This window comes from Mycobacterium sp., assembly GCF_965277065.1.
Taxonomy (GTDB): domain Bacteria; phylum Actinomycetota; class Actinomycetes; order Mycobacteriales; family Mycobacteriaceae; genus Mycobacterium.
The window spans coordinates 850,464-906,149 of record NZ_CBDIBT010000018.1; the positions used below are offsets into that span (position 1 = coordinate 850,464).

57 protein-coding genes and 2 pseudogenes (2 of these 59 running past the window's edge) are annotated in these 55,686 nt (G+C 65.7%); 40 read left to right on the forward strand and 19 right to left on the reverse strand.

The genetic code is table 11. From position 1 onward, the window contains the following. From ACQY5A_RS15495 to ACQY5A_RS15560, 14 genes and pseudogenes are all read left to right on the forward strand, one after another. Positions 1–1,558, forward strand: partial view of a hypothetical protein gene (locus ACQY5A_RS15495; protein WP_428341206.1) — the 3' portion only. The gene continues 1,307 nt to the left of window position 1, outside the view; only the last 1,558 of its 2,865 coding nucleotides appear in the window; its start codon lies beyond the left edge, outside the window; it ends in the stop codon at positions 1,556–1,558. After that, a complete protein-coding gene (locus ACQY5A_RS15500; protein ID WP_428341207.1) occupies positions 1,558–3,360 on the forward strand; it encodes a hypothetical protein in 1,803 nt (600 codons plus the stop codon). Before ACQY5A_RS15495 ends, ACQY5A_RS15500 begins: the two co-directional genes overlap by 1 nt. A 2-nt stretch (positions 3,361–3,362) precedes the next feature. Then, entirely contained in the window at positions 3,363–3,878 is a 516-nt protein-coding gene (locus ACQY5A_RS15505; protein WP_428341208.1) for a hypothetical protein, read from the forward strand. Positions 3,879–3,886: 8 nt separating this feature from the next. Beyond that, the gene (locus ACQY5A_RS15510; protein ID WP_428341209.1) at positions 3,887–4,513 is read left to right on the forward strand and encodes a hypothetical protein; all 627 of its coding nucleotides are present in this window, start codon (positions 3,887–3,889) and stop codon (positions 4,511–4,513) included. Then, a complete protein-coding gene (locus ACQY5A_RS15515; RefSeq protein ID WP_428341210.1) occupies positions 4,510–6,672 on the forward strand; it encodes a hypothetical protein in 2,163 nt (720 codons plus the stop codon). The genes ACQY5A_RS15510 and ACQY5A_RS15515 overlap by 4 nt, the downstream gene beginning before the upstream one ends. A 1-nt stretch (position 6,673) precedes the next feature. Next, positions 6,674–7,003 (forward strand): hypothetical protein, encoded by a 330-nt coding sequence (locus ACQY5A_RS15520; protein WP_428341211.1) that lies wholly within the window; start codon positions 6,674–6,676, stop codon positions 7,001–7,003. A 9-nt stretch (positions 7,004–7,012) separates the two neighbouring features. After that, positions 7,013–7,540, forward strand: coding sequence for a hypothetical protein (locus ACQY5A_RS15525; protein WP_428341212.1), 528 nt, complete (start codon positions 7,013–7,015; stop codon positions 7,538–7,540). Beyond that, positions 7,530–9,002, forward strand: a complete 1,473-nt coding sequence (locus ACQY5A_RS15530) for a hypothetical protein (protein ID WP_428341213.1) — start codon at positions 7,530–7,532, stop codon at positions 9,000–9,002. Before ACQY5A_RS15525 ends, ACQY5A_RS15530 begins: the two co-directional genes overlap by 11 nt. 13 nt (positions 9,003–9,015) lie before the next feature. Beyond that, positions 9,016–11,220: a hypothetical protein gene (locus tag ACQY5A_RS15535; RefSeq protein ID WP_428341214.1), complete on the forward strand. Its 2,205-nt coding sequence runs from the start codon at positions 9,016–9,018 to the stop codon at positions 11,218–11,220. Between the two features lie 33 nt (positions 11,221–11,253). After that, positions 11,254–12,399, forward strand: coding sequence for a hypothetical protein (locus ACQY5A_RS15540; protein WP_428341215.1), 1,146 nt, complete (start codon positions 11,254–11,256; stop codon positions 12,397–12,399). A gap of 73 nt (positions 12,400–12,472) precedes the next feature. After that, on the forward strand, positions 12,473–12,658 hold the full coding sequence (locus tag ACQY5A_RS15545) for a hypothetical protein (protein ID WP_428341216.1): 186 nt from the start codon (positions 12,473–12,475) through the stop codon (positions 12,656–12,658). A 36-nt stretch (positions 12,659–12,694) separates the two neighbouring features. After that, complete coding sequence (locus ACQY5A_RS15550) at positions 12,695–13,054, forward strand: hypothetical protein (RefSeq protein WP_428341217.1); 360 nt, start codon at positions 12,695–12,697, stop codon at positions 13,052–13,054. Between the two features lie 206 nt (positions 13,055–13,260). After that, positions 13,261–13,465: pseudogene (locus tag ACQY5A_RS15555) on the forward strand (membrane dipeptidase); the annotation flags it as partial. Between the two features lie 739 nt (positions 13,466–14,204). After that, a complete protein-coding gene (locus ACQY5A_RS15560) occupies positions 14,205–15,419 on the forward strand; it encodes a cytochrome P450 (RefSeq protein WP_428341218.1) in 1,215 nt (404 codons plus the stop codon). A gap of 135 nt (positions 15,420–15,554) precedes the next feature. Here the strand turns inward: ACQY5A_RS15560 and ACQY5A_RS15565 are convergent, their stop codons facing one another. Next, positions 15,555–15,722 carry a hypothetical protein gene (locus ACQY5A_RS15565; protein WP_428341219.1) on the reverse strand — a complete coding sequence of 56 codons (168 nt, stop codon included), beginning with the start codon at positions 15,720–15,722 and terminating at the stop codon, positions 15,555–15,557. A gap of 89 nt (positions 15,723–15,811) precedes the next feature. On the opposite strand from ACQY5A_RS15565, the gene ACQY5A_RS15570 reads away from it, so the two are divergent. From ACQY5A_RS15570 to ACQY5A_RS15590, 5 genes are all read left to right on the forward strand, one after another. Further along, positions 15,812–16,111 carry a GlsB/YeaQ/YmgE family stress response membrane protein gene (locus tag ACQY5A_RS15570; RefSeq protein ID WP_428341220.1) on the forward strand — a complete coding sequence of 100 codons (300 nt, stop codon included), beginning with the start codon at positions 15,812–15,814 and terminating at the stop codon, positions 16,109–16,111. A 62-nt stretch (positions 16,112–16,173) separates the two neighbouring features. Continuing rightward, the gene (locus tag ACQY5A_RS15575; RefSeq protein ID WP_428341221.1) at positions 16,174–16,347 is read left to right on the forward strand and encodes a hypothetical protein; all 174 of its coding nucleotides are present in this window, start codon (positions 16,174–16,176) and stop codon (positions 16,345–16,347) included. 9 nt (positions 16,348–16,356) lie between these two features. After that, positions 16,357–17,301: a WcbI family polysaccharide biosynthesis putative acetyltransferase gene (locus ACQY5A_RS15580; RefSeq protein WP_428341222.1), complete on the forward strand. Its 945-nt coding sequence runs from the start codon at positions 16,357–16,359 to the stop codon at positions 17,299–17,301. After that, positions 17,298–18,308: a hypothetical protein gene (locus ACQY5A_RS15585; protein WP_428341223.1), complete on the forward strand. Its 1,011-nt coding sequence runs from the start codon at positions 17,298–17,300 to the stop codon at positions 18,306–18,308. The genes ACQY5A_RS15580 and ACQY5A_RS15585 overlap by 4 nt, the downstream gene beginning before the upstream one ends. A 7-nt stretch (positions 18,309–18,315) precedes the next feature. After that, the gene (locus ACQY5A_RS15590) at positions 18,316–19,659 is read left to right on the forward strand and encodes a glycosyltransferase (RefSeq protein ID WP_428341224.1); all 1,344 of its coding nucleotides are present in this window, start codon (positions 18,316–18,318) and stop codon (positions 19,657–19,659) included. Between the two features lie 81 nt (positions 19,660–19,740). Here the strand turns inward: ACQY5A_RS15590 and ACQY5A_RS15595 are convergent, their stop codons facing one another. Beyond that, on the reverse strand, positions 19,741–21,108 hold the full coding sequence (locus tag ACQY5A_RS15595) for an FAD-binding oxidoreductase (protein WP_428341225.1): 1,368 nt from the start codon (positions 21,106–21,108) through the stop codon (positions 19,741–19,743). A 26-nt stretch (positions 21,109–21,134) separates the two neighbouring features. Here ACQY5A_RS15595 and ACQY5A_RS15600 point away from each other — a divergent pair, with 26 nt between their 5' ends. Together ACQY5A_RS15600 and ACQY5A_RS15605 are read left to right on the forward strand one after the other, a co-directional pair. Then, complete coding sequence (locus ACQY5A_RS15600) at positions 21,135–21,995, forward strand: uracil-DNA glycosylase (RefSeq protein ID WP_428341226.1); 861 nt, start codon at positions 21,135–21,137, stop codon at positions 21,993–21,995. Positions 21,996–22,037: 42 nt separating this feature from the next. After that, a complete protein-coding gene (locus tag ACQY5A_RS15605; RefSeq protein ID WP_428341227.1) occupies positions 22,038–23,075 on the forward strand; it encodes an LLM class flavin-dependent oxidoreductase in 1,038 nt (345 codons plus the stop codon). On the opposite strand, the gene ACQY5A_RS15610 is transcribed toward ACQY5A_RS15605, so the two are convergent. Together ACQY5A_RS15610 and ACQY5A_RS15615 are read right to left on the reverse strand one after the other, a co-directional pair. Further along, on the reverse strand, positions 23,072–23,512 hold the full coding sequence (locus tag ACQY5A_RS15610; protein WP_428341228.1) for a nitroreductase family deazaflavin-dependent oxidoreductase: 441 nt from the start codon (positions 23,510–23,512) through the stop codon (positions 23,072–23,074). The two genes, ACQY5A_RS15605 and ACQY5A_RS15610, sit on opposite strands and share 4 nt — an antisense overlap. 10 nt (positions 23,513–23,522) lie before the next feature. Then, positions 23,523–23,951, reverse strand: a complete 429-nt coding sequence (locus tag ACQY5A_RS15615; RefSeq protein WP_428341229.1) for an HIT family protein — start codon at positions 23,949–23,951, stop codon at positions 23,523–23,525. A 53-nt stretch (positions 23,952–24,004) separates the two neighbouring features. Here ACQY5A_RS15615 and ACQY5A_RS15620 point away from each other — a divergent pair, with 53 nt between their 5' ends. Continuing rightward, entirely contained in the window at positions 24,005–25,396 is a 1,392-nt protein-coding gene (locus tag ACQY5A_RS15620) for an amidase (RefSeq protein WP_428341230.1), read from the forward strand. Here the strand turns inward: ACQY5A_RS15620 and ACQY5A_RS15625 are convergent. Continuing rightward, positions 25,391–25,885 (reverse strand): DNA-deoxyinosine glycosylase, encoded by a 495-nt coding sequence (locus tag ACQY5A_RS15625; protein WP_428341231.1) that lies wholly within the window; start codon positions 25,883–25,885, stop codon positions 25,391–25,393. The genes ACQY5A_RS15620 and ACQY5A_RS15625 overlap by 6 nt on opposite strands. 16 nt (positions 25,886–25,901) lie before the next feature. Here ACQY5A_RS15625 and ACQY5A_RS15630 point away from each other — a divergent pair, with 16 nt between their 5' ends. Continuing rightward, positions 25,902–27,011 carry an adenylate/guanylate cyclase domain-containing protein gene (locus ACQY5A_RS15630; RefSeq protein ID WP_428341232.1) on the forward strand — a complete coding sequence of 370 codons (1,110 nt, stop codon included), beginning with the start codon at positions 25,902–25,904 and terminating at the stop codon, positions 27,009–27,011. Between the two features lie 71 nt (positions 27,012–27,082). Further along, entirely contained in the window at positions 27,083–27,640 is a 558-nt protein-coding gene (locus ACQY5A_RS15635; RefSeq protein ID WP_428341233.1) for a hypothetical protein, read from the forward strand. A gap of 20 nt (positions 27,641–27,660) precedes the next feature. Here ACQY5A_RS15635 and ACQY5A_RS15640 read toward each other — a convergent pair whose 3' ends face one another. Both ACQY5A_RS15640 and ACQY5A_RS15645 read right to left on the reverse strand, forming a co-directional pair. After that, positions 27,661–29,520, reverse strand: coding sequence for an ABC transporter ATP-binding protein (locus tag ACQY5A_RS15640; RefSeq protein ID WP_428341529.1), 1,860 nt, complete (start codon positions 29,518–29,520; stop codon positions 27,661–27,663). 35 nt (positions 29,521–29,555) lie between these two features. Continuing rightward, entirely contained in the window at positions 29,556–31,301 is a 1,746-nt protein-coding gene (locus tag ACQY5A_RS15645; RefSeq protein ID WP_428341234.1) for an ABC transporter ATP-binding protein, read from the reverse strand. Positions 31,302–31,409: 108 nt separating this feature from the next. Here ACQY5A_RS15645 and ACQY5A_RS15650 point away from each other — a divergent pair, with 108 nt between their 5' ends. From ACQY5A_RS15650 to ACQY5A_RS15660, 3 genes are all read left to right on the forward strand, one after another. Continuing rightward, entirely contained in the window at positions 31,410–31,958 is a 549-nt protein-coding gene (locus tag ACQY5A_RS15650; protein WP_428341235.1) for a DUF3558 domain-containing protein, read from the forward strand. Continuing rightward, positions 31,955–32,512: a DUF3558 domain-containing protein gene (locus ACQY5A_RS15655; protein ID WP_428341236.1), complete on the forward strand. Its 558-nt coding sequence runs from the start codon at positions 31,955–31,957 to the stop codon at positions 32,510–32,512. The genes ACQY5A_RS15650 and ACQY5A_RS15655 overlap by 4 nt, the downstream gene beginning before the upstream one ends. 159 nt (positions 32,513–32,671) lie before the next feature. After that, complete coding sequence (locus tag ACQY5A_RS15660) at positions 32,672–33,259, forward strand: hypothetical protein (RefSeq protein ID WP_428341237.1); 588 nt, start codon at positions 32,672–32,674, stop codon at positions 33,257–33,259. 16 nt (positions 33,260–33,275) lie between these two features. Here ACQY5A_RS15660 and ACQY5A_RS15665 read toward each other — a convergent pair whose 3' ends face one another. Continuing rightward, complete coding sequence (locus ACQY5A_RS15665; RefSeq protein ID WP_428341238.1) at positions 33,276–33,782, reverse strand: SixA phosphatase family protein; 507 nt, start codon at positions 33,780–33,782, stop codon at positions 33,276–33,278. A 198-nt stretch (positions 33,783–33,980) separates the two neighbouring features. Between ACQY5A_RS15665 and ACQY5A_RS15670 the strand changes: the two genes are divergently transcribed. Together ACQY5A_RS15670 and ACQY5A_RS15675 are read left to right on the forward strand one after the other, a co-directional pair. Next, entirely contained in the window at positions 33,981–35,147 is a 1,167-nt protein-coding gene (locus ACQY5A_RS15670; protein ID WP_428341239.1) for a metallophosphoesterase family protein, read from the forward strand. Next, positions 35,144–37,756, forward strand: coding sequence for an AAA family ATPase (locus tag ACQY5A_RS15675; protein WP_428341240.1), 2,613 nt, complete (start codon positions 35,144–35,146; stop codon positions 37,754–37,756). Before ACQY5A_RS15670 ends, ACQY5A_RS15675 begins: the two co-directional genes overlap by 4 nt. 66 nt (positions 37,757–37,822) lie before the next feature. Here the strand turns inward: ACQY5A_RS15675 and ACQY5A_RS15680 are convergent, their stop codons facing one another. The 9 genes and pseudogenes from ACQY5A_RS15680 to ACQY5A_RS15720 all read right to left on the reverse strand — a co-directional run bounded on the left by ACQY5A_RS15680 (position 37,823) and on the right by ACQY5A_RS15720 (position 46,144). Next, a complete protein-coding gene (locus tag ACQY5A_RS15680; protein WP_428341241.1) occupies positions 37,823–38,218 on the reverse strand; it encodes a hypothetical protein in 396 nt (131 codons plus the stop codon). Continuing rightward, positions 38,218–38,886 (reverse strand): nucleotidyltransferase domain-containing protein, encoded by a 669-nt coding sequence (locus tag ACQY5A_RS15685; protein ID WP_428341242.1) that lies wholly within the window; start codon positions 38,884–38,886, stop codon positions 38,218–38,220. The genes ACQY5A_RS15680 and ACQY5A_RS15685 overlap by 1 nt, the downstream gene beginning before the upstream one ends. A gap of 127 nt (positions 38,887–39,013) precedes the next feature. Continuing rightward, positions 39,014–39,256 (reverse strand): annotated as a pseudogene (locus ACQY5A_RS15690) (ABC transporter family substrate-binding protein); the annotation flags it as partial. A 17-nt stretch (positions 39,257–39,273) separates the two neighbouring features. Next, entirely contained in the window at positions 39,274–39,987 is a 714-nt protein-coding gene (locus tag ACQY5A_RS15695; protein WP_428341243.1) for an RES family NAD+ phosphorylase, read from the reverse strand. Beyond that, positions 39,984–40,670: a hypothetical protein gene (locus ACQY5A_RS15700; RefSeq protein WP_428341244.1), complete on the reverse strand. Its 687-nt coding sequence runs from the start codon at positions 40,668–40,670 to the stop codon at positions 39,984–39,986. The genes ACQY5A_RS15695 and ACQY5A_RS15700 overlap by 4 nt, the downstream gene beginning before the upstream one ends. Positions 40,671–40,733: 63 nt before the next feature. Beyond that, the gene (locus tag ACQY5A_RS15705; RefSeq protein WP_428341530.1) at positions 40,734–42,401 is read right to left on the reverse strand and encodes an ABC transporter family substrate-binding protein; all 1,668 of its coding nucleotides are present in this window, start codon (positions 42,399–42,401) and stop codon (positions 40,734–40,736) included. Continuing rightward, positions 42,385–44,220, reverse strand: a complete 1,836-nt coding sequence (locus tag ACQY5A_RS15710; RefSeq protein WP_428341245.1) for a dipeptide ABC transporter ATP-binding protein — start codon at positions 44,218–44,220, stop codon at positions 42,385–42,387. Before ACQY5A_RS15710 ends, ACQY5A_RS15705 begins: the two co-directional genes overlap by 17 nt. After that, positions 44,220–45,170, reverse strand: a complete 951-nt coding sequence (locus tag ACQY5A_RS15715; RefSeq protein WP_428341246.1) for an ABC transporter permease — start codon at positions 45,168–45,170, stop codon at positions 44,220–44,222. Before ACQY5A_RS15715 ends, ACQY5A_RS15710 begins: the two co-directional genes overlap by 1 nt. Beyond that, positions 45,167–46,144 (reverse strand): ABC transporter permease, encoded by a 978-nt coding sequence (locus ACQY5A_RS15720; RefSeq protein ID WP_428341247.1) that lies wholly within the window; start codon positions 46,142–46,144, stop codon positions 45,167–45,169. Before ACQY5A_RS15720 ends, ACQY5A_RS15715 begins: the two co-directional genes overlap by 4 nt. A gap of 130 nt (positions 46,145–46,274) precedes the next feature. On the opposite strand from ACQY5A_RS15720, the gene ACQY5A_RS15725 reads away from it, so the two are divergent. The 5 genes from ACQY5A_RS15725 to ACQY5A_RS15745 all read left to right on the forward strand — a co-directional run bounded on the left by ACQY5A_RS15725 (position 46,275) and on the right by ACQY5A_RS15745 (position 50,979). After that, complete coding sequence (locus ACQY5A_RS15725) at positions 46,275–46,766, forward strand: beta-class carbonic anhydrase (protein ID WP_428341248.1); 492 nt, start codon at positions 46,275–46,277, stop codon at positions 46,764–46,766. Positions 46,767–46,966: 200 nt separating this feature from the next. After that, positions 46,967–47,890, forward strand: a complete 924-nt coding sequence (gene cysD, locus ACQY5A_RS15730) for a sulfate adenylyltransferase subunit CysD (protein ID WP_428341249.1) — start codon at positions 46,967–46,969, stop codon at positions 47,888–47,890. Next, complete coding sequence (cysC, locus tag ACQY5A_RS15735; RefSeq protein ID WP_428341250.1) at positions 47,890–49,734, forward strand: adenylyl-sulfate kinase; 1,845 nt, start codon at positions 47,890–47,892, stop codon at positions 49,732–49,734. Before cysD ends, cysC begins: the two co-directional genes overlap by 1 nt. Next, positions 49,731–50,468, forward strand: coding sequence for a 3'(2'),5'-bisphosphate nucleotidase CysQ (locus tag ACQY5A_RS15740; protein WP_428341251.1), 738 nt, complete (start codon positions 49,731–49,733; stop codon positions 50,466–50,468). Before cysC ends, ACQY5A_RS15740 begins: the two co-directional genes overlap by 4 nt. A gap of 28 nt (positions 50,469–50,496) precedes the next feature. Then, a complete protein-coding gene (locus ACQY5A_RS15745; RefSeq protein WP_428341252.1) occupies positions 50,497–50,979 on the forward strand; it encodes an RrF2 family transcriptional regulator in 483 nt (160 codons plus the stop codon). Positions 50,980–51,003: 24 nt separating this feature from the next. Here ACQY5A_RS15745 and ACQY5A_RS15750 read toward each other — a convergent pair whose 3' ends face one another. Further along, positions 51,004–51,417: a VOC family protein gene (locus ACQY5A_RS15750; protein WP_428341253.1), complete on the reverse strand. Its 414-nt coding sequence runs from the start codon at positions 51,415–51,417 to the stop codon at positions 51,004–51,006. A 75-nt stretch (positions 51,418–51,492) separates the two neighbouring features. Here ACQY5A_RS15750 and ACQY5A_RS15755 point away from each other — a divergent pair, with 75 nt between their 5' ends. The 3 genes from ACQY5A_RS15755 to ACQY5A_RS15765 all read left to right on the forward strand — a co-directional run bounded on the left by ACQY5A_RS15755 (position 51,493) and on the right by ACQY5A_RS15765 (position 53,359). After that, on the forward strand, positions 51,493–52,377 hold the full coding sequence (locus ACQY5A_RS15755; protein WP_428341531.1) for an LLM class flavin-dependent oxidoreductase: 885 nt from the start codon (positions 51,493–51,495) through the stop codon (positions 52,375–52,377). Beyond that, positions 52,370–52,756: a DUF2237 family protein gene (locus tag ACQY5A_RS15760; protein WP_428341254.1), complete on the forward strand. Its 387-nt coding sequence runs from the start codon at positions 52,370–52,372 to the stop codon at positions 52,754–52,756. Before ACQY5A_RS15755 ends, ACQY5A_RS15760 begins: the two co-directional genes overlap by 8 nt. Positions 52,757–52,840: 84 nt before the next feature. Continuing rightward, positions 52,841–53,359, forward strand: a complete 519-nt coding sequence (locus tag ACQY5A_RS15765; RefSeq protein WP_428341255.1) for a DUF4232 domain-containing protein — start codon at positions 52,841–52,843, stop codon at positions 53,357–53,359. Between the two features lie 89 nt (positions 53,360–53,448). Here the strand turns inward: ACQY5A_RS15765 and ACQY5A_RS15770 are convergent, their stop codons facing one another. After that, positions 53,449–54,291: an FkbM family methyltransferase gene (locus tag ACQY5A_RS15770; protein WP_428341256.1), complete on the reverse strand. Its 843-nt coding sequence runs from the start codon at positions 54,289–54,291 to the stop codon at positions 53,449–53,451. A gap of 44 nt (positions 54,292–54,335) precedes the next feature. Between ACQY5A_RS15770 and ACQY5A_RS15775 the strand changes: the two genes are divergently transcribed. From ACQY5A_RS15775 to ACQY5A_RS15785, 3 genes are all read left to right on the forward strand, one after another. Further along, positions 54,336–54,668, forward strand: a complete 333-nt coding sequence (locus tag ACQY5A_RS15775; RefSeq protein ID WP_428341257.1) for a hypothetical protein — start codon at positions 54,336–54,338, stop codon at positions 54,666–54,668. Positions 54,669–55,296: 628 nt separating this feature from the next. Further along, the gene (locus ACQY5A_RS15780) at positions 55,297–55,641 is read left to right on the forward strand and encodes a GlsB/YeaQ/YmgE family stress response membrane protein (RefSeq protein ID WP_428341258.1); all 345 of its coding nucleotides are present in this window, start codon (positions 55,297–55,299) and stop codon (positions 55,639–55,641) included. An 18-nt stretch (positions 55,642–55,659) separates the two neighbouring features. After that, a protein-coding gene (locus tag ACQY5A_RS15785; protein ID WP_428341259.1) for a hypothetical protein crosses the window boundary here: on the forward strand, positions 55,660–55,686 show its beginning. The gene runs 147 nt beyond the window's last position; only the first 27 of its 174 coding nucleotides appear in the window; its start codon is at positions 55,660–55,662; the stop codon falls past the right edge of the window.

The window sequence follows — 55,686 nt, forward strand, 5'->3', positions numbered from 1 at the left end:
CGTCGACGACGGTCGGTCTACGGCCACCCAGCGCAGCCTGGAGCTGGCACACCTTGCCGGCGCGATCGAGCCGCTAGAGAAGTTGGCGAACCTGTACGCCGATCTGATCAGTGGCTCGGCGCACTTGCCGGCGCGGCTACGCGGTAACTCGGGGTCCTGGCTGCTCCACTTCCGGGAGCAGTACATCGACATGCTGTACGCCGCGATCGGGTCGCTGTTCATCGGCTCCTGCCAAGACATCCTCCTGGCGAATTTGGAGAAAAGCCGATACGAATTGCAGCGCCGCCAGACGAACTTCCCCGCGTACATAACGGTCACGCGCTCCTTGATCCTGTCGATGCTCGTGGACCTGCCCGAGCTCGCGGCACTACGCGACGTACTTGTGGAGCGAGAGCGCGGACAGGTTCTGGCCCTCGCGACGGTTGCGCTGCCGATCGCGTCGCCGACGGAAGCAGCGTCGACACCCATCGAGGCGTGGAGTAACTCGACAAACGCCGTGCTCGCAGCCTTCGGCGCGGTCGACGCGAGTGCGGCCCCCGATCCCGGCGTCACGCCCACCCGCAGTGGTGATGACGGCACCGTGCAGGTGCAAGACTCGACAGGTCGGTGGTGGTCGCGCTCCGATCTCGATACGGCATTGAGCGCGAATCGCGAGCAGGCCCTCGGCGCGGACCCGCTGCTGGAGAAGCTCTCCCACTTGGATGACGTGGTCACGCGGTTGCGCACCGCCGGTGCGGCCGATGTCGACGCCGAGTTCCGCCGGCTCATCGAAGAATTGCTGGATAAGAACCTCGCGAAAACCCTTGAGGCGCGGGCGGATCCGGATATTGCGTTCGGTTTGGCCAAGTTTGCTGAAGTCGACTTCGGCGAGTCCGAGTACGGCACCAGGCTCTCCGGTATCCACAAACTGGCCGACGAGTTCCTCAAACCGCTGTTTCCCGGATCGCTAGTGCACACCTACATCGCCGGTGTCGGAAACCTCGCGAGCATCGAGATCGGCGCGGAGAAATTCAGCCAATTCTTCAACCTGGTGGGCCTGGTTGCCATCGCCATGTTCTGTCCCGAGTTGGCGCTCGCGATCGGCGCGGTCGAGGCCGTTCACGCGGTCGCCGTAGCCGAAGAGCATGTCGAGATCCAGCAGGTCCTCCTCGGCGGCGACGCGATCATCAGCACGGCCGAGGCAGAGGCCGAGCTCTGGGCCGCCGCGATCGGCGCCGCGCTGGCCTTCATCCCGGAGGTGGGTCAGATCACCCGCGGCGCGATTGGCGCGGGTCGAGCCGCGGTCAAGGGTGAGTTGCGCGCGGCCGCCTCCGACGTGGGCCGGCGCTTCGCCAGCCAGCTTGCGACCCGCGTCGTCGAGGCGGCCGCCGAGGGGGTAGCGCAGAAGTTCGTCGCGGAATGCCTGCAGGCGTACGTCCTCAATCTCGCCGTCAGCGCGGCGATCAAGCGCTTTACCGACGCGGTCGAGCGGCAGGTCAACACGACCGGAAGGGTCGGGATCGACGACATCCCGCAACTCGTTGGCGACGCATTGGGCAAGGCCGTGAGGATGCGCTGATGACCGTGCGCGAGATACTTCCGAGGGCCGAGGTCGTCGTCGACGTCGTCGGCGAAAATGCCGCTCTGGCAGCGGCGATCGAGGATATCGGGAAAAAAACCAACATCCCCGAGAAGATGCTCAAGCAGCATCTCGGTGAGGCGATCCTGGAAGCGCTCGACAAGATCGGTGCCTACTATGTCGCGGAGTTGGGGGACGCTGTCCGCCACCTCGAAGTCCTACGCGACCACGTCCACGACTTCTACGAGAGAGTCCTCGACGGCCTAGACCGCGATCCCGACACCGGCTACCTGGCATCGGTGTTCCGCGAACTGCACGACCTGCTCGTCGAGATCAGCGACCCTCAGCTCTGGGCCAACAGGCGGACCGAGCAGCCCGGTGGTGTCGAGCAATTCGCGGCCGAGATGAGGTCCGCTCCCGAGTCCGTCACCAGACAGGGTGTGCCCACTTGGGGCACGCGTCCGGTGGTCGATCGTCGAGTCTGGACGCTACCCGCAGGTCAGCGCGACCCGGTGCTGGCGGCACGCCGCGCGTGTCCAGATCTCACGGCACGCGCATTGGCCGGTGACTCCTCGGCACTGTCGACGCTCATCGACGCCCTGCGCGCCGACGGCGTCGACCAGGCGACGCTCCATGCCGTCTCGGCCGGCGTCGCCGCAGTTCGCGACCCCGGGCTCGAGTTCGCGCTCGGCGGCCACCCCGGGGTCGGCGACTCCGGCTTTCGTGGCGCCGCGGCCAAACGATTGGACCAGCTCCCGAACTCTCAACGCGCCGCGATCGCCAACGCTGCGGCGGCAGATCCCGATTTCGTCCGCGCGGCCGTCACGTCGCATAGTGGTTTCGGCGACCCGAATGCCGGCCCGCTCGACCCCGTCCGGCCCACCGAGATGGCGGAGTTCTGCCGCCGCAACGGCATCGGCGAAGCCGAACGTGCCCAACTCGAGACCGGGTTGCGCGAGCTCAACCAAGCATTCCGCGGAGGTGAGCCGTCCTGGGTCGATGCACCGTCCACCAGTGACGACCCGCTGACCGAATCCGCGGCCATGCGCCGCGACATCCTGGACCGAGGCGCCGACGCATTGGGATTGCCGCGAGGCGGCCGGATCGCGCAAGAGATGGCACGCGCGATGGTGTCGTTGCGGCGCTACGCCTCACCGTCCCACGAACAGTTCCTCGATCTCGCCTACGACTGGTTGCGGTACGCCGAGAACACGCACGGCAGGCCGACGACCCTGCGCCGTTACATCCAAGCGCGCATGCGTACCCATGTTCGCGGAATGGTCGGCGAGTTCAGCGCCGCGTTCCAGCTGGGACCCGATTTTTGGGTGCTCAAGGGCCCCGATTACAACGTCACCGTCCCGGGCACCGACTTCGTGGTGGTCTCCAAGCGCAGCGGGGAAATCTGGTTCTGCGACAACAAGGCGCTCAGCGACAACTCGCTAGGCCGCGTGTCGAGTCTGGTCGAGAACATCGAGCACAACATGGCCGCCGACCTCGCCGAATTCGGCGAGCTGAGCCAGAGCCCATTCGCGATGCCCGACAACGTGTCCGCCGCACTCGACAACGCCCAGCGGGCAGCGGAGGCGATCCGTGCGGCCGTCGACGGCAAGGACACCGCTGATCCCGACGTCCAGGCCGAATTTACGAGAATCTGCGACGAGAACGGCGTACGACGGGTGGTCACCAATGCCGGCGGTCAACTCTCGGAGCTGTCGTCGGCGTTGACGGCGCTTGGAATCGACTTGGCCAACCTCGATGGCGCCACCGCTCTGCCCGAGCGCCCGTTGAAGCACGGAGAGTAGCGATGGCTGATTCATTGACCCCGCTCACCAGCGGTTACCTGCCCTACCTGCACACACCGAGCGCAATCCTCACTGACGGCGTGGTGATCATCCCGCTGTGGTTAGTCACCCAGATGCACATCGAGGAGACCTATGCGCTGCCGCAGATTGGCGGCACCAGTGTCAAGGCGGCGGTTGCGAGCCACGACGACACGTTGTCGCTCACCGCGGCGCTGCTCGGGTTCGATCGCTTTGCGTGGAAACTGGCCCTGGAGAATTTGGCCCTGGCCTCGCGGCGTGGCACCGCATTGTCGTCGCTGACGAACGGTGCTGTCGGCGGGCTGATCCTGGTGACGGCCGCGACAATCCGCACCGACCTCGCGGTGCAGAGCCTGTCGTTCAGCATCTCGGCCACCCGGCGTGACGTCCTCGACGTCACGATGCGATTGGCTCATCTGCCGCGCCCCGGAAGTCTGGCCAAGCTGCTCGACATCGCGTCGCTGGGCATGGGTGCGCTGACCGATCTTCTGCCGGTGTAGGGGGCGTGGTGAACGGACTTCCCGCTGTACTCAGCCGTCCCGCCGCGGTGGTCGATCCGCCGATCGCGGCACTCGATCCGACGGTGACGATCGGGCGCAGCGCGCTAGACGCCGGCATCCCGGCACGGATGACGCTGGCCGGCGACCTCAGTCTGCTGTTCTCGGTCGGCGTCGGACAGATCAAAAGCACCATCGCCGACGACCCCGCCCAGGTGCCGGTCGCGCTCGGCGGGGGCGTTGCCGAGCCTGACCCGCAGGCGTTCCGTGACTCCGATGACGTGATCGCCCGCGTCACCCTTGTCTCGGGCAGCGCCCTGGGCGACTCGGCGCCGGTGGTGGCGGGGCAGCCGATCGTGCTCGGCGTCGGGGATAAAGCCACGGTCGAGATGACCGTATCAGCGCTCACCATCACCAACGGGTCGCTACGCAGTCCGGGGCAATACGGGAGCGCAGTGACCTTCGGGTGGCGCGATCTCCGCCAGGCGCCCGACCGCGGCCCTGTTTCAGCGGCCGGCGACCCGGCTATCCCGGTACGCGCGGTGTGGCAATACCGACCGCCGCGCTGGTGGTCGCTACCTCGCCTGTTCCCGCGGACCCATTTCTTACTCGCGTCCGACCGGGGGTGGGTGTCGTGAGCCCGGACCTTAGCTCGATGGCATCGGCCGCGTCGGCGCTGACCGATGGCGGTTCGGGAGATGCGGGCCCAGACGTCACTCCGGGGACCGTCGCGTCGTGGGGTCTGCAATTCTATCGGGACGACGCCGGTGGCCTGACCGGCGAACCTCTCCTGATTGTCACCTCAGACACCTATGACGGCACCATCGACGCCACTCTGCCGTCCAATCTGTCCGGAGGCATCTATGAGGTAGTGGTCGAGGGCCTGCTGGACGACGACTTCGCCAAACTGCGCGGCGTCACCGACCGCAGCCTGGCCGTCACGCTGCACTTGTGGTGGAAGGATGCGGCCGGTGTGCTCGGTGACTTGGCTGCGTTCACCGGCCTGACCGACCCGCTCGGGATGACGTCTTCCAAACCGCCCAACCACAGTCTGGTGGCGGTGCTCCGCGTTGACCGGATGAGCCGGCGGGCGGGCCCGCGCCGCTACGAGACGGTGTTTACTATGACCGAACGGGTTTGGGCCCGGCTTGGTGAAGCACGGGTGCAGGGCGCCTGCTACGCAACGATGAGCGATGCTATTCGTGCTGTCGCGGACGCCGCCGGAATCACGATCACCCCGCATTTGCTGGACCAATCGGGCAACCCGGCGGCATCTCCGGGCTCGGAGGTTCCGACCTGGGCGCACACCAATCAGGGGACGGCGCGCAACGCGCTGACCGAATCCAATAACGGAATCCTCGACCAGCTCGCCCGAGGCCTCAAGATCTACGGTCTACATCCTGCGCTGCTGCGCGATGGTGTGCTCCACGTCGGTATGTGGGTTCAGCCCAAGCTGCCGGATCGGTCGCTGGACATCAGCACCGGCCTGCTGTCCGCGCAGCGGGCCAACGACAAAGAACCCGACCCGAGAGCGGGCGCCCCGAAGGACGCCCAGAGCGGTGGTTCGGGAACGTCGACCAACAGCCGCAAAGTCCGCCCGACGGTCACGCTGGTGGCATTAGGGCGCCCCGACATCAAGCCCGGAGAAAAACTCAAAGCACCCCTCCCGCCGGAAGATTTCCCGACGATCGGCAGTGGCCTCGGCAGTGCCCTGGTGACATCGCTGACCGGTTTCGTGCCGGGGGCATCGATGGTGGCCGGCGACGACCCGGAGCCCGCGCCCATGCTCGTGACCGGGGTCAAACACACCATCTCGCGGCGCGCCGGTTTTGCCACCACCGTCACTGCACTAGTTCTCGACAACAACGATGACCAGGGCCTGGATGCGCCGGTCGAGGAACACCCCGAGGATGCCAAGGCAAAGAAGGATCGTGGCACGGTGCCGGCCGACTCGGCCGACGCGACCGCTGCGGCGGTACGCGACGTGGCAGTGAGCCGGGCGGCCCAGACGGCGGCCAAGGTCGCCCAGATCCGCACCCATCCGGGCAGCGACGGGAGCAGCGCCGCTCCGCCGCACCACACCAGCTCCGTGTGGTATTCCACCGTAGCGCCCGACGGCAACCCGGCTCTCGCCCAGCGGATAGCCATCACCAACAAGACACACGGTGAGTCGCAGGAAGTGCCATACCTCACCCCGTTCGCATGGGGGTGCTACGGCCTCGCCTTGCCGCGCTACCCGGGCACGCGGGTTCTGCTGGTGCCGGGCCCCGGGGGGACCAACGACTATGTCGACGTCGGGGCGCTCTGGTCGCGCGGCGACGGACCCAAGTCCAGCGCCGGCGACTATTGGCTGGTCCTGCCGATTGGCCTGAGTGACCGCGAGGACATCGACAAGGGCGACGGACAAGCCAATGACGGGCCCGCCACGCACGACCTCACCGACGGTGACGGGGTCCGCATCGTCGAAACGAAGCAATTCGTCATCCGAGTCAACGATCAGCCCACCACCGCCAGCCAGCGACCACTTCCCGGCGACGCCCCGGCCGGCGGCGTCCTGATCGAGACCAAGTCGAGCGCCCACGAGGGCAATGTCGCTCAGATCCTGCTGGCCGCCGACGGCGCGATCACGATCAATTCGAGCGCCAGCAACAGCGCCGCCCAGATCCTGCTGGCCGCCACCGGCGCGATCACGATCAAAGGGACGTCGATCACCTTCGACACCGGCGGGAATGGGGACATCACCTTGAATGCTAAAGACGTCAAAGTCAGCGTCAGCGGCACCATGGATGTGAGCTGACATGGCCGGTGTCGTCGTAACCGGTGGGGCGCTGAAATGTCCGCATCAAGGTCAGGCTGAGATGACCAGCGAGGCAAAGCTGACCGTCGGCGGGGTGCAGGTCGTAGTCGCCGCCGACCTGAGTACCTTCACCACCTACACCGGATGCACGTTTACCGTGAACGGCGCTAAAGCGCCGTGCATTGCGACGATCGCTTCATCGGGCGGTTCCGCGCACAAGCTGACCGTAGGTGCGCGCGCCGTGTTGCTCGATGACTTGAAAGCCACCACCCAGAACCCCCAGAGTGTCGTGAGCCTGAGCGCCGGCCAGGCGAAGCTGACGGCGAAATAGGAGGCCGAGATGACCACACCCGAACCGGCCGACGTGGCGATCCGACGACGCCGCCCGCTCGGCGTCGGCCTTCGCGCCGACCTGATCTCCCCGCGCGACATCGGCCGCGATATCTCGCTCGCGACGACTGAAGCGGGAACCGATTTAGCCATGGTCGACGGTTTCGACAATCTTTGCCAGGACCTCGCCGTCGGTCTTAGCACCCTGCGCGGCAGCGATGTCTTCAATCAGCGATTCGGATTTCTCGGGCTATCAGCGCTCACCACGCAGACATCGCCAGTGCTGGCGCGTGAGGGTGTGCGCGCCGCGGTGGCCGAATTCCTGGCCGGGGATCCCAGGGTGCGTGAGATCACCGATGTGCAGCTCGTCAACCCGATGAGCGACCCGTCCGGCGCGGGCCGCCGCACGCTTGCCGTCCGGGTCAGCTTTGACGCCATCACCGGGGAATCGGCGTCGATCAGCGGCGTCGGAGTGGCCTCTGGCGCCGCCTGGGGAGCAGTGGAAACCACAATTGCGGGGGCTGACGATGACCGATAGCGCCACCAGCCTGGATCTGACCGACATCCGCGCGGTCGACGATGCCATCATCCGCAGCACCGGCAGCGCGAATTTCGGCGTGACAGCGGCGGGCTTTCTGCCCAAGCCGTTCGCGCGCCTGCTCGCCGAGAAGATCGCACTCGCGCAACAGCTGATCGACGCGAATCTTGACCTGTCGTCGGGCAGCGTGATCCGCAAGCTCCTCGAGATTTCCGCTCTCGAGGACGCGCGCACTTGGTCCGCCCTCGGCGCCCACTTCGACGACTCGTTCATTCCGTCGGCAACCGGTCGAGCGCTGTCGGACCTGGGGGCAGAGCTGGGTATCTCCCGCCCGAACCTCGCCGCCACCGGCAGAGTCAACCTGACGCTGCACGGCGCGCTACCGGCCGGCGTCGCCCACATCGCGATGCCCCGCGGCTCGCGACTCCTCACACCGGGCGGGCACCGGGTCGCGATGGCGAGCTCGGTCGAGCTGAGCGCCTCGCTCACGACGTTGGACGTGCCGATCGTCAGTTTCGACCCGGGACCGGTGGGCAACCTGACACCCACAGTCAGCGACGTCTCCGGCAACTTTCCCCAGCGTATCGACCGCTTCGAACCGGCCGACGCCAAACTGACCGCGATGCGGGAGGCCGACGCGCTGGCAGGCCTGGGTGCGCTGGCATCAGCCACGGGCGCCGGCCTGGTCAAGATCAAGCACACGACGGCGCTCTCCGGTGGTGAACAACAGTGGAGCGATTCGGCGTACCGTGCGTTGCTGCTGCGCGCTCCGCGCGGGCTGTGGAACGTGGACGCGATCAGTCTCACCGTCTCGCTGGTACCCGGTGTGCGCCAAGTCGCCGTGCGCGACGGCTGGGGCGGCTTAGACCTGTCGCAATCGATCTTCGGCGACTTCGACTTCGTCGAACGCCTGTTTGCCGCCGAGCGCGACCTCGCGACGCCGTACTACGTGAGCGTCCTCGTCGCACCCACCGAGGCGGCGATCTGGGACGGGCCCGGCGGGCTACTCGACAGCATCCAATCGGCGATCCGGGACGTGCGGCCAGTCGGCGTCTTTCCCGACGTGCGGCAGGCCGACCAAGTCTTCACCGCGGTGAAAGCCGACGTGATCACCAGCGGGCTCACCCTACCGACCGGCACCTCGGATGCGGTCAACGCCAGTCCCGCCGCGCTTGCCGTGAAGAACCGCCTCATTGAACGGCTGCACGGCGTCGTCGACACCCTCACACTCGGCGAGCCGGTTCGCTGCGCCGCGGTGTCGCACGCGCTGATGTCCGAACCGGGAGTCGTCGACGTGGTCAACCAGCGGCTGGTACGCGGACCGCGTCAACTCGACACCGTCGGCCCCACAACGGATTTCGACGCCAGCACGCAGATGCTCGGTCAGGACCAGAACCTGAACTTGACCGCCGACCAGATCGCGGTACTGGTCGACCGGCCCGACCTGTTGACGGTCCGGTGACAGAGGACCGATGGTGACGAAGAAAGGCCCCGGGGCGGCCAGCCTCGCCGCGGCGTCCAACGAGCTAATCGGGCCGTTTTCCGGGGCTGTTCAGCCGCAACAGATGCCGTGGATTAACGGCACGGACTTCGACAGCGGCGGCGTCACTCACTGGCCGCTGGTGCTCGTGCGGGTGCTCACTGACCTACAAGAGGAATCGCTCGTCGTCACCGTGAGCGTCAAGAACGGCCCGGACACCGTGTGCACGTTCGCGCCGTGGACCGAGCAGGGCAGTGAACTGGTCGCCCACGTCCCCGCGACCGACGCGCGGGGCGCCGCTGATGCATTCATAGGGACAGTCGCAGTGACTAGAACCCTTGCGGGCGTGTCGACGGCACTAGGGCCCGACGAGGTCGTTGCGGCGGTATCGGTCGACCTCACCCAAGGACTGCTTGGCCGTCTCACCGCTGTCCTGGTCGCCGAGAAGGCAAGACTGCGCCGACAGTCGCGTGAGCTGCGGGCCGCCCGGGTGCTGGTGCATGCCCACGATTCGGCGCTTGACCGCCTTGGGGAGGAGCTGTCGGTTCCCCGCCTGACCGACCGGATCACCTGGGATGCCGCCGGCGGTCGCATTTCGACCGCGGCGTTGCCAAACAATCGTGAGGACGACGCCGACTATCGGTCCCGGTTGAGGGTGACGCGCGGTGTGCGCCTGCCGAGCCCGGTCTGGATCGACGCCAACGTCAACGGACCCGGTGCTGTCAGCGAGCACGGTTCTGGATGGATGGCCGATGTCGGACTGACAGATCGGATCACCGTCGACGAAGCCCAGAATCCGCTGTTCGTCGCCTTCCGGCTGGTGGCGCCGGGGATCGCCAACGGGCGTCAGAAGCTGCTAAACGGGATCCGCAACACGCACCTGATCTGGCCGGCGAGCAGCGCAGCGGGCGACACAGCACACGCCGCGCGTTTGGAACCGCCCGCGGTCGCGGCACGCGTCGCAGGGGCCCGCGCGTCGCTGAAGGCCTTAAAATTGCCCGCGACACAACCGGTAGCGCCAGCCCTGGCTTTCGCCTTGCAGCGCCTCGACCAGCTGCAAACAACCCTCGGTGTCAGGCTCTACAGCAGCATTCTCAGCGGTCAGCGCGATGACGGGGGCAGCCGATACGAGCTGGGGTTCGGTGCCCAGTTCGCGGGGCCGACGCAGAATGCCGACCTCGCCGCCGCAGTCAGCGCGGCTAAGAACCACCCGGAGCTTGGTCTGACAGCGAGCGAGCCGAAGGACGACCCGGTCGCGGCGTGGCTGCTCACGGCGTGCGGGCTGCGTACCGTCCAGCGTCTCGAAGACGGCACCGTCTACGTCAGCTCGCTACCGGTGGGTGGCCTAGTCGTGGATTTGACGCCGACGCCCGAGTCAGCCGTGCCGATTACGCTCGCCGCGCGGTTGGAGACCGGCGATGGCAGCACTCTCGATGCCCCGCTGGCCGGTGTCGTCAAGGCACTGAACGCGGCCGGACTGGCCACCACCAACCCCGCTCCCGTGCTGGCCTTCATGCAGGCCAGCGCTAAGGTCCCCAACATTGACACCGCGCTCGCGAATCTCAGGCTGCCACGGGTTACCGCCGCCGAAGTCGCCGATGTCAAGGGGCGCTTCGCTGTGATCGCCAACCGCGACTACGCGGCCTTCGATCTGGGCGCCGCCCAGACCGCCGCGATTGCAGACGACCCGAACAAACTCGCGACGATCGCCACCGCGGCGGCGCGCAGTGGTGCCAGCAGCCTGCTCCCGGTGATCACGGCAGCCGGCACTCTGGCGCTCGTGCTGGGTGTCGTCGATCTTCCCCTCGCGGGCAACAATCTCGCGGCGCAGCACACGGTGGCTTTCCGTTGGCAGAGCCGGTCGCTGGATGGCACACCCGCTCGGCTGTCGACGAGGCGTGGTGCCACAACCCAGGTCGTCGGGGCCGGCACCGGCATCGGTTTCGTCACTTGCCTAGCCTATGTCCGTACTGGAGCCAACGATCCCTATCAGTGGCGCCCGACTCTTCCCGACGGCGTCCTGCTGGACCTGCGTCAGTACGAGCATCTGATGAACATCGTCGAACGTGTCACGCCCGTTGGGGTGCAGGCGAATACGTGGGGGATAAGGCAGCGACACGTCGACGTCGACGGAACCAAGAAGGCAACTCCGCTCGGCCCGGCGGCAGCCCGCACCTATCACCGCTACCGAACTCGTTGATCCGCAAGCAATCTCACCAGACCTGGAGGAATCGTGGCCAACAGCAATTGGATCGACACGATCGGTATCGATCCCACGCCGATCATGGACGAGGTCCTGAACAAGGGATTGAACAAGTACGACGCAGCCAAGCTGGTCAACAACCTCATCGCGGTGAATCTCGGACAGGCGCCGAGGCATTTCAACTTCTCGTCGCCTCTGCCGACGCCGCCGGAAGATAGCTCCAAGCCGTCGTTCGTTCGCGAGTTCAGCCATCAGGACTGGGTCGACGGCGAAAGTGTCGTGCAGGCCTCCGAGAGCGCCGACGACAAAGGTTTCAACTGGCGCTTCAACGCCATTGGCGATGATCTCAACCACCTACATGCCGACACCGCGACAGTCTTTGCATATCTGGACAATTTGCGTTCGGCATTCGTCGAGGCGCTGCAGGACGTCGCCGCGGAACTCAACCGCATCAATACCGACCTCGCCGGGCTCGGCACCCGCGTGTTGCCGAAAACACCGTGGCACTACGGCATTGTTGACGCGCCTCAGTTTCTGGGCGTCCGCGACCTCGACGGCGGCAAGGTGACGATGTGGCAGCACGACAACAGTGTTTTCGTACTGCCTGCCGTGAATACGGTAGGCCTGAAAGACACGATCACCCAGCACCTCAGCACCGGGTCGAAAATTGTCGACTACGCGGCGAGCGATCCGAACTTCACTGCGGACGTCGGCAAAGGTCTGACGGTCGCTCAGTTGACGGCGAAGTATGGCGGCAACCCAACCAAGGATGGTCGAACGGTGGGCCAGCTGCTCGCGATCTTGCCGCCGAGCGCCATGTTCAAAGACACACCGGCGCTAGTCGACAACGTGGTGACGGCGGAGCAGGGCTACATCCGCAGCACCGTCGGCTCGATAGACGCAGTCGGCTCGCTGACCGGTGTGACGAACACCGGAGCTCCGATATCCGGTGAGTCGTTGCATTTGCTGGCGGCTGCCGTCACCGATGCTCCCGAGAACCTGCAGAGCGCGATCACCGCGGCGGGGGTGGGCTCGGCCGGCGATATAGCCAAGCTGCAGACGAAGGATCTCACGGCTGCCTTGACGAACGTCGGGGTGACCCTGTCTGCAACGCAGTTGACCCAGCTCCAGGTCACGGCGAAGATGATCGCTGGCGTGGTAGGCACGAGCGGATGAGCCTGAATACGCTGTAAACCATTGCAAAACAATGATTTTCGCATTGACAATCGGGATACGAAAGGAGTCGACGATGGGAGACCAAGATGATGGAGGCCAGGACCCGCCAGTCGACACAACAGATCTCGTCAGCGTGCTGAATCAGATAGCCAATACCGACGACGTGGCGCTCGCCGCCACATCGTCGGATCAGATCGACGGCTGGCTCGCAGTCCTCTCGCGATGGCAGGAGAAATTATCGGGAGATGGCGTCGCGTGATGTCGAATCGAACGAGAGAGTTTGCAAGGAGTTCCTATGTCTAACGGTGATTCAGACTTCCCACCTGATGCACCCGCCGGAAAGTGCAGTGTCGAACATGAGAACGCAGTGAGCAAATACTTCGACATGAAGAGAGCCGAGACCGACGCCATCGATGCGGCGAAGGCCGCGAAGAGCGCCGCTTTGGTGGCCATGGCGCCATGCGCGGTGGGTGCGGTTACCGGCCTCCTCGGAGCGGGTGCGTGTCTTGCCAGCGTGGCGACAGTCGTGGCGGCCCTCGAAGTCGCGAGGAGTAAGAACGATCTGTTCGGCGTGGCAATCCAACAGTACCGTGCCGTCGAACAGACTCTTCTCGACTGCATCAGTGCCGCACAGATTGTTGTTGATCCGCAGTAGGATGCCCCAGATTTGGGAGAATGCACCTCAAGCAGATTCGAGAATCGTTGGCAGTCGCAATGAAACTTGCCCGGCGCGACCGGCCGACCCAGGGTGCCGATGCGGCCGCAGCCCCGCCCGGCCGAGAATGCCGTATAATTAGGAACGCGTAAACTGTTGCAGCACAAAGCATCTCGCACAACGTAAGAGTTTACTGTTAACCCTGTGGTGTCACCGGCATCACCGGGGTGGGGATCTTTCTGGGCCCCAAATACATTTACCCTAGAGGCGATGACTCGGCACCTCGAGTACGCCATCGAGCTAATCGGCGTCGATCATGTTGGTATCAGCAGCGACTTCTCCTTCGACTATGCCGATTTCGTCGCTGAACTGAATCGCAACCGCCAGATGTTCGACGACAGCTACACCCGCTAGCAGCGCCCGAACCTGGGGAATTACGAGACGGCTATCCCTGGGGAATTACGTGACCGCCGACAGCTAACTAAAGAGCCGGTTCGGAAAAGTGGACACGGAAGTGAGACAAAAAGGTGTGGACACGAGGTGAGACAACTCGCATCCGTGCACGTCAGTGCATCGCGAGTGGACACGGAATTTGAGACCCGACATGTGCTGAACGCCCGGTCTCGTTGAGCTCGCGCGCTCACGACATTGAAATCAAGCGGCATGGGTTCGACCCGAGCGAGAGCGGTTCGGCGGCTCCTACTGGGGTGTGATGATCAGTCTGGCCGCAGGCGCTGCGCCGGCACTGGCCCGCGCTGGCGCCAGAGTGGACGCGGCTGTGCCCAGAGCGCAGCGGCCCGTCAATCGCTGTGTCGCCCAGGCGTTGTCAACACCGAGATGATCGGGCACCGGTTTCTAATGCCGACGCGCGCCCCGCGCAGCGCTGTGCGCTGCGAGTTGTTCGGCATTCCAACGCGTCGCTGCGCGACCGTTCCGCGGGTGCCGCCACCGCGGCCCGGCCCGGCAGACCGCTGGTGGGCGAAAACCGCGTAGTCGACTACTCATAGCGATTCCCCGAAGCTGGTCAATGCTCGGATGGGCCACATCTCATCGCCAGAGGAGTGCTGAACATGGACGAACGAACGTCCACGCCGGACCTTGATCAGTCACTGTGTCGCGGGAGCACGGCACGACACCGCCCGGAGGCGTGATGGCGAACGCAATCGATATCGGTGGCGTCGATCTCAGTGATCCGCAGACCTACCGCGCGGGTGTCCCGCACGAAGCGTTCCGCAGGCTCCGAGAGCAGGCCCCAGTCGTGTGGCATCCAGGCCAACAGGGGCCGGGATTTTACGCCCTCACCGGCTACGACGAGATTCACGAAGTATCGCGCGACAGCACGACCTGGTCATCTGAGGTCGGCGGGGTGACTCTGGAAGCCCCAGGCGATGGAGGGGTGGATTCCCGCGGCGTCTTGATGCTCACGATGGATCCTCCGCGACACACGACGCTACGCGCCCTGATCAGCCGCGGATTCACGCCTCGGCAGGTCACCACACTCCATGAACGCATCGCCGACATGGCCCGCGACGTGGTCGATAGCGTCATCGAGCGGGGGCATTGCGACTTCGCCAACGATGTCGCAGGGGCCCTACCCGCCCACGTCATCGCCGAAATGCTGGGTACTCCATTGGAGGATGGTCGGCGGCTCTACGCGCTGATCGAACGAATGAATCGGGGATCGGCAACCGATCCGGATGTGTTGAATGCGGCGATGGAAATGTTCGCCTACGCTGGCGAACTCGCCGCCTGCAAGCGCGAGCAACCAGGCGACGACATTGCCACGTCACTGCTGCAGGCCGAGGTCGACGGCCAACGCTTGACCGATGTTGAGTTCAACTACTTCGTGCTGTTGCTGATCAATGCCGGTGGCGACACCACCCGCAACCTCGTCGCGGGCGGCATGTGCGTGCTGATGGACCATCCGGAGGACCTGGCGATGCTGGCCGCGGAACCATCGATGTTGGCGACCGCAGTAGAGGAGCTACTGCGCTACGTCACCCCCGTCAATACGTTTGCGCGCCTCGCAACCAAAGACGCCGAATTGCACGGGGTTTCGATACGCAGGGGTGAGCGAGTGGCGATGTTCTATCCGTCGGGCAACCGTGACGATTCCCGGTTCGCTGAACCCGACCGCTTCGATATGAGGCGAACACCTAACCCGCACTTGGGGTTTGGCGGCGGCGGCACACATTTCTGCCTCGGCGCGAACCTGGCCCGAGTGGAGGCCACCGCGCTGCTGCGGGAAGTCCTGGCCCGGATGGAGAATCTGGAGCTCGCGGGTCCGCCCGAGCGGACAGCGTCCACCACGATGAATGGTCTGCACACCATGCCGGTCCGGTTCACCCCGACCGCCACGGGGTGAGCGTGCTCCCAGAACCACCGTGCTGCAAGGTCGTCGACAGGTAACCGTGAGCGCCGTGCTGGCAGGTGCTGGCGAGCAGGTCGGGATGAAACTTCCAGGTGTGCACGACGACGCGGTGGGCGCGCGGGTTGTTGATCAGCGTGGTGATCTCTCGCTCGTTGAAATCAGGTAGGCGAACGAGTCGTACAACGCGATGTCGACAGGGTCCGTCACACCGGTGCTGGCGTCGAGCTCAGCGACCACGACCCGTTCGCGATAGTCGTCGACGATCGCCACCGTAATCGGCGACGGCGCGCGGGCCATACCCCCGCAGGGGTGTAGTAAAGCACCCCCGAAAGGGTGTTCCATACGGTCATCAGTCGAGATTCGAGCCCCCATCGAGGAGAACCCAAATGACCAGCACCATGGCCGCAGCCGAATTACTGGCCCGCTCCACCACCGTGACCAGCGTCGGCTGGATCGGCTACATCGTTATCGGCGCTATCGCCGGCTGGATCGCCTCACTGATCATGAAAACCCGCGAAGGACTGCTGCTTGACATCGTCATCGGTGTTGTCGGTGCGCTCATCGGCGGGTTTCTACTCAGCTTCGTCGTCGACACCGCCAGCGGCGGATGGTGGTTCACCCTGTTCACCGCCGTCATCGGAGCGGTCATTCTGCTCGGTCTGGTGCGGGTAATCCGGCGGACCTGAACGTCAGAGCGTCGACCCGCGACGCTGCCGCACGACGGTGCCGCGCCACGGAATCAAATTGGATGCAGTTGCCCGTTTCGGCCCAGGCGAGCGTCCCGGCCCGGGTCTGCTGCTACGGCTGGCATCAGCCAAAAGTCGTCGCCCTGACCGAGGCACCGCTGCAGCTGGGCGCCTCTCGGCAAGAGGCTGCGGGCGTCCAACTAGGATCGCCGCGGCAGGGGATCGCCGACAACTAGGCTCGCGACGTGGACCCTGATCCCGGTCGTATTCGGCACTACTGCGATTTCTACCGGCCCCCGGGCACCCCGCCGCCTGACGACCGTCCATTGTGGCTGGTCTGGGGAAATTGCCAAGCCGAAGCACTGCGCCGGGTACTCGATGCGGTACCCGGTCGGCCGTACCGCACCGCTCGAGTTCCGCCGGTCTTCGAGCTGCAACACACGGACATGCCCTTCGTCGAGGCGTTGTTGGCTCGCACCACCGTGCTTTTGACGCAACCGGTGCGGGCTCGATACCGCGATATGCCAATCGGCGCACCCGATTTGCTCGAGCATCTTCCGCGCGGCGCTGCGGTGCTGCGATGGCCGGTGATCCGTTACGCCGGCCTGTACCCGTTTCACGCACTGGCACGCCACCCCGCCGACCGATCGATCACGCCCCCGGGTGTGCCCTATCACGATCTGAGAACGGTCGCCTCGGCCCGCGCACGACGCCCGGCAAGCGACCCCTGGGACGTCGACGTCGCCGCCGGCCAGGTTCGGGCTGTCGCCGCCGCAAGCGTCAAGGAACTCGCACGCCGCGAGCGCGACACCGACGTCGCAATCTCCGACGTACTGATGACGTACGGCGCCGACGCCGCTCACACCATCAACCATCCCGGAAACTCGGTGCTGAGCGAGTTGGCGCGGCGAGTGCTCAACGCCCGCGACGTGTCCGCGGCGGTGCCGCCCCTCGTTGCTCCGCTCCTGGGCTCAGTGTGGGCGCCGCTGGAAACGCGGGTTCTCAGCGCGCTCGGCATCGACGCGACGCCGCGCCCCCGATGGCGCCTAGAAGGAGCTGAACTCGACCCTCAGCATGTGCACACCACGCAGTTGACCTGGTATCAGCGGAACCCGGACTTCATCGAACTGACCGTGCGCCGCCATTATGAGACCATGCGCACGTTGGGCTTATTAGGCGCGACACGGTGACGCAGCGAGTCACACACAAAATTGTCGGCCCGCGCCGGCACGGCGTCGTGCAATTTGGTTTCGCGCTGCACGCCGCGTTGCAGCTGCAACGCTGTAGCAGCGAATTGCTATGGTTCCCTTCAGTTACCGACCTGATTTCAGATCCAGGTTCCGAAAGCGGGTTAGTGCATACGCATTTCACCGACCGACTGTTCGGTTCGACCCCCGCCGCCGCGGCGTCCGCATTCAGCGTGCTCGCGCGCACAGTGCGCGCCAACGGGTCGATGTTGTCGGTCACGCTGCACGACCTGCCTCAGTCGTCGGATGGCGCGCACTACAATTCACGCATTCAGGCGTACCGGAGGGTGTGTTCACTTTGCGATTACATCGCCGTCAGCAGCGAGCACGAACGTGAACTGATGCAAGAGAACGGAATTGGGATCCCCGGTGTGAGTGTCATTCCATTACCCATAGATCCTCCCAAGCGCTGCGCGGTTCCGCTCAGTCATCTCCCGCGGACGCTAGGTGTGTTTGGCTTTATCTACCCGGGCAAGGGTTACGAGGAGATCATCGCGGCCACTAAGGGACTACCAGCCGATCTTCAGGTTCTTGCCATCGGCGCCTCCTCGCCCGGCCATGAGGGCCTCGTATTCGATCTGCGCCGCGCCGCCGCAGAGTTGAACACACCGTTCCGGGTCACCGGCTACGTTGCCGGCGAAGAGCTGTTGCCCGTGCTGCGCGGGGTCACTGTGCCGGTGGCAGCGCACCGTCACATATCCGCATCGGGCTCCCTGAACACCTGGCTCAGCGCCGGACGCAGGCCGTTGGTGCCCCACACCCGTTACGCCGCCGAATTCGAGCGACGAAACCCTGGCAGTCTGAACGTATTTGCTGACAATTTAGCCGGTCTTTGCACTGCCATCCGTCGCGCCTTGCGCGATTCAGCCTCTACCTGGCTGCCAGCCGACGTGCCGCTGCACCCGAGTCCATCTGAGGCGGCCGCTGCCTATGCCGAATTGTTCGGGTAGTGCGGTGGTGACGGCTATCCCCCTCAGCGAAGGACGGTTCACGGTCCCCGGCAATCGCTGGGATCTCCTCGTGAACATCCCGGGCCGGCCGGTCTCGGTCGCCGTTGTCATTCCGTACTACAACCAGCAGCACGAGTTAGATCTGGTGCTGACCGCGCTTGACGCCCAGGATTATCCGGCCGAGCTGCTCAACATCGTCATCGCCGACGACGGCTCGGCCCAGCCTCCGACCATACCCGCGATGCGGGTCTCGACCACCGTTGTGCGACAAGAAGATTGCGGATTCCGTGCAGCCGCCGCGCGCAATTTGGGAGCCGCCCGTGCTGAAGCCGAGGTTTTGTGCTTCCTGGACGCCGACACCATTCCCCAGCGCGATTACATTCGGCGCATTGTGGCGCTGCCCTCAGTGTGCCCGGATGCGCTGGTCGTCGGTCGGCGGCGTCACGCTGATTTCGCCGAATGGACTCCCCAACACCTGCGGCGATGGTGGCTCGCCGGGGAGGCGCCGTCCGAGTTCGACGAGCCGCGCTGGCTCAGCGAGACCTACGCGCGCAGCGCCGACCTTCTGCGCATCAGCGCCGACAGCTACCGCTACATCATCAGTTCGGTAATGTGCTGCAGCGCTGAGCTTTTCGATTATGTCGGTGGCTTCGACGAAGCTTTTCGCCAGTATGGCGGTGAGGACTGGGAATTCGCTCACCGCGCGATGATCAGCGGGGCGGTTCTTGCGCATGCGCGCGGCGCGGTGGCCTGGCATAACGGACCCGACTGGGCCGGCCGCACCATCATCGACCGGGCGCGCGTCAAAAACCTCGAAGCGTTGGCGGTGGCGCGTGTGGTGCCTGGTCCTGAGGCACGCATCCCCGGATTGATCTACCAGATTCCGGAGGTGGCTGTTGCCGTCGACGCCGACGTGCACGGCCCGGGGTCGCTGGTCGCTTTTCTCGGCTGCTTCCTTCACCTTGACATCGGGGTGTGGTTGCACGGCGCCCGCGGACGGGCATTGCTTGACAAAGCCGGACTGCAGGACCCGCGCATCCACGCCGGGACGATCCCGGACGCGGTGTTACGGCGCTGCCGCTATGTTGTCACCGCCGTCGGGAGGGCGGTTCTGCCTCGCTCAGTGGTCGACCAACTTATTGCGCGGTGCGGCGAACAAGGGACCGGAACGGTGACCGCCCGCGCTGGTAGCGTCAGCGTGACGTGTTCGGCATCGTGGGCAATGCACCGCAGGGCACGGTGGAGCACCGGCGACACCCGGGTGGCGATCCCAGGCGACGTCTCGCGCATCAGCACCACGGTCGACATACCGGGCCAGGTGCGCGAAGTCGACCTCGATCACCCTTGTTGAACGTTCAGCCTGACGCGGTCGTGTAGCACGGTGAGGCTTTGTCGCCGCTAACGCGGCGGGAGGCTCTCACTCGGCAGGTAATTAAACCCCGGCGCCGGGGTTCAGGATGCCCTGCGGGTCCAGCGCGTCCTTGATGCGACGGTTCAAGGCCATCGCCTCGGGCCCGAGGTAGCCGTCGAGCCAGGGCCGCTTCAGCCGACCGACACCGTGCTCGCCGGTGATCGTGCCGCCCAACTCGATGGCGAGGTCCATGATCTCGCCGTAGGCCAGGTTGGCCCGCTCGACCTCAGAAACGTCGTTGGGATCGTGGACGATCAGCGGGTGGGTGTTGCCGTCGCCGGCATGCGCGATCACCGCGATCATCAGGTCGTGCTTCGCGGCGATAGCAGCGATCCCGCAGACCAGATGCGCCAACTCGGGCACCGGCACGCCGACATCCTCGAGCAGCAACGGTCCCTTTTCCTCGACGGCGGGGATGGCGAACCGGCGGGCGGCGATAAACGCCTCGCTCTCATCCGGATCGTCGGTTAAAAAGACTTCCGTCGCACCGTATTCGGTGAAAATCGCGGCCATGACCTCGGCGTCGTCGCTGCCAGACTGCCCGCGTTCGTCGGATGCGGCGACCAGCATCGCGCCCGCCCCGCGGTCTAGGCCCATCCGCAGCTTGTCTTCGACGGCGTTGATGGTCGCCGAGTCCATGAACTCCAGCATCGCCGGGCGCAGCCGTGACGTGACCCCCAGCACGGCTTGCGCGGCAGCCTCCACCGACGCGAAATAGGCGACCACTGTGGCTAACGGCTGCTGGGCAGGCACCAGCCGCAGCGTCACCTCGGTGATCACGCCCAGGGCACCCTCGCTGCCGACGAACAACTTGGTCAGGCTCAGCCCGGCAACGTCTTTCAAACGGGGCCCACCGAGCCGGACCGCCGTGCCGTCGGCCAGCACAACCTGCACACCGAGCACGTAGTCGGTGGTCACGCCGTACTTCACGCAGCACAATCCGCCGGCGTTGGTCGCGATGTTGCCGCCGATGCTGCAGATCTCATATGACGACGGGTCGGGCGGGTACCACAGGCCGTACTCGGCGACAGTCTTCTTCACCTCGGCGTTGAGCAAACCGGGCTGACACACCGCGGTGCGGGTGACCGGGTCGACGACGATGTCGCGCATCTTCTCCGTCGACAACACGATTCCGCCGTCGATCGCGGTGGCGCCGCCAGACAGACCGGTGCCCATCCCGCGGGTCACTACCGGGATCTGGTTTGCGGTCGCCCACCGAAGCACGGTCTGCACGTCTTCGGTTCGCTGTGCGCGGACCACGGCCAACGGCTTGCCCGCCGACGGATCCAATGCGCGGTCCTGGCGGTATCCCTCGGTGATCGCCGGGTCGGTGACGACCATTCCCTCGGGTAGCTCGGCGACGAGGCCGGCCAGCGCAACAGCGGCCATGGAAGCGATCCTACGGATACCGTTTCATGGCGCTGGTACACAGTGGAGCTGTGAACTTCGTCCACCCGCGCACCGGTGTGTTGTTCGAGTCTCCGGTGCCGCCGGGGACCGGGTGGCCCGGCGATCCCGCGACGGCTCAGACGGCTGTGGCGTCCGGTCCGGCGCAGGTCGAGGCGATGGCCAACGCCGCAAGGTCGCTCCAGCAGCTCGACGCCGAGCTATCGGTGTGCCGGGCCTGCCCGCGGTTGGTGGAGTGGCGCGAGCAGTCCGCACTGACCAAGCGACGGTCGTTCGCCGATCAGCCGTATTGGGGCCGGCCGGTTCCGGGTTGGGGCGATGTGAGGCCGCGGATCATCGTTGTCGGTTTGGCGCCTGCCGCTAACGGCGCCAACCGGACGGGCCGGGTTTTCACCGGTGACCGTTCCGGCGATTTCTTGTATGCGGCATTGCACCGAGCGGGCCTGGCGAACTCGCCGATCGCCGTCGATGCCGCGGATGGCTTGCAGCTCAATGACGTTCGCGTGGTGGCCGCGGTGCGGTGTGCGCCGCCGGCGAATGCACCGACCCCGGCCGAACGGTCGACGTGCGCGCCGTGGCTGGACGCCGAGTGGCGGCTGGTCGGTGCTGACACCCGAGTGATCGTGGCGCTGGGCGCATTCGGCTGGCGCGCCGCGCTCGACATGATCCGCACCGCCGGTGGCGAGGTACCCCGTCCGCAACCCAAGTTCGGTCACGCCGCCACCGCGACCGTGCGTGCCGCCCACGGCGACGTGCAGCTGCTGGGCTGCTACCACCCCAGCCAGCAGAACACCTTCACCGGCAAGCTGACCACGGTGATGCTGGACGGCATCTTCGCGACGGCGAAAGAGATAGCGGGTGTCCGATGACTAGTGGGGAACGAACGGCAGACGGGAGGCGTTGACCTCCTCATGCGGCTTTCTGTCCTCGATCTTGTTCCCGTCCGCACCGACCAGACCACAGCGGATGCCCTCCAGGCCACCGTTCGCCTGGCGCAGACCGCCGACCGGCTGGGCTTCACCCGCTACTGGGTGGCCGAACACCACAACATGCCCTCGGTCGCCGCCACCAGCCCGCCGGTCGTGATCGCCTTTCTGGCGGCGCAGACCACCCAGCTGCGGCTGGGCTCCGGCGGCGTGATGCTGCCCAACCATGCGCCGCTGGCGGTGGCCGAGCAGTTCGCGCTGCTGGAAGCGGCGGCCCCGGGCCGCATCGACCTCGGCATCGGCCGGGCCCCCGGCTCCGATCCGGTGACCTCGTACATGCTGCGCGGCGCCGCCGGCCGCGACGATCGCGACATCGACCAGTTCCCGCAGTACCTCGACCACGTGCGCGCGATGATGAGCTCCCAGGGTGTGCCGGTGCAGCTGCGCGACGGCGACTACGTCCTCAAGGCCACCCCCGCCGCGGCCGGTGAGCCGCGGCTGTGGCTGCTCGGATCGTCGATGTACTCCGCACAGTTGGCCGCTGCCAAGGGCTTGCCGTACGTGTTCGCCCACCATTTCTCCGGTCAGGGCACCGGGGAGGCGTTGGAGCTCTACCGGTCGCAGTTTGTGCCCAGCGAGCTGGCCGCCGAACCGGTGACCTTCTTGACCGTCAACGCCGCGGTGGCCGAAACCCGCGACGAGGCAACGGCTTTGATGATGCCGAACCTGCACATGATGGCCCGGCTGCGCACCGGTCAACCGTTGGGGCCGGTGGAACTTGTCGAGGACATCCGCTCCGCCGAACTCACGCCGCAACAGCAGCACATCGTCGACGGCGGACTGCAGCGAGCGGTCGTCGGGTCGCCCGCCGAGGCCGCGGACCAATTGAACGCGCTGGCCGAGAGTTTCGGCGTCGACGAGGTGATGGTGCATCCGGTCGCATCGGCGCACCGCGGGACCGATCCCGCGACCGCCCCCGCGCGCGAGACGACGCTGGAACTCCTCGCCAAAGAGCTCTTCTAGGCGGGAGTCAGCCGCACGACCGGGATCGGTCGCGACGTCTTCTCTTGATATGCCTCGTAGCGGTTGCTGTTGTTCTGGTTGACGATCTGCCACAGCCGCGCGTAGTCCGCGTCTTCGGGCAGCACCGGGCTCGCGGTGACGCGAAAACGCTTTGGCCCGACGTTGATTTCGACCATCGGGTTGGCCTTCAGGTTGTGGTACCAACCGGGCGCCTTGGGATCTCCACCTTTCGACGCGACGATCAGGTAGTCGTCGCCGTCACGGGCATAGGTCAGCGACGCGGTCCGGGCTTGGCCGGTCTTCGCGCCGACGGTGTGCAGCAGCAGGCTGGGGATGCCAAGCAGGCGATGCCCGATCCAACCGTTGGTCTTCTGGTAGACGAGGTCGTGGACCCGGATGATGTGCGGAAGCAGTGTCTGTTCGAGCGGAAGGGCCATGCGACCAGTATCAACCGCTCGCGTCGATCTCCGCCAGCGCTTCCCGCAGAATCCGGCCGGTCGACTCGCGGTCGGGGTCGCGACGGAGTAACAGCCCCTTGGCGACGGACAGTTTGTCGCCGTCGCGCCGCGGCAGCACATGCAGGTGGATGTGGAAGACCGTCTGGAAAGCGGCCTGACCGTCGTTGATCCCGATGTTGGTGGCGTTAGCCAGCTCGGTCGCACGCGCCGCCTTGGCGATCCGTTGTCCGATGGTCGCCATCCCGGCCAGCGTCTCCGGCGGGGTATCGGTCAGGTCCACCGAATGCTGTTTGGGCACCACCAGGGTGTGGCCGCGGGTGAATGGACGGAGGTCGAGGAAGGCCAGATAGTCGTCGTCTTCGTAGATCCGGATGGCCGGGGCCTGGCCGGCGACGATCGCGCAGAACACACAGGACATGGACGTCACGGTAGCGGTACGCTGAGCCGCCCGAGTGAGTAGTCTGCCTCGACGTGGACGTAGCAGAGCTGGCCTTCGCGGGAGCTGCCGAGCAGGCGCGGATGCTGGCCGCGGCCACCATCACCGCGCCGACGCTCCTGGAGATCTACCTGGACCGGATCGCGCGGCTGGACCCGCAGCTGCGGAGCTATCGGGTGGTGCTGGCCGAGACCGCACGACAGGAAGCCCTGGCCGCCCAGCGCCGCCTCGACGCGGGCGAGCGGCTGCCGCTGCTGGGCGTTCCGATCGCGATCAAAGACGACAACGATGTGGCCGGCGAACTCACGGCCTGCGGCAGCAGCGGGGTCTCGACGCCCGCTGGCCGTGACTCGGAGGTGGTCCGCGCGCTGCGTGCGGTGGGCGCGGTGATCATCGGCAAAACCAGTGTGCCGGAACTGATGATCTTCCCGTTCACCGAATCGCTGACGTTCGGGGTGACGCGCAATCCGTGGGACACCGCGCTGTCGCCGGGGGGCAGCAGTGGCGGCAGTGGGGCCGCGGTGGCCGCCGGGCTGGCACCGCTGGCGCTGGGCTCCGACGGTGGCGGCTCGATCCGCATCCCGTCGGGCTGGTGCGGGCTGTTCGGGATCAAGCCGCAACGCGACCGGGTCTCCCTGGCGCCGCACGACGACGCCTGGTGCGGGCTGAGCGTGAACGGTCCGCTCGCACGGACGGTCGAAGACGCCGCACTGTTCCTAGACGCGACGACCACGACGCCCGCTCCCGACGGCGGCTTCGTCGCTGCCGCAGCCAAGAGCCCGGGCCGGCTGCGAATTGCGTTGAGCACCAAGGTTCCGCCGCCACTGATGGCCCGCATCGGCAGGGAGCAGCGAGCCGCCGTCGATGTGGCGGGGGCGCTCCTGCGCGACCTCGGGCACGACGTCGTGGTCCGCGACCCGGACTACCCGCCGGCGGCCATCTACGGCAACTTCCTGCCCCGCTTTTTCCGCGGGATCTACAACGACGTGCGGGTGATGCCACATCAAGACCGACTCGAGAAGCGGACCCGAAACATGGCGCGCATCGGGTCGCTGATCACCGACAGTCGGATGGCGAAAATACGCGCGGCCGAATCCGCTCTGGCCGAACGGATCCAGTCGATCTTCCACGACGTCGACGTCGTGATCACCCCCGGCAACGCCACCGGGCCGTCGCGCATCGGCGCCTACCAACGCCTCGGCGGCATCGCCAGCCTGCTGGCGGTATCCCAGCGGGTGCCCTTCTTCGAGATCTGGAATCTCACCGGCCAGCCGGCCGCGGCCGTGCCGTGGGGGCTCGACGCCAACGGCATTCCGCTGTCAATCCAACTGGTCGGCCGCCCGAACGACGAGGCGACACTGCTTTCGCTGGGCGCCCAGATCGAGGCCGCCCGCCCGTGGGCGCAGCGCCGCCCGCCGGTGTCATGACGGTGCAATAACCCGCCAGGCCTGCAGTTTCTGGCCGGCTGGCATGGCACGCGCCGGGCTGGTCGACGGCAATAGCCGGTAGTCGACGTCCGCATCGACCTCGACCAGTCGGTTGAAGAGCTGTTGAGCGGCGCTGCCGTTGAAACACACCCGCGTGATCGACGGGTACGCGGCGAACAGCTGCTGAAAATCGTTGGCCACCAAACGCTTCGGATCGATTTTGGCGTCTGCGCTACCGGCACGCCGGCACATGTGCAGCACATCCCACAGTGCGACACCGGCTGATCGCAATGCGGCCAAACGGGTTTCGTACGGGGCCGCCGCGTCGAAGCCGAAGAGCGCACCGGTGATCGGCCAGAACGCGTTTCGCGGGTTGCCGTAGTACTGACCGCTCGCCAATGACAAGACGCTGGGAAACGATCCCAGAATCAGCAACCCCGCGGTGTCGTCGACGACGGGCAGGAACCCCTGGAGCAGCGGCGTGGCCATCGGATAACTTGACCACGTGGATGAACCCGAAGTCGACAAGCTGCTCGACGGCTTGGAAGGTAACGCCCGCGCCGAGCGCGCCGAGTTGATCGAGTGGCTCTTGAAGCAGGGCATCACCGTCGAGGAGATTCGCGCATCCCCGGTTCCGATGCTGGTGGGATCCCGCCGCCTGATCGGTGACGACGGCGACTACGTCTCGACGCGGGAAATCAGCGAAGCAACCGGTCTCGACTTGGAATTGCTGCAGCGCGTTCAACGGGCCATCGGATTGGTGCGGGTCGAGGATCCCGACGCCGCTGTGCATCTGCGCGCCGACGTCGCAGCCGCTACGCACGCGAAAGAGTTCCTTGACCTAGGCATCCAACCCGACCAGGTGGTGCAGGTGGTTCGCGTTCTCGCCGAAGGGCTTTCGCACGCGGCGGAGGTGATGCGGTATACCGCGTTGTCGACCATCCTGCAGCCCGGCGCCACCGAACTGCACACCGCGCAGGCGTCGCACGCTCTGGTGTCCCGTATCGCGCCGCTGCTCGGTCCCATGATCAAGGACATGCTGTTCATGCAACTACGGCACATGATGGAGACCGAGGCCGTCAACGCCAGCGAACGGGCCGCGGGCGCGCCGCTACCCGGTGCCCGGCACATCACCGCCGCGTTCGCCGACCTGGTCGGCTTCACTCAGCTGGGTGAAGAGGTACCGCCTGAGGAGCTCAGCCAGCTGGCCAATCGGCTTGCCGACCTGGCCCGGGACGTCGCGACCCCACCGGTGCGGTTCATCAAGACGATCGGCGACGCGGCGATGTTCGTCTGCACCGAACCCGCGCCGCTGCTGGACGCCGTGCTCAAACTCGTCGACATCATCGACGGCGATGACGACTTCCCCCGGCTGCGGGCGGGTATCGCCTCGGGTTCGGCCGTCAGCCGGGCGGGGGACTGGTTCGGCAGCCCGGTGAACACCGCGAGCCGGGTGACTGCGGTGGCGCGGCCGGGGACGGTGCTGGCCGCCGACTCGGTGTACGAGGAGCTCGGTGACCAAGCGGGTTTCAGCTGGTCGTTCGCCGGCGCGCGACGCCTCAAAGGCATCAAGGACGAGGTGAAGCTGTATCGCGCCCGACGCGGCGACAGCTAATCGCTCGGTCCCGTTGTTCGCGGGGAGAGAAACGGTCTTGACGTCGGTTGTAACGCTGTAAGTATGTAAGCATGAATAAACAACACGGACATGGGCGCCGCTACGGCCGCTCCGGCGGCTGGCAGCAGGCCGGCCAACCCGAAGCGGGCGACGCCGCGGACTGGTTCGCCGGACGTCTACCGGACTCCTGGTTCGACGGCGACCCCAGCGTCGTCGTCGACCGCGAAGAGATCACCGTCATCGGAACGCTGCCCGGTGCGGCAGAGGAAGAAAGCGAAGCCCACGCCTCGGGCCGGGCCTCGCGATTTCGCGAGGAGACCCGCGCGGAGCGGATGACCATCGCCGACGAGGCGCAGAACCGCTACGCCCGCAAAGTGTCCTGGGGTGTGCAAGTAGCCGGCGAGCCCGTGCTGTTCACCCACATCGCGGTTCCGGTGATGACCCGGTTGAAGCAGCCGGAGCGTCAGGTGCTCGACACCCTGGTCGACGCGGGGGTGGCGCGGTCGCGTTCCGACGCACTGGCCTGGTCGGTCAAATTGGTCGGCGAGCACACCGACGAGTGGTTGGCCAAGCTGCGGGACGCGATGTCTGCGGTCGACGACGTGCGCGCCGAAGGCCCCGAGCTCTAGGGCACGGGCCACCGTCGGACTCAGACCTGGGTCATCCGGTAGTAGGCACCGCGGCGGGCCAGCAGCTCGGCGTGGTTGCCCTGCTCGACGATCTTGCCCGCTTCCATCACCAGGATCACGTCGGCGTCGCAGATCGTCGAAAGGCGATGGGCGACAATGAAACTCGTCCGGTCGCGGCGCAGCTCATGAGTGGCCTTGGCGATCAGCAACTCGGTGCGGGTGTCCACCGAGCTGGTCGCCTCGTCCAGGACGAGTAACTGCGGACGGGCCAGGAACGCCCGCGCAATCGTGATCAGCTGCCGCTCGCCAGCGCTGATGTTGCTCCCGCCGTCGTTGACCTGGGTGTCGTAGCCGCTGGGCAGCGAATGCACGAACCGGTCGACGTAGGCGGCCCTGGCCGCGTCGATCACCTCGTCGTGGCTCGCATCGGGCCGTCCGTAGGCGATGTTCTGCGCGATCGTCCCACTGAACAGCCAGGCGTCCTGGAGCACCATCCCGATCCGCGATCGCAGCGAATGCCGGCTGACCGTGGCGATGTCGACGCCGTCGATCAAGATCCGGCCGGAGGCGACGTCGTAGAACCGCATCAACAGGTTCACCAGCGTCGTCTTGCCCACCCCGGTCGGTCCGACGATCGCGATCGTGTTGCCTGGCTCGGCGGCGAACGACAGGTCATCGATCACCGGTACGCCAGGCTGATAGCCGAAGCTGACGTGGTCGAATTCCACTCGTCCCGATGGGGTTTCGCCGCTGAGCGTGGGCAGCGACGCCGAGCGGTCCGGCGATTCCTCCTGCTCATCGAGCAATTCGAAGACCCGCTCGGCGCTGGCCACTCCCGACTGCAGGGTGTTGTACATCGAGGCCACCTGATTCAGCGGCGCGTAGAACTGGCGCACGTACTGGATGAAAGCCTGCATATTGCCCACGGTGATCTGCCCGGTGGCGACTTGCACGCCGCCGACGACCGCGACCGCGACGTAGCTGAGGTTGCCGATGAACGTGGTCGCTGGCCCCACCATCCCCGAAATCAGCTGGGCGCCGAAGCTGGCCTCGTACATGTCGTCGTTGCGCCGGCGAAACTCGTCCTCGATTCGGGCGCGCTGCCCGAAGGTCCGAACCAGGGTGAAACCGCTGTAGCTCTCCTCGATGTGGGCGTTGAGCCGCCCGGTATTAGTCCATTGCGCGACGAACAGCCGCTGGGAGCGTCGGGCGATGGCGCGGGTGACCACGATCGACAGCGGCACTGTCAACAGGGCCAGACCGGTCAGCAGCGGCGAGATACTCAGCATCATCAACAGCACCGTCGCCACCGTCAACACCGCGCTCAACAGTTGGGTGATCGTCATCGACAATGACGTCTGCAGGTTGTCGATGTCGTTGGTGACCCGGCTCAGCACTTCGCCTCGCTGACGAGTGTCGAAGTAGGCCAACGGAAGCCGGTGCAGCTTGTCTTCGACCTGCGTGCGCAGCGCCTGCAGTGAGCGTCGCACGGTCACGTTGAGCAACCGGGCTTGCGCGTAAATCATCAGCGCCGCAACCAGATACATGCCCAACGCCAGCGCCAGTGTCCGGAAAACCGCGTCGAAGTCGACCCCGTGGCCGGGAATCACGTGCATCCCGGAGAGTAGGTCGGCGAAGGCGTTGTCGCCGTGTGCCCGCGCCGCGGCGACAGCTTGGTCCTTGGTAATGCCTGCGGGTAGCCGGCGGCCGATCACCCCGTTGAACAGCAGATCCGTGGCATGGCCGAGAATCCGCGGAACCACGACACCGATGACGGTGCCTAGGACGCTCAGCGCCGTTACCGCGACCGCGGTGAGCCGTTGCGGGGCAAGCAACTTCACCAGGCGGACGGTCGAGCCGGCGAAGTCCCTGGGTTTCATGGCCGGGGGAGCGGCGCGCCGCCGCGTCGGCGCGGTCACCGCGGGCCACCCACTTCGGCGTCCAACGATTGCGATTCGGCGAACTCCCGGTAGGTCGGCGAGTCTGCCAAAAGCGATTCGTGCGTCCCGGTACCCAGCACCTGCCCGTCCTCGATGACGATCACCTGGTCCGCGTCGATAATTGTCGAGATGCGCTGCGCCACAAGGACTACCGTCGCATTTGGGGTGATCTCGGCCAGCCTGGCCCGCACCAGCGCGTCGGTGTGCACGTCCAGTGCGGAGAACGCGTCGTCGAACACGTAGATCGCCGGACGCCGGATCACCGCCCGCGCGATCGCCAATCGTTGCCGCTGCCCACCGGAAAAGTTGATCCCGCCCTGTGCCACGCGCATCTGCAGGCCGTCGGCGTGCGCCCTCACAAAGTCATCGGCCGCCGCGACGCGCAGCGCCTCCCACATCTCGACTTCATTGGCGTCCGATTTGCCGTAGCGCAGGTTCTCCGCGACCGTTCCGGAGAACAGGTAGCCACGCTGGGGCACCAACCCGATCGTCGACCACAGCTCTTCGACGTCACGGTCGCGCACGTCGACACCGCCGACCTGAACGGTTCCCTCTGACGCGTCGTACAGCCGGCAGATCAGTGCCACCAGCGTCGACTTTCCCGCACCGGTGCTGCCGATCAGCGCGGTGCTGGTCCCGGGCCGCGCGGTCAGCGAGATATCCTGCAGCACAGGTCGATCCGCGCCGGGGTAGCGGAACGACGCGTGGTCGAGCCGAACCACTCCCTGCGCATCGGGCGAGGGCTCCAGCGGATTGTCAGGATCTCGGACCGCGGGCGTCGTCGACAGCACCTCGGTGATCCGGTCGGCGCACACCGCGGCCCGTGGCAACACCATTACGGTCATCGTCGCCATCACGACGGCCATCAGGATCTGGGAAAAGTACGCCAGAAACGCGATCAGTGAACCGACCTGCATCTGGCCGCTGTCGATGCGCAGGCCGCCGAACCAGATCAGCGCCACGCTGGAGCCGTTGATGGTCAGCGTGGTGACCGGCAGCAGCAACGCCTGCCAGTTGCCGGCGCTCTGCGCGGTGCTGGACAACGCGACGTTGGCATCGTCGAAACGCCGCCGCTCGAAGGGCTCACGCGCGAACGCGCGCACCACCCGCACACCGGACAGCTGCTCGCGCATGACCCGGTTGATGTTGTCGATCAGCCGCTGCATGCTGCGAAACAGCGGGAGCGTGCGGGAAATGATCCAGTAATTGGCCACCAGCAGTATCGGGACGCTGACCACCAGCAGCCAGGACAGCCCGGTGTCCTGATGGATGGCCATGAAGATTCCGCCGACGCACATGATCGGCGCGGCGACCAGCACCGTGCATGCCATCTGCACCAGGAACTGGATTTGGCGGACGTCGTTGGTGGTGCGGGTCAGCAGTGTCGGCGCACCGAATCGCGCCGTCTCGTGCTCGGAGAAGGTGGTGACGCGGTGGAACATCGCCGAGCGGAGGTCGCGGCCGAAGCCCATCCCGGCGCGGGAGCCGAAATACACCGCACCCACCGCGCACAACACCTGCAGCGCGGTGACGGCGAACATCAGCACACCGAGCCGGATGATGGTGTCGGAGTCACCCTTGGCGATGCCGTCGTCGATGATGGTGGCGTTCACCGTCGGTAGATACAGCGAGGCCAGCGTGCTGACCAATTGCAGCGCCATCACCGCCGCGACCGGCCATCGGTACGGCCGCACAAACTGGCGCAGCAGTGCCACGAGCATCTGGTAACTGTGGCATACAAGAAAGCACTGCTCACCGCGTGTGCAATGGTTGGCATCAGGTGGTGCCGCTACAGTGCAACCTGTGATCACCAGAAGGTGGGGGTAGTCGTGCGGCGGAACGTGGCGGCGCTTGCGTGCGCGGCGGCAGCCTTGGTTCCGATGGCGACAGCGTGCTCTGATTCCGGCTCCAACCAGTCCCATTCACCTGGGTCGACGTCACCGTCGTCGGGGCAGGGGAGTCATGGCCCGTCGTTCCCGCAGTGCGGCGGCGTCACCGACGAGACGGTGGACAAGCTGACGCAGATCAACGGATTGATCAATACGGCCAAGAACTCAGTGGGTTGTCAGTGGCTGGCCGGCGGAGGCATCCTTGGTCCGCACTTCTCGTTCTCCTGGTATCGCGGCAGCCCGATCGGCCGCGAACGCAAGACCGAGGAGTTGTCGCGTTCCAGCGTCGAAGACATCAATATCAGCGGACACGGCGGCTTCATCGCGGTCGGTAACGACCCGCAGTTGGGCGACTCGCTGTGCGAGGTCGGAATTCAGTTCAACGACGACTTCTTCGAATGGTCGGTGAACTTCAACCAGAAGCCGTACCCCGACGCCTGCAACATCGCCAAAGAGTTGGCGCGTCAAACGATTGCGAACGGCAAATGAGTGTCAGCGTGCGTCGTCGGTTTCTGGTGAGTGTGGCCGTGCTGGCCACCGCGCTGTCCATGTCGACCGGTTGCACCAAGTCGGTCGGCGGCTCGGCGCAGAAAGCGGGGGCCGGCGATTCGCCGCGCAACAACAATTCCGAGCAGCAATACCCGAACCTGCAAAAGGAATGCGAAGTCCTGACCACCGACGTGCTGGCCAAGACGGTGGGCGCCGATCCTCAAGACATCCAGAGCACGTTCGTCGGTGCGATCTGCCGCTGGCAAGCGGCCAATCCCGGCGGCTTGATCGACATCACCCGATTCTGGTTCGAGCAGGGCAGCCTGGACAACGAGCGCAAGGTCGCTGAATTTCTGAAGTACCAGATCGAGAACAAAACAATCGCCGGCGTGGCGTCGATCGTGATGAAGCCCAACGATCCGAACGGAGCGTGCGGTGTCGCCAGCGACGCCGCCGGTGTGGTCGGCTGGTGGGTCAACCCCCAGGTGCCTGGTATCGACGCCTGCGCGCAGGCCCTCAAGCTCATGGAGCTCACGCTCTCGACCAATTCCTGATTATCAGCACTGAAACTGTCAGTGCGCTGGTAGAGCATGCCAGCACGGGATTTCATATGCGCAAATGCGGATATGTCCACCAAACCGTTTAGCAGAGTTAAGTCTTATTGAGACCTGAAACGGTTACGGGCCAATAGTGCAGCCCTATACGATCGACGAATGTCTGAAACACCCATAAACGAGCCATCGTCCGCAGAGGACGTCACCGAATCCGTTGCCGCACCAACCGCCGCGCCGGTGACCACCACTGCCACCTCTCACGCCGCGCGCCCGTCGAAGCTGCCCTTCTGGCTGGCCGTTGCAGCGTTGGTGCTGGCGATCCTCGGCGTCGCGGGCGCTGCTTACGGATACTTTTACCCGAACGAGAGCGCGGCAGCGGCGGGCAAATACAGCGACCAGCAGCGCAACGACGCCAAAAAGCACATCTGCGAGACCTTCAAGATCGCCGACCGCGCCGTGGTCAGGAACTCGCACCTGAAGAACCCGGACAACGGCGGCCCGATCGGCGCGCTCTCGGTGGCGACCGCGCAGCGCTTCGCGTTCTACGACGGTGGCGCGTTCCTGCGTGACCGGGTGGCCGCTGAGCCGGCTACCCCGAAAGACCTGGCGGACAACGTGAACGGGTTGGGAACTCAGCTCGAAGAGCTCAGCATCGGATATCTCGCCGGTGCGCAGGACTTCGCGCAGGATGAGCTGCGTCAAAACCTCGACGACAAGATCAAGAAGATCGTCGACATCTGCAAGTAGTTCGTCGTCGTCGCCGCTAACGCGGCACGTGAAATTCAGCCAGCTGGGCGGACCCGAGTTCGAGGTCCGTCCAGCTGCCGTTAAACCGCATAACCGCCATGGCGGAGGTCGGGAACTTCATCGAGATGCGTTCGGCGGCATCGGCACTGATCGTCAACGGGTTCGCCAATCCCAGGGCCAGTTGCGTCATCGTCGGCTCGTGGCCGACCAGCAGCAACACCGAGACTTCGTCACCCACAGCGTTGATCTGCTCGATCACCATGCCTGGTGAGGCGTCGTAGAGCCGGTCGTCGTAGCCGACCGGTGCGTCAATGCCGGTGCGCTCCAGGGTTTCACGGGTGCGGGTCGCCGTGGAGCAGAGCACGGCGTCGAACTTCGGCTGGTGGGCGCGCAGCCAGTCACCCGCCAATCCGGCTTCGCGTCTACCGCGAGATGCCAGCGGTCGGTCATGGTCGGCTACCCCGTCGGGGTAGGCCGACTTCGCGTGGCGTAGCAACACCAGCGTGCGGTCGTGATCACTCACGCGATAGAGGGTACTTTCCGGCCGGCCCCGCCGAAGGCTCATGTGGCTGATGTGACACCTGCATATCGGTGAGGTTCGACGACACTGGTGCCGCTCGGACCTGCCGGTTGAGGTCCCGGGACTTGTCGGCGGGCGGTCCTAAACTCGCGGTGCCCGGTCGCCTGCGGCCGGCATCTCGCAGAAGGGACTCCGATCGCAATGCGATTCGTGCACACCGCCGACTGGCAACTCGGCATGACCCGTCACTTCCTCGCGGGCGAAGCACAACCGCGCTACTCGGCTGCCCGGCGTGACGCGGTGGCCGGACTCGGTCCGCTGGCGGCCGACGCCGGTGCGGAGTTCGTCGTGGTGTCCGGTGACGTCTTCGAGGACAACCAGTTGGCGCCGACGGTGATCAGCCAGTCTTTGGAAGCCATGCGCGCCATCGGGATTCCCGTTTATCTGTTGCCCGGCAACCACGATCCGCTCGACGCGTCGTCGGTGTACACCAGTGCGCTGTTCACCGCCGAGTGCCCCGCCAACGTCCGGGTGCTCGACCACGCCGGAATCCACGAGGTCCGGCCGGGTTTGCAGATCGTCGCGGCACCGTGGCGTTCCAAACGGCCGACGACCGACCTGGTCGCCAACGTGCTCGAGGATCTGCCGGCCAACGGCGTCACCCGGGTTCTGGTCGCGCACGGCGGTGTCGACGTACTCGACCCCGATCCCACCAAGCCGTCGTTGATCCGACTGGCCGGCGTGCAGGACGCGTTGGCCCGCGGCGCAATCCACTACGTTGCGTTGGGCGACAGGCATTCGCTGACCGACGTGGGCAGTACCGGGCGGGTCTGGTATTCGGGTTCACCGGAGGTCACCAACTACGACGACGTCGAAGCCGACCCCGGCCACGTGCTGATCGTCGACATCGACGAGGGGGATCCGCAGCATCCGGTGACCGTCGAGGCCGCACGCGTGGGCCGCTGGCGGTTCAGCACGTTGAACCGGCACGTGGACGACAGCCGCGACATCGCCGACCTGGACATGAACCTCGACCTGATGCCTGACAAAGACCGAACCGTGTTGCGGCTGGCCCTGATTGGCTCGTTGACCGTCACCGACCGTGCCGGGTTGGACGCCTGCCTGGACAAGTATTCGCGGTTGTTCGCGTCGCTGCGAGTGTGGGACAGCCACAGCGACCTGGCCGTGATCCCGGCCGACGGGGAGTTCAGCGATCTGGGGATCGGTGGGTTCGCCGCCGCGGCGGTCGAGGAGTTGGTGCAGGTCGCGCGCGCCGGGGACGACCAGACCGCGGGCGACGCACAGGCGGCCCTGGCGTTGTTGTTGCGGTTGACCGACCAGGGCCAGCAGGGACGGGGTGCGGCATGAAATTGCATCGCCTGGTTCTGAAGAACTATCGCGGCATCGCCTACCGCGAGATCGATTTTCCCGATCACGGGGTGGTCGTGGTGTCGGGTGCCAACGAGATCGGCAAGTCGTCGATGGTCGAGGCACTCGATCTGCTGCTGGAGTCCAAGGATCGGTCGACGAAGAAAGAGGTCAAGCAGGTCAAGCCGACCCACGCCGACGTCGGATCTGAGATCACCGCCGAGATCAGCGCGGGTGCTTACCGTTTCATCTATCGCAAGCGCTTTCACAAAAAGCCCGAGACGCAGTTGACGGTTCTTGAGCCGCGCCGCGAACAGCACAGCGGCGACGAGGCGCACGACCGCGTGCAAGCCATGCTGACCGAAACCGTGGACACCGAATTGTGGCATGCCCAAAGGGTTTTGCAGTCCGCGTCGACCGATGCGGTGAACCTGTCCGGGTGCAACGCCCTGACTCGCGCCCTCGACGTCGCCGCCGGTGACGCGGCCGCCCTGTCAGGAACCGAGCCACTGTTGATCGAGCGCATCGACAGCGAATACGGCCGCTACTTCACCCCGACCGGACGCCCCACCGGCGAATGGACCACGGTGATCAAGGCGCTGGAAGACGCCCACCAGGAGGTCGAGCGCTGCACCGCGGCGGTCGCCGAGGTCCACGACCGGGTGCACAGCCATGCGGCGTTGACCGTCGAGTTGGCCGAGCTGACCGAGCAGCGGCAGGCCGCCGGCAGCAGGCGGACCATCGCTCAAGCCGCCGCCGACGGCATCGCCCGGCTCACCGAACAGGTACGCGAGGCCGAGCTGATCGCGGCCGCCGCGACCGCGACCAGTGCCGCGTCCACCGCCGCCCACACCGAGCGGGCTCGGCTGCTCACCGAAAACGACTCGCGCACAGCCGCCGTCACCGCCCTGGAAGATGAAGCCCGCGAGGCCACCGAGGCACAGGCGATCGCGCGCGATGTCACCGTCGAAGCCGACGCGGGCGTCGAGCGGGCCGACGAGGCTCTCGCCACTGCCCAGCAGCGCGCCGAGGCGGCTCGGCGCCTCGTCGAGGACCTGGCCCACCGCGACGAGACGCAGCGCCTGGCCGCCAAGCTCACGAAAATCGACGCCGCGCTGAGCGAGCGCGACCAAGTGACGCAAGAGCTGTCGACCATCGCCCTGACCGACGACCTGCTACGGCAGATCGAACACGCCGCTTCCGCGGTCGAGCGGACCGAGAGCCAGCTCGCCTTGGTCTCGGCGACAGTCGAATTCGTCGCCGCCGCCGACATCGAATTGGTCATCGGCGATCAGTGGATGTCGTTGTCGGCCGGTCAGAGTTGGTCGACCGTCGCGAACACCGCGACCGAGGTCGAGATCCCCGGCCTCGTGACGGCCCGCGTCACGCCTAATGCGTCCGCGCTCGACATTCAGGCGCAATACTCCGCGGCGCAGGAGAAGCTGGCCGCCGTGCTGACGGCGGCGCAGGTCGCGGATCTGGCGGCTGCGCGGCAGGCCGATGATCAACGCCGCGAATTGCTGGGCACCCGCGACCGGCTCAGCGCCACCATCGCGGGATTGTCCGATGGCGACGACGTCGGGCAGCTGCGCTCCCGGCTGACGGAATTGCAGTCGCAGCCGGCGTTTTCCGGGGATGTCGACGTCGTGGCGGCGCGCGCCGAACTGCTCGAGGCGGTCGCGGCCCGCGCCCAGGCGGGCGTGGACTGCGAAACCCACCGCAAAGTCGCCGCGTTGGCGATGAAGAAGCTCACCGAGATGTCCACGCAGGCAACGCGTGTGCACGACAAGCTGGCGACCCAGCGCGCCGAGCTGGTCACCATCGCTGATCGGCTGGCCGAACAGCGGGCGACCCTGCCTGACGAGAGATTGGCCGCCGCCGTCGACGCCGACACGGCAGCGGCTGACTCCGCCGCAGCCCGGGTCGCCGAGCTGTCGGAACAGTTAGCCGCAAAGGCACCCGCGGCTGTCGCCGCGGAGCTGGCCGATGCCGTCGAGTCGGCTGCGGCGTTGGGTCAGCGGCACGAGGACGTCATGCGCACCTTGCACGAGATTGCCGCTCAGCTCACGGTATTCAGTGCCGAAGGCCGCAAAGGCAAGCTCGACGTCGCCGAGATCGACCGCGAGCATGCGCGCAGCGAACACGACCGGGTTGGTCGCCGCGCGCGCGCGGTGCAGCTGCTGCGTGAGGTGATGACGCGCCACCGCGACACGACTCGACTCCGCTACGTCGAGCCGTTCCGCGCCGAACTGGAGCGGCTGGGAAAGCCGGTCTTCGGCCCGAGCTTCGAAGTCGAGGTCGACACCAACCTGTGCATCCTCAACCGCACGCTGGACGGTCGGACCGTCCCGTACGAGTCGCTGTCCGGCGGGGCCAAAGAGCAACTCGGCATCCTGGCTCGGCTGGCCGGCGCGGCCCTGGTCGCCAAAGAAGATGCCGTGCCGATCCTGATCGACGACGCGCTCGGCTTCACCGATCCCGAGCGGCTGGTCAAGATGGCCTCGGTGTTCGACACGTTGGCTGAGCGCGGACAGGTCATCGTATTGACCTGCACGCCAGCGCGATACGACGGTGTCAACGATGCTCGACGGATCGAGTTGTGCGCCTAGGAGTTAGCTGGAGTTGAACGAGCAACGGCAACCTCAATTCGCTTAAGGGTGTGTAGCGCGGAGGAGTCAGTCGGACTGGCCTGCTGACGCCACGGCTCGCTTGGCCGCCTCCACCAGACAAGAAGCGGCGCGGTTCATCTTCTTGCACTCCGCGGTGGAGAGCGCCTGGTGGGTGTAGGCCGCCTTATTCTTCAAACCGAGCAGGGTGCTCAGGTATTTTTCGTATCCCTTAGCCGCCGTTTCCAGCAGAGTGACGGCCTCGCTGTGGGTGCTGCTTGACGAATGGACCCCAAGCCGGACGCAGCAGATGACGTCGGAGGCGGCGATACCGGCGTCCACGAACAGATCACCCGCCGCGTTGGGCATGCCGTCTTCCAGATGCTCAGCGGCGTCGAAGAATTCAACTGCCTTGGAAAGGCGCCCCGCGGTCACGACGGAATTGCACTTACGCGTCCCCGCCATCAGGTCCTCCTCGGTGCTGCGGCCTTGTCCATCGGGCGCAGCTGCTTAGTTAGCCATGCCCGTCTCCCAGCGACTGTCAAGCCTTGCCTGGCCACGTCGCTCAGCAGCGGCTCACCGGCGGCGGCCGCGGCGCGAAGCTCATCTTCGGTGTACTCGACGACGCGGCCGTCGTTGCCGGTCCAGGCGGTGACCGACCGTGCGAGTTGGGTCACCTGCTGCTCCCACGCCTCCAGATTCCCTTGGCGGCTGTCGTGTTCGGGTTCGGAGGCGCGCACCAGGAACAGATCGATGTCACTGCCTGTAGTCATCCGCCCCGTTGCCGCTGACCCGAACACCGCGGCGTACTTGAGCGTGTCGCCCCACCCCTCCAGTTGCGTTTCGAGACGGTCCAGGAACGTTGAAGTCAGGCGCGACAGCGCTAGGATCGGTTCTGCCGCAAGATGTTCGGTGTTGAGTCGATAGGTGTTGGTCCTGCCGACCTGGTCATGGAGCACCACACCCTGGGCATTAAGGCGGGTGAGGACTTTGCGGATGCCTTCCCCTGACGCGCTGACCAAGATGCGCCTGATCTGGGTGATGGTGAATGTCGCCTCGCTGGTCGCCAGAACGCCGAGCACGTCGCCGTCCAACGTCGGCGTCACCGTGGTGAAAGGCCGGTTCAGCTGCATCGCATGCATGCTCCTTGTTGACAACTAAAGTTAGAGTATCACAACTATAGTTGGAATCTTCGGTGCGTGACACGTGAGGGCATTTAATCCACGCTGAGACTGCGAAGGCCGAAATTGCCGCCGGCAGGAGCGTCTGCTCGATCTTGGCGTCGATCTCGGCGCTGCCGATCTTGCCGAGTTGCTCTCGCCGTTGGAAGCGTAGATCTGAGTGAGCGCCGAGAGTGGGAAAGCGTCGCCCTGTCTGCCGACTGGTCTGCGCGTCGTAGAACAGGTCGCGGACGACCAGTTGCCGCCCGTCCCGTTCCCGGAACCGCCCGTTGAGTTTCCAGCACAACGCATCGAGGTCGCGTTCGGCCTTTTCCGGGTCGTGTTGAAATCGGCCCGCAGCTACGCCGCTCCCGTCTCGATGATCGCGCCCAGATCCGTGGCAATCTGGTCCACCAGCAGGCGGCCTGGTCCCTCGTAGAGATTCTGTAAACCAGGCGGCACTCGCCTCCAGGTGCCCGGCTTGGTCTTGTACCGCTCGCCGAACAGCACGATGACTTCCTGGGGCGGTGCCTTGGCGAGCTCGGCTTGTCGGGAATGCCAGATCAGGCCTTGCAGCGGTGGAGTGTGCGATTGCGCGAGTGCAGCGATGGCCAGCTTCCGCGTGCAGGGATGGTGCTCCGCAGGGGCCGTCACCACTTGACTGCGGGTCAGACCGAGGTCGTCCAGCGCTGAATCACGAAGATCTCCGAGCGTCGCGTCAACGGGAACGGCCATGTGCGCCAAGAGTCTTTGCACTAACTGTTGCAGATAAATCACGTTGCTTCCGGTGTCGTGCACATCGTGGAAGATGCTTTCGAGCAACACAGTGGTGGGCGTCTCGCCCAAGTACACGTTCGGTAACCGTTTGCCGGTGGCGGGGTCGTCTATCGGTGCGAACTGTGTGTCACCAAAGCCCGGGTTGTGCTGGTCGTAGCCGTACGCACCGTCGTAAACACGGTATAAGGTTCTCCCGCTGTTCAAGGTGACTGTCTTCAACAGTGGAAGTGCCGTGGCCACGACACAGCTGCCTGGGTCTGGACAGACGATGTCTTGCTGCGGGTAGCTGTCCGTCATGCGGTTGCTGGGCGGACCGGTGCGAGAGCGAAGCGTTGAGCAGCGCGCAACGCCCGTTCCGGATTTTTGCGAGCCACCTCCTCCGGAACACCGCCGGAGAGGAAGCTGGTGGGCTTGGTCAGCCACGTCCACAGGGACCAGCCCCCGATTCCACCCTCATGCAACACCGACAACATGGGCTGCAATTCAGGCCTCGGTTCTCCGCTTTCATCCAACTGAAACGCCGGGATCACCGTCTTGCCCTTGACGTTCACGGTGAACAACGCGTGCTCATCCCTTCGCCGTGTGAGCCAGGTTCTCGTGCTCGACTGGCGCGCATTCCGGTGCAGCTCGCTCAGCGTCTCGTGGGTGAGAACGGGAGTCGCGAGCAGCGCATCGCGATGGGCCGCCAATCGCTGCGCCTGGGTGAGTGTCGCCGGCGGAATGAGGCTTACTTCCCTGCTCGTGAGGACTTGCAGCAGCTCGTCTCGAACAGACTCGGTGCGCTCAGCCTGCAGCGTGCCGACAAGTTCGACCAGTTGCGCGAGCGTCGCAGTTAGGTCATGGCTACTCACGACATCGTGAGCCTGCAGGTCCCGGATCAGGTTGAGCTGCTCGAACGTCTCGTCGAGTTCAGACCCGGTTAGTCCGCGGATCTCCAGGTGATCGCGATGCCGCTCCACTTCATACCCTGATTGGCTCATGTAGCAAGCGTAGCGCGTTAGTGCGCTCGTTGCACATGCTACGCCGCTCGATAGCTGGAGCTCTCAGCGCATGAATCCAATCGCGGTGTAATCCAGGTCGGCCAGCCCGGCCGCGCCGAAGTTGGCCAGCGAGCTGTTGACCGCGACGTTGCCGGGGGACTGCACCAGCGGCAGGCTGAATCCCTCGGCCCAGATCGCCTTATCGACCTCGTTGGCCAGCACGCGTGCCTTGCCCGGATCCAGCTCCTGCAGCGTCTGCTCGATCTTGGCGTCGATCTCGGCGCTGCCGATCTTGCCGAAATTGCTCTCGCCGTTGGATGCGTAGATCTGAGTGAGCGCCGAGAGTGGGAAAGCGTCGCCCTGCCAACCGAATTGCGCGATATCGAACGCGCCGACGTTGATGTAGTTGGTGAAGAAGCCGCTGCCGGCCTTGGCCAACAGTTCGAGCTTCACCCCGATCTGCGCGAGGCTGTGCTGCGCGATCAGGCCGAACTGCCGACTGGTCTGCGCGTCGTAGAACAGGTCGCGGACAACGAGCTGCCGCCCGTCGCGTTCCCGGAACCGCCCGTTGAGTTTCCAGCCGAGCGCGTCGAGGTCACGCTTGGCCGTGTCCGGGTTGTAGGCGACGACGCCGCTGTTGTCTTCGTAGCCCTGCTGGCCTTCGACAAAGATGTGGTTGTTCAGCGCGGTCGGATGGCTGTTGAGTCCGTGCTGGCTGACGGCGGCGATGCTCTGCCGGTCGATCCCCTCGGCGATGGCGCGGCGCAACGCCGGGTCGGCCAGAATCGACCCCTTCGCGCCGTTGAAGGTGAAGTGATACCAGCTCGGGGTCGGCGCTCGGCGGATGGAAATGCCCTTGGTGCGCCTGGCGATCGTCATCTGATCCAGCCCGGCGAGCCCGGTCGCGTCGATCGCCCTATTCTGCAGTGCGGGCAAACGAGCCGCGTCATCGAGCACCAGAAAGGTGATCCGGTCCAGGCGTGGCCGTTCACCCCACCATTTAGGGTTGCGGGTCAACACAATTCGCTGTTTGGTTCGATCCAGTGCCGAGACGACGAACGGGCCCGCCGACGGGCCGGGACCGGAGAGTTGCGCGGTATTGAACGCCTCCGGTGTGGCGGTCATGCTTTTCGGCAGCAGCATGGTGTTGCCGGCGAACATGCCGCGCCATTCCGCGTAGGGCTTGGCGAACGTGATCACGGCCTGGCGGTCGTCCACGCCGCGGGTCACCGACTTGACCCGCTCGCTGCCATTGGTGCCGGCGATCGCGAAGTTCTTGTCGGCCCCACTGGTGGCATGGATTTGGCTGGCGATGTCCTCCCAGCGGAGCGGGGTGCCGTCGGACCAGGTTGCCCTCGGGTTGAAGGTGTAGGTGACCACCTGCGGGTTGGTCCCGGTTAGTTCGACGCTGCTGAAGTAGTCGGAGTCGACGGTGGTGGAGCCGTCCGGTCCGATCACGAACGCCCGCGGCATGGTGGCCTTCAGCATGCCGGCGACATCGGCGGAGTTGCCGTCGATGTGCAGCGTGTTGAAGTTCGATGGGAATTCGGTGAGCGCCAGTCGAAGGTCGCCGCCGTCGCGCAGAGTCGCCGGGTTCTGCGGGTTGACATCGCTGGTTGCGCCGACGACGGGAGCGGGCCCGCTCGTCAGGTAGTCGGCCGACGACGAGCAGCCGGCCAGCAGGCTGACCGCGACCGCGATCGCCAGCAGACGCTTACCCACGAGCCGAATCCGGTTGCGGCACAGCCGCCAACAGGCGGCGGGTGTACTCGTGTTGCGGCCTGCTGAAGATCTCGTCGCTGTCACCCTGCTCCACGATGGCGCCGCGCAGCATCACCACGACCTGGTGGGCGAGGTGCTTCACCACTGAAAGATTGTGCGAGACAAACAGATACGACAGTCCGAGGTCTTGCTGCAGATCGAGCAGCAGGTTGAGGATGCCGGCTTGAATCGACACGTCGAGCGCCGACACCGGCTCGTCGAGCGCGAGGATCTTGGGCCGCAGCGCCAGCGCCCGCGCAATTCCGATGCGCTGCTTCTGCCCGCCGGAGAACTCGGCGGGATAGCGGCTGGCATCGGTGCGTCGCAGCCCGACGGTGTCGAGCAGCTCGGCGACCCGCGCGCTGGTATCGGCCTTGCTGAATCCGTTGGCGTGCAACGGCTCGGCCAGCAGGTCGAAAACCGGCAGTCGAGGATCCAGCGCCGCCGCGGGGTCTTGGAAGACGACCTGGATGTCGCGCCGCAGTGCCCGGCGGCCCGTCGACTTCAACGTGGCAACATTAATCCCGAGCACTTCGATCGAACCCGACTGCGGCGCAACCAATTCGAGGATCTCGTGCAGGCTCGTCGACTTGCCCGACCCCGACTCGCCCACGATGGCCAGCGTGCGGCCCTGCTGCAGCTCGAAGCTGATGCCGTCGACCGCGCGGACCTCGCCGATGCGGCGGCGAAACAGCACGCCCTTCGTCAACGGGTAGGTCTTGACCAGGCCGCGGACGCGTACGACGACGGGTGGCTCGTCCGCTTCCACCGCATCGGCGGACGTGCTGACCCCGTACACATCCGAGGCACTGCGCCCGACGACGTGCTCGGTGCGGATGCAGGCGGCACTGTGGTCCGGGGCCACCGGCACCAGCTTCGGCTCGGCGGTGCGGCATTCGTCGACGACCAGCGGGCAGCGTGGCCCGAACGGGCACCCCGGCTCCAGCGCGCTCAGCGACGGGGGAGCGCCCGGGATCGGCACCAACCGGGTGCCCTGCGGGGCGTCCAACCGTGGAACCGACCCCAATAGTCCGACGGTGTAGGGCATCCGGCGATCGCGGTAGACATCGTTGACGGCCGCCGACTCGACGATCCGGCCGGCGTACATCACCAGCGCGCGGTCGGCGAATTCGCCCACCACACCGAGATCGTGGGTGATCAGCAGCACCCCGGCGCCGGTGACGTCGCGTGCGGTCTTGAGCACCTCGAGGATTTGCGCCTGCACCGTGACGTCGAGAGCGGTGGTCGGCTCGTCGCAGATCAGCAGGTCGGGATCGTTGGCGATCGCGATCGCGATCACCACGCGCTGCCGCTCGCCGCCGGACAGCTCATGCGGGAACGCCCGCGCCCGCCGCTCGGGCTGCGCAATGCCGACCAGCTCGAGCAACTCGACCGCGCGCTGACGGGCCGCACGCTTGCCGGTGCGAGGGTGATGCACCTCGATGGCCTCGGCGATCTGATCGCCGACGGTGTAGACCGGCGTCAGTGCCGACATCGGGTCTTGAAAGACCATGCCGATCGTGTTGCCGCGACACCGCGACATGGCGTCGTCCGGCAACCCGATCAGCTCGTTGCCCTGCAGCCGCACCGAACCGTGAATGTCGGCGTACTCCGGAAGCAGCGACACCACCGCCATCGCCGCCGTCGACTTGCCCGAGCCGGACTCGCCGACGATCGCCACCACCTCACCGGCGTCGACGTGGAAGTCGATGCCGCGCACGGCTTTCAACGGCGGCCCTTCGGTGGGGAAGCTGACCGCCAAATTGGTGACGTCGAGGAGCCGGCTCATCAGCGCCCACCGCGGGACGCGGGATCGAGCGCGTCACGCAGACCGTCGCCGGTGACGTTGGCGCACAACAGGATCAGCACGAGGACACCGGCGGGGAACAAGAACACCCACGGGAACGTCGTCGCCGACTGGGTGCCGTCGGCGATCAGCGTTCCCAGCGACACGTCCGGAGGCTGGATGCCGAAGCCGAGGAAGCTCAGCCCGGTCTCGGCCAGGATCGCGGCAGCCACATTCAGCGCCGTGTCGATGATCAGAATCGACGCAACGTTCGGCACCACGTGGTGGGTGATGATTCGCCGGTTCGGCACGCCCATATAGCGCGCGGCACGGATGAATTCGCGTTCGCGCAGGCTCATCGTCATGCCGCGCACCATGCGCGAGCTGACCATCCAACCGAAGCCGGCCAGCAGCAGGACCAGTGCGATGATGTTGCCGGAGCCCTTGGTGCGCGGCGTCAGGATCATGATCAGCAGGAATCCGGGCACCACCAGCATGAGGTCGACCAGCCACATCAGCGCGCGGTCGCGCCAACCGCCGAAGAATCCGGAGACCGAGCCCACGGTCGCGGCGATAGCCGTGGAGACGAACGCGACGCAGACGCCGATCAGCATCGACTTCTGCATGCCGCGCAAGGTCTGGGCCAGCAAATCCTGGCCAAGTGCGTTGGTGCCCAACCAGTGTCGGGCGTTGGGCGGCTGCAGCAGCGCGTCGAAGTCCAGGTCGCTGTAGGAGTACGGCAGCATCGACGGCAGCGTGTAGCAGCCGACGAACAGCATCATGAGCACGAGCAGCGCCGCCACCGCCGAGCGGCGACGCAAGAAGCGGCGCAGCACCAATGTCCGTCGTGAGGCGAATTCCGGCGTCGCCAACGCAACAACGCTATTTTGGCGCCGCTTCTCCTGCTCTGTTCCGATCGCACCGCCCTGTTGATCGGCGCCGGCCCGGGTCATGACACCCGCACCCGGGGATCGAGCGCGGCGTATATGACGTCGGAGAGCAGGCCGGCCAGCAACACAACCGCGCCGGCGAACACCGTGATCGCCGCGACGATGTTGGCGTCCTGCGTCGCGACCCCCTGCACCATCCACTCGCCCATACCGTGCCAACCGAAGATTTTCTCGACGAACACCGCGCCGGTCACCAATCCGGCTACGCCGTAGGCGAATAACGTCGCCAGCGGAATCAGGGCGGTACGCAGTCCGTGCTTGATCAGGGCGCGGCGGCGGGTCAATCCTTTGGCCCGTGCGGTGCGGATGAAATCCTGGCCGAGCACGTCGAGCATCGCATTGCGCTGATAGCGGCTGAACCCGGCCGCGGTGCCCAGCGTCAACGTCAGCGTCGGTAAGGCCAAGTGTTGCAACCGATCCACGAACCGTGACCCCGCGCCGTCGATCAGTGCGGGCGAGGTTTCCCCGGTGTACTGGAACAGCTGCCATCCCAGCGCCCAGTTCACCCGCAGCGCCCCGAGGATCAGCAGGTTGGCGATCACGAATGTCGGGGCGGACAACATCAGCAGCGACAGCATCGTGATCACGCGGTCGCTGACGCGGTACTGGCGGATCGCCCCCCAGGCGCCGAGGGCCACCCCGATGATCGTCCCGGCCACCGAACCGATCAGCAGCAGGCGAAGGCTGACGCCGATGCGCCGCCACAATTCACCTGACACCGGCTGACCGGTGATCGTGGTGCCGAAGTCGCCGCGCACCGCATGCGTTGCCCAGTTCGCGTACCGCAGCGGAATAGGTTTGTCCAGCCCAAGCTGGGTGGCCTTGGCGTCGATCACGGCTTGCGGCGGGCGCGGACTGCGCTGCATCAGGCTTTCCAGCGGCGAGAACGCCACCGCGGTCAGGCAGAACGTCAGAAACGACGCCAACGCCAGGAGCACCACGTAGTTCAGCACGCGACGTGCGAGGAAGCGGGTCATGGCTACTGGCCCCGCCCCTGTCGCATTCGCCCAGACTAAGAGACGCCCCGCCGCCCGTCGTCATCAACATTGTGATCCGGCTGATTTGGACCGGTCATGTGGCGGCCGTCGAGTCGTAGGCTGAGTGGTTGTGACAGTCACCGACGGCTACCTGGCCAACAACGCCGACTACGCGAAGTCCTTCAACGGCCCGTTACCGCTGCCCCCGAGCAAGCACGTCGCGGTATTGGCCTGCATGGATGCCCGGCTCGATGTTTACCGCGTGCTCGGCATCAACGAAGGTGAGTCACACGTCATCCGCAATGCCGGCGGCGTGGTCACCGACGACGCGATCCGCTCCCTGGCGATCAGCCAGCGACTGCTGGGAACCACCGAGATCATCCTGATCCACCACACCGACTGCGGCATGCTGACCTTCCGCGACGACGAGTTCAAGCGCTCGATCCAGGACGAGACCGGGGTCAAGCCGCCATGGTCGGCGGAAGCATTCCCCGACATTGCCGAGGACGTCCGGCAGTCGTTGCAGCGCATCCAGAACAGCCCGTTCGTCACCAAGCACACGTCGGCGCGCGGCTTCATCTTCGACGTCGCCACCGGCAAGCTGGACGAGGTCACGCTCTAACTTCCCGAGGCGCGCCGAGTGTGCGGGTTGTGTGCGCGAGCGCGGCCTTGGATACGCGCGCTAGCTACACGGTCGGCGACTCGCGATTCGGCATCAATCCGTCCCAATTCGTTGACAGCCGCGGCCTCGGCTGGTTTCATACTCGGTAATGTCTGTAATCCTGACCAAATCTACCAACTTTACCGTTGATTGGATGGTTGATGACTAGCCACGAAGCGCCCGCGGCCGGGCAGTACGAGTTGAGCCACCTGCGCTCGCTGGAGGCCGAGGCGATCCACATCATTCGCGAGGTGGCCGCCGAGTTCGAGCGTCCGGTGCTGCTGTTCTCCGGCGGCAAGGACTCGATCGTGATGCTGCACCTGGCGCTGAAGGCATTCCAGCCGGGGCGCCTGCCGTTCCCGGTGATGCACGTCGACACCGGCCACAACTTCGACGAGGTGATCGCCACCCGCGACGAGCTGGTCGCCGAGACCGAGGTGCGGTTGGTCGTCGCCAAGGTGCAAGACGACATCGATGCGGGCCGCGCGGTGGAGACCATCCCGTCGCGCAACCCGCTGCAGACCATCACGCTGCTGCGCGCGATCCGGGAGAACAAGTTCGACGCCGCGTTCGGCGGCGCCCGCCGCGACGAGGAGAAGGCGCGCGCCAAGGAGCGGGTGTTCAGCTTCCGCGACGAGTTCGGTCAGTGGGACCCCAAGGCCCAGCGGCCCGAGCTGTGGAACATCTACAACGGCCGGCACCACAAGGGCGAGCACATCCGGGTGTTCCCGCTGTCCAACTGGACCGAGTTCGACATCTGGTCCTACATCGGCGCCGAGAAGATCAAGCTGCCCTCGATCTACTACGCGCATCGGCGGCAGGTCTTCAAGCGTGACGGCATGCTGCTGGCGGTCGACCGGCACCTGCAGCCGCGGGCCGACGAGGAAGTGTTCGAGACGACAGTCCGGTTCCGCACCGTCGGCGACGTGACATGCACGGGCTGTGTGGAGTCCGAGGCAGCCACCGTCGCCGAAGTGGTTGCCGAGACGGCGGTTTCGCGGCTGACCGAACGCGGCGCCACCCGAGCTGACGACCGGATCTCCGAGGCCGGCATGGAAGACCGCAAGAGGCAGGGGTATTTCTGATGGCAACATTGCTGCGTATCGCGACTGCCGGTTCGGTCGACGACGGCAAGTCCACGCTGATCGGGCGCCTGCTGTACGACTCCAAGGCCGTCATGGACGACCAGTGGGCCTCGGTCCAGCGCACCTCCAAAGACCGCGGCCACGAATACACCGACCTGTCGCTGGTCACCGACGGACTGCGCGCCGAGCGGGAACAGGGCATCACGATCGACGTCGCCTACCGCTACTTCGCCACTCCCAAGCGGAAATTCATCATCGCCGACACCCCGGGCCACATCCAGTACACCCGCAACATGGTGACCGGAGCGTCCACCGCCCAGCTGGCCATCGTGCTGGTCGACGCCCGTCACGGCCTGCTGGAGCAGTCCCGTCGGCACACCTTCCTGGCCTCGTTGCTGGGTATCGAACATATCGTGCTCGCGGTCAACAAGATGGACCTCGTCGATTGGGACAAGGCAACTTTCGAGGCGATCCGCGACGAGTTCTACGCCTTCGCCACCCGGCTCGACGTCCAGGACGTGCTGACCATTCCGATGTCGGCGCTGCTTGGCGACAACGTGGTCGGCAAGTCCGACCACACGCCGTGGTACGACGGGCCCGCACTGCTATCGCACCTCGAAGAGGTTTACGTCGCGGCTGATCGTAATCTCGTCGACGTCCGGTTCCCGGTGCAATACGTCATCCGCCCGCAGACCCGCGAGCATCAGGACCACCGCAGCTACGCGGGCACGGTAGCCAGCGGTGTGATGCGCCCGGGCGACGAAGTCGTCGTACTGCCTACCGGCAAGCCCACCCGCATCACCGCGATCGAGGGCCCGAACGGCGCTGTGGCTGAGGCATTTCCGCCGATGGCTGTCTCGGTGAGCCTTGCCGACGACATCGACATCTCCCGTGGCGACATGATCGCCCGGCCCGCCAATGCACCGCGGGTCGCCCAGGAATTCGATGCGACGGTGTGCTGGATGGCCGACGCCGACGCGCTGGAAGCCGGACGCGACTACCTGATCAAGCACACCACCCGCACCACCCGGGTCAGGGTCACCGAGCTCGACTACCGGCTCGACGTCAACACGCTGCGCCGCGACAAGGACGCAAAGTCGTTGCAGCTCAACGAACTCGGCCGGATCTCGCTGCGCTCACAGGTGCCACTGCTGCTCGACGAGTACACCCGAAACTCCAGCACCGGCTCATTCATCCTGATCGATCCCCATACCAACGGCACCGTCGCCGCGGGCATGGTGTTGCGCGAAGCCACCACCCTCTCGGCAAGCCCCAACGCGGTGCGGCACGCCTCTTTGGTGACCGCCAAAGACCGGCTCACCCGCGGTCGCACATTGTGGTTCACAGGGCTTTCCGCGTCGGGCAAGTCGTCGGTGGCCATGCTGGTCGAACGCCAGCTGCTCGAAAAGGGAATTCCCGCTTTCGTTCTCGATGGCGACAACCTGCGGCATGGGCTGAACGCCGACCTGGGATTCAGCATGGCCGACCGGGCCGAAAATCTGCGCCGGCTGGCGCATGTGGCGGCGCTGATCGCTGACTCCGGTCAGACTGTGCTGGTGCCGGCGATCAGTCCGCTGGAGGAGCATCGTGCGCTGGCTCGTGCCGTGCACGCCGACGCCGGGCTGGACTTCGTCGAGGTATTCTGTGACACCCCGCTGGAGGACTGCGAGCGGCGAGACCCCAAGGGCCTCTATGCCAAGGCGCGGGCGGGTGAGATCACGCACTTCACCGGGATCGACAGCCCGTACCAGCGACCGAAGAATCCGGACCTGCGGCTCATACCGGATCGCAGTCTGGACGAATTGGCACACCAAGTCGTCGATCTGATCGAGGGGCCGAATTGAGCGACAACAGCGACCACGAGGTAGCCGCGCGACTGGCCACCGACGCGGGTCAGCTTCTGCTGGCAGTACGCGATGAACTCGCGGAGGCGACCGAGGCCGAACGAAAAGCGGCGGGGGACAAGCGCTCTCACGACTACCTGATCGAGGCGCTGGCCCGGATGCGTCCCGATGACGCGGTGCTGTCTGAAGAGGGCGTCGACGACCCGGTGCGGTTGAAGGCGCAGCGGGTGTGGATCGTCGACCCACTGGACGGCACCCGGGAGTTCTCCGAGCTCGGCCGCCACGACTGGGCCGTGCACGTCGCGCTGTGGCAATCCGGTGTACTCGTCGCCGGCGCGGTTGCCCTGCCCGCACAGGACGTCACGTTGGCGACTCCGGATCCCGTTCCGCCACCGACATATTCGGGTGAGCCGCGGATCGTGGTCTCGCGCACCCGGCCGCCGGAGATCGCCCTGAAGGTACGCGAGGCGTTGAACGGCACGCTGGTTCCGATGGGGTCGGCCGGTGCAAAGGTCGCCGCCGTCATCCAGGGACTGGCCGACGTCTACGTCCACGCCGGCGGGCAATACGAGTGGGATTCGGCCGCACCGGTCGCGGTGGCCCGTGCCGCCGGCTTGCACACCTCGCGCATCGACGGATCCCCATTGGAGTACAACCGCTCCGATCCGAAGCTGCCGGACCTGGTGGTTTGTCGCCCCGAATACGCCGACGCGGTGCTTGCGGTCACCGGCTGAACGGCGACCAGTGGGAGAATCTTATTCCATGCGGATGTCGGCGAAGGCGGAGTACGCGGTGCGGGCGATGATCGAGCTCGCTACCGTCGGCGTCGGCGGGCGAATGACGACAGACGAGCTGGCCAACGCCCAGGGAATCCCACCGCAGTTCCTCGTCGACATTTTGTCCTCGCTGCGCGCCGATCATCTGGTCCGTAGCCATCGCGGTCGCGACGGTGGATACGAACTATCTCGTCCCGGAAAGGAAATCAGCATCGCCGACGTGTTGCGCTGCATCGACGGGCCGCTGGCCAGCGTCCGTGACATGGGCCTGGGCGATCTGCCCTATTGCGGACCCACCGCGGCGCTGACCGATGTCTGGCGGGCGTTGCGGGCCAGCATGCGCTCGGTGCTGGAACAGACCAGCCTGGCCGATGTCGTCGGCGGGGCCCTTCCCGACCACGTCGGCCGCCTGGCCGACGACTACCGCGCCCAGGAAACCCGGCGTCGCGGTCCGCGCACCGCCAGCTAGCCGCCCGAGCCGTAGCGCGCCAGTTTACTTGGGCGCGGTCAACTCCAGTGCGATGTTGTCCGGATCGCGAAACTCCAGAATGTAGGCCGGCCCGATGTCCTTGACCGGCTCGTGGTCGATGCCGAGTTCATCGAGATACTCGGCCGCGGAGTCCAATTCGGCCTTGTCGTTCGCTCGGAAGGCGAGGTGATCGAGGCCGGCGCGGTCCTCGTGGAAACGGTCGCTGGCGACCGGACGGAGCCCGATCAGCGCGCCGCCCAGGTCGTAGATGACACCGCCGAACAGAAACCAGAGCTGACGGCGGGTCGCCTCGTCGGCGTTGTCGGGAATCTCGAGCAGGACGGGCCAGCCGAAAACGGTTTCGTAGAACTGCCGAGATCGCTCGATGTCGGTGACGGTGAGCCGTACATGCGCGATCGAGTTGGCGGTGATGACCATCCGGTGATGCTGCCACGCCGATAGCGGTCGGCGTCGGGCGGTCCGCGTGCCAGAATCGCGGTCGTGCGGGTAGCGATGACCATGCCGGTGATGGAGCCGGACGTGGACGCCGGCGTGCTGCGGGACTGGGCGCGTGCGATCGACGACGGGCCGTTCTCCTCGCTGTGCTGGGGCGAGCGGATGGCGTTCGACAACCCGGAGACGTTGACGTTGATGGGTGCGCTGGCGGCATGGACCGACCGCGTTCGGCTGGTCACCACGGTGATCGTGCCGCAGCTGCACGACCCGGTGATGCTGGCCAAAGCGCTGGCGACCGGCGACATGATGTCCGGCGGGCGGCTGACGGTCGGCCTCGGGGTCGGCGGGCGCACCGAGGACTACGTCGCGGTCGGCGCGAATCCGGCCGCGCAGACCATCCGCGGGATGGCCGAGCGGGTCGCGGTGATGAGACGGGTATGGGCCGGCGAGAAGGTCACCGATTCGCTGCTGCCGGTGGGGCCCGCCCCGGTTCAGTTCGGTGGGCCGCCGTTGCTGGTCGGAACCATCGGTCCCAAAACCCTGCGCAGCGCCGCGGCGTGGGCCGACGGACTGGCCGGGACCACGCTGGATCTCGACGTCGCCAAGCAGAACGAGCTGTTTGATGTCGCGCGCGCGGCCTGGGCCGACGCCGGTAAACCCACGCCGCACCTGGCCACCTCGTTCTGGTTTGCGCTGGGATCGCTCGACGACGCCCGCCAACAGGTGCACACGCATCTGCGGCGGTACATGAACTGGATACCGGTCGAGTACGTCGACGCGATGGCGCCGAGCACCGGCTTCGCCGGCAGCGAGGATGACCTGATCGCCGTGCTGCGCGCGTTCGAAGCCGTCGGCACCGACGAAATCCAGCTCATCCCAACCAGTTCCGATATCGGCCAACTGCGGCGAGTCGCGGAGATCGTGAGAGGACTCGATGTCTGAGCGCAATGTGTTGGGTGGTCCGCTGGACCCGTGCAGCAGTGAGCCGGTCACCGGTTTCTACCGCGACGGCTGCTGCTCGACCGGGCCGGAGGACGTCGGTCGGCACACGATCTGCGCGGTGGTGACAACGGAATTCCTCGAGCATCAACGGATGATCGGTAACGATCTCTCAACGCCCATGCCGCAGTTCAGGTTTCCCGGGCTGGTGCCCGGCGACCGTTGGTGTGTGACCGCGGGCAACTGGCTGCTGGCCTACCGTGACGGGTTCGCCGCCCCGGTGGTGCTGGCATCCACCCACGAGCGCACTCTCGACATCGTGCCCCTGGAAGCCTTGCGCGAGCACGCCGTCGATGTCCCCGACGATTTGGGCGGCTTGTAGTTGTTGATCAGGCGCACTATCGGCGCCTAATATGAGGGGTTATGTCCCGAATTGAATAGCTACACGGCATCGAGTAATTGGAGAATGATGAAGCTGTCAGGGATATCTATTGCCGCATTGGCATTTGCGACCACTGCAATGGGCGTGGCCGCGCCTGCTCTCGCCGGGGGGCCGCCCAACGATGGTGGTGGAGGCGGCGCCGCAGCGAGTACGCCGGGAAGTTGCGCCGGCGCCGATCTCGCGGTCACCAGCGGGCCGATCGAATCAGCCAACACCACGCGCCGCGTGGTGGTGAGTTTCAAAAACGTTTCATCCAACCAATGCACGTTGGTTGGATATCCCGATGCAAACCTGGTCACCGCAGCCGGAGGTGTGCTGGTGCACGTGGAGAATCGGCCGGCGTTGGCATCGCATCTACTGCATCTCAACCCCGGCGACGTCGCGACCGCGGATGTGCAGTCGTCTGCGCTGGACGTCAACGGCTCGGGTAATCCCTGCCCGCGCGAAGGCACGTTGGTCGTGACCGCTCCCCGCGATTCTGTCGCCCACACGCTGCCGGTGGCGCTGCCGATTTGCAGCGCGACGATCAGCAACGTGGATTAGCCCCAATCCCGTTGGAGCAGTGCATTACCGGATAATGATTCGGCGGGACGCTTCCTTGACCAAGTGCAGCCCGATCGGGAAGCGGTGAACTAGTCGAAGATTTGCATGAACTGCTCGACGGCGTCTTCGGCTGCCCGTCCCCGCTGCTGAAGTTCGATGACGCAGTAGACCGCGAGGTCGACGGACCCGTAGATGTGAAACGCGATCATCGCCAGGTGCGAAAGTTGTTCGCTGGTCATGCGTTCCGGGTGCGAGAGGTCGCGGACGTAGACCAGATCGGCCTCGAGCAGCTGATTGCCGGGCGTGTAGATGTTCTCGTTGAACACCGTCGGCGCGATCGCCCACCGCTTCACGTCAGGCATGGAATGCGGCAGGAATCCCTGCAATCGCAGCTCGCTGTCGACCTCGCCGAACGTGGGCTGGCCGTGATAGAGCGGCACGAACGACACTTCGGTGTGGACCGCTACGGCGTTGCTGAGTCGGTCGCGGCCGTGTTGGAACACCATCAGTTCCGAACCTTGCACGTCGATCTTGAGTAGGTCGAATTCGTCGATGTCGAGGTCGTCGAGACGGTGCGTTTGGACGTCGTGTTCCTCGACGATCGATCCCCAATCCGGGAACGGGTTGAACAGTCGGAGCTGATTGTGGTCGGGCTTGAGCAGGCTGGTCATGCCTGGTGCCTTGGTGATCCTCAGTCGATGCTCGCCGCCGTCGGCGATGACCTCCGGTCGGTAGCGCTCCAGTGGCCCCTTGAGTTGCTGCAACTTCGCGAGCGCGAGCTGCTGCGGCTCGAACCCGGTTACCATGCATAAGCCGTAGTCGAGCATCTGTTTGTAGGGCCGATCGCCGTCGATCGGATTGGCCCCGATGTCGAGAATGCTGGTCGGCCGAGAACAACGCACCAAGTCGCGGAGTAGCAGCGCGGAGGTCATGTGCGGATAATTGCATAGCAAGCCCCAGACGACACCCTGACAGGATGCCGAACATGAAGCACGTGATGACCGCAGCGCTGATCGCCGCCGCCTTGCTGACGGCGCCGCTAGGCCACGCCGGCCCGGACCCGCACAAGCCCGACCTGGGCGCCCACTACTGCCCGGGTGGGGGAACTCAGGACATGATGTCGCCTGCCGAACCATCGTGCGACGGCGTGCCCTATGACGACGGCGCGTACTGGCGCGCGATCAACCGTGGCGCCCCGGGAACGGCCGCTCTGGTAGTCGTGCAGTGCGTCAAGCCGCCGCCACCGCCGGGGCTGTTCACCCCGCCGCAGCAGGGGCCGGTACCGGCACCGCCAGGTAGCTGCCAGTAAGGCCGTAATCGCCGCCACCCTGCAGACCTTTCTCAAAGACTGCCTGACCGCCACAGTGCGGTCGGCACTTCAGCCGACATCGGGGCGCCGCTGCTTACCTTCGTGTATCGACACGGTGGTTTGTGGACTATGTCTGCGGGTAGTCGACGCCTTGATCCTTTCTTTCAGATTTGCCGATCTTGCGAAGGTGACGTTATGACTCAATCGGAATCCCACCCGCCCGGGTCGTCGAACAGTCCAGACGAGCCGTTGACGTACGAAACTCCCAGTGAGGGAACGCCTATGGAGGCAACAAGCGGAGAGCCGCCCGAGGGAACACAGCCTCCACCGGAGGACGCAACTCCAGAAGAGGCAACACCGGCGGCGCCTCCTGGCGAGTAGCGCGCCGTGGGCTTCTGAATGCGGGACACCTGGACGCGCGTGGGCCGCTATGGCCGACCAGCGGTCGGGCAGATCCTGGGGCGGAGATCTCTACATAATAGGGTCGCAATCAGGGAGACGACGCACGGCCGCAACTGACTCGCGGTAGAAATTTCTTGCTCGACATGTGTGTTACAAGTCGGGCGGATCGGGGAACCCGCAGCGCGAGATGGCGTTCGGTCAGGGCGCTGTGACCAGAGGAGCTGCAATGATCGAATCAATAATCCTCGCCCTTATCGTCGGCGCGGTCATAGGCCTGGTGGCGCGTCTCATCATGCCGGGCAAGCAAGACATCACCATGGTCGCGACGGTGGCAATTGGGGCCCTCGGTGGCTTGATCGGCTCGGCGGTGGCCGGCCAATTCGGATACCACAACGCCAATGGCGGAATCGCATGGATTCCACTGTTCATCGGAATCGCTGCTGCCATCGCGCTCATCGCGATCTACGAATCCGTGATGGGTCGGCGTAGCGGCATCCTGGGGCGCCGTCGGGACGCTGGCATGATGGGTCGACGTGGTCGCATCCTGGGCCGGCGTAATAGGTTGCGCTGAGCCGGAAAGCAAGGGGCCATGCACACCGATAGCGGCTACGTCGCT

What these genes read in the sequence shown, in the direction of transcription:
- ACQY5A_RS15500 (WP_428341207.1), top strand. Translation starts at nt 1,558, where the DNA reads ATGACCGTGCGCGAGATACTTCCGAGGGCCGAGGTCGTCGTCGACGTC.
- ACQY5A_RS15505 (WP_428341208.1), top strand. Translation starts at nt 3,363, where the DNA reads ATGGCTGATTCATTGACCCCGCTCACCAGCGGTTACCTGCCCTACCTG.
- ACQY5A_RS15520 (WP_428341211.1), top strand. Translation starts at nt 6,674, where the DNA reads ATGGCCGGTGTCGTCGTAACCGGTGGGGCGCTGAAATGTCCGCATCAA.
- ACQY5A_RS15525 (WP_428341212.1), top strand. Translation starts at nt 7,013, where the DNA reads ATGACCACACCCGAACCGGCCGACGTGGCGATCCGACGACGCCGCCCG.
- ACQY5A_RS15530 (WP_428341213.1), top strand. Translation starts at nt 7,530, where the DNA reads ATGACCGATAGCGCCACCAGCCTGGATCTGACCGACATCCGCGCGGTC.
- ACQY5A_RS15545 (WP_428341216.1), top strand. Translation starts at nt 12,473, where the DNA reads ATGGGAGACCAAGATGATGGAGGCCAGGACCCGCCAGTCGACACAACA.
- ACQY5A_RS15550 (WP_428341217.1), top strand. Translation starts at nt 12,695, where the DNA reads ATGTCTAACGGTGATTCAGACTTCCCACCTGATGCACCCGCCGGAAAG.
- ACQY5A_RS15560 (WP_428341218.1), top strand. Translation starts at nt 14,205, where the DNA reads ATGGCGAACGCAATCGATATCGGTGGCGTCGATCTCAGTGATCCGCAG.
- ACQY5A_RS15565 (WP_428341219.1), bottom strand. Translation starts at nt 15,722, where the DNA reads ATGGCCCGCGCGCCGTCGCCGATTACGGTGGCGATCGTCGACGACTAT.
- ACQY5A_RS15570 (WP_428341220.1), top strand. Translation starts at nt 15,812, where the DNA reads ATGACCAGCACCATGGCCGCAGCCGAATTACTGGCCCGCTCCACCACC.
- ACQY5A_RS15575 (WP_428341221.1), top strand. Translation starts at nt 16,174, where the DNA reads ATGCAGTTGCCCGTTTCGGCCCAGGCGAGCGTCCCGGCCCGGGTCTGC.
- ACQY5A_RS15595 (WP_428341225.1), bottom strand. Translation starts at nt 21,108, where the DNA reads ATGGCCGCTGTTGCGCTGGCCGGCCTCGTCGCCGAGCTACCCGAGGGA.
- ACQY5A_RS15600 (WP_428341226.1), top strand. Translation starts at nt 21,135, where the DNA reads ATGGCGCTGGTACACAGTGGAGCTGTGAACTTCGTCCACCCGCGCACC.
- ACQY5A_RS15605 (WP_428341227.1), top strand. Translation starts at nt 22,038, where the DNA reads ATGCGGCTTTCTGTCCTCGATCTTGTTCCCGTCCGCACCGACCAGACC.
- ACQY5A_RS15610 (WP_428341228.1), bottom strand. Translation starts at nt 23,512, where the DNA reads ATGGCCCTTCCGCTCGAACAGACACTGCTTCCGCACATCATCCGGGTC.
- ACQY5A_RS15615 (WP_428341229.1), bottom strand. Translation starts at nt 23,951, where the DNA reads ATGTCCTGTGTGTTCTGCGCGATCGTCGCCGGCCAGGCCCCGGCCATC.
- ACQY5A_RS15625 (WP_428341231.1), bottom strand. Translation starts at nt 25,885, where the DNA reads ATGGCCACGCCGCTGCTCCAGGGGTTCCTGCCCGTCGTCGACGACACC.
- ACQY5A_RS15635 (WP_428341233.1), top strand. Translation starts at nt 27,083, where the DNA reads ATGAATAAACAACACGGACATGGGCGCCGCTACGGCCGCTCCGGCGGC.
- ACQY5A_RS15640 (WP_428341529.1), bottom strand. Translation starts at nt 29,520, where the DNA reads ATGAAACCCAGGGACTTCGCCGGCTCGACCGTCCGCCTGGTGAAGTTG.
- ACQY5A_RS15645 (WP_428341234.1), bottom strand. Translation starts at nt 31,301, where the DNA reads ATGCTCGTGGCACTGCTGCGCCAGTTTGTGCGGCCGTACCGATGGCCG.
- ACQY5A_RS15655 (WP_428341236.1), top strand. Translation starts at nt 31,955, where the DNA reads ATGAGTGTCAGCGTGCGTCGTCGGTTTCTGGTGAGTGTGGCCGTGCTG.
- ACQY5A_RS15660 (WP_428341237.1), top strand. Translation starts at nt 32,672, where the DNA reads ATGTCTGAAACACCCATAAACGAGCCATCGTCCGCAGAGGACGTCACC.
- ACQY5A_RS15670 (WP_428341239.1), top strand. Translation starts at nt 33,981, where the DNA reads ATGCGATTCGTGCACACCGCCGACTGGCAACTCGGCATGACCCGTCAC.
- ACQY5A_RS15675 (WP_428341240.1), top strand. Translation starts at nt 35,144, where the DNA reads ATGAAATTGCATCGCCTGGTTCTGAAGAACTATCGCGGCATCGCCTAC.
- ACQY5A_RS15680 (WP_428341241.1), bottom strand. Translation starts at nt 38,218, where the DNA reads ATGGCGGGGACGCGTAAGTGCAATTCCGTCGTGACCGCGGGGCGCCTT.
- ACQY5A_RS15685 (WP_428341242.1), bottom strand. Translation starts at nt 38,886, where the DNA reads ATGCAGCTGAACCGGCCTTTCACCACGGTGACGCCGACGTTGGACGGC.
- ACQY5A_RS15695 (WP_428341243.1), bottom strand. Translation starts at nt 39,987, where the DNA reads ATGACGGACAGCTACCCGCAGCAAGACATCGTCTGTCCAGACCCAGGC.
- ACQY5A_RS15700 (WP_428341244.1), bottom strand. Translation starts at nt 40,670, where the DNA reads ATGAGCCAATCAGGGTATGAAGTGGAGCGGCATCGCGATCACCTGGAG.
- ACQY5A_RS15710 (WP_428341245.1), bottom strand. Translation starts at nt 44,220, where the DNA reads ATGAGCCGGCTCCTCGACGTCACCAATTTGGCGGTCAGCTTCCCCACC.
- ACQY5A_RS15715 (WP_428341246.1), bottom strand. Translation starts at nt 45,170, where the DNA reads ATGACCCGGGCCGGCGCCGATCAACAGGGCGGTGCGATCGGAACAGAG.
- ACQY5A_RS15720 (WP_428341247.1), bottom strand. Translation starts at nt 46,144, where the DNA reads ATGACCCGCTTCCTCGCACGTCGCGTGCTGAACTACGTGGTGCTCCTG.
- cysD (WP_428341249.1), top strand. Translation starts at nt 46,967, where the DNA reads ATGACTAGCCACGAAGCGCCCGCGGCCGGGCAGTACGAGTTGAGCCAC.
- cysC (WP_428341250.1), top strand. Translation starts at nt 47,890, where the DNA reads ATGGCAACATTGCTGCGTATCGCGACTGCCGGTTCGGTCGACGACGGC.
- ACQY5A_RS15745 (WP_428341252.1), top strand. Translation starts at nt 50,497, where the DNA reads ATGCGGATGTCGGCGAAGGCGGAGTACGCGGTGCGGGCGATGATCGAG.
- ACQY5A_RS15750 (WP_428341253.1), bottom strand. Translation starts at nt 51,417, where the DNA reads ATGGTCATCACCGCCAACTCGATCGCGCATGTACGGCTCACCGTCACC.
- ACQY5A_RS15755 (WP_428341531.1), top strand. Translation starts at nt 51,493, where the DNA reads ATGACCATGCCGGTGATGGAGCCGGACGTGGACGCCGGCGTGCTGCGG.
- ACQY5A_RS15760 (WP_428341254.1), top strand. Translation starts at nt 52,370, where the DNA reads ATGTCTGAGCGCAATGTGTTGGGTGGTCCGCTGGACCCGTGCAGCAGT.
- ACQY5A_RS15765 (WP_428341255.1), top strand. Translation starts at nt 52,841, where the DNA reads ATGATGAAGCTGTCAGGGATATCTATTGCCGCATTGGCATTTGCGACC.
- ACQY5A_RS15770 (WP_428341256.1), bottom strand. Translation starts at nt 54,291, where the DNA reads ATGACCTCCGCGCTGCTACTCCGCGACTTGGTGCGTTGTTCTCGGCCG.
- ACQY5A_RS15775 (WP_428341257.1), top strand. Translation starts at nt 54,336, where the DNA reads ATGCCGAACATGAAGCACGTGATGACCGCAGCGCTGATCGCCGCCGCC.
- ACQY5A_RS15780 (WP_428341258.1), top strand. Translation starts at nt 55,297, where the DNA reads ATGATCGAATCAATAATCCTCGCCCTTATCGTCGGCGCGGTCATAGGC.